50 protein-coding genes, 1 pseudogene and 1 riboswitch (2 of these 52 only partly in view) are annotated in these 55,042 nt (G+C 72.3%); of the genes and pseudogenes, 21 read left to right on the top strand and 30 right to left on the bottom strand.

The window, feature by feature from the left end:
* A protein-coding gene (ileS, locus tag FHG71_RS01515) for an isoleucine--tRNA ligase (RefSeq protein WP_139080017.1) crosses the window boundary here: on the bottom strand, window positions 1-1,000 show its 5' end (the start). It extends 2,009 nt beyond the left edge of the window; the window shows 1,000 of its 3,009 coding nt (coding positions 1-1,000); its start codon is at window positions 998-1,000; its stop codon lies beyond the left edge, outside the window.
* An 806-nt stretch (window positions 1,001-1,806) separates the two neighbouring features.
* Between ileS and FHG71_RS01505 the strand changes: the two genes are divergently transcribed.
* A complete protein-coding gene (locus FHG71_RS01505; protein ID WP_139079829.1) occupies window positions 1,807-1,986 on the top strand; it encodes a hypothetical protein in 180 nt (59 codons plus the stop codon).
* Between the two features lie 37 nt (window positions 1,987-2,023).
* On the opposite strand, the gene epmA is transcribed toward FHG71_RS01505, so the two are convergent.
* Complete coding sequence (gene epmA, locus FHG71_RS01500; RefSeq protein ID WP_139079828.1) at window positions 2,024-3,058, bottom strand: EF-P lysine aminoacylase EpmA; 1,035 nt, start codon at window positions 3,056-3,058, stop codon at window positions 2,024-2,026.
* A 132-nt stretch (window positions 3,059-3,190) separates the two neighbouring features.
* Between epmA and efp the strand changes: the two genes are divergently transcribed.
* Complete coding sequence (gene efp / locus FHG71_RS01495; protein WP_139079827.1) at window positions 3,191-3,757, top strand: elongation factor P; 567 nt, start codon at window positions 3,191-3,193, stop codon at window positions 3,755-3,757.
* A gap of 56 nt (window positions 3,758-3,813) precedes the next feature.
* Here efp and FHG71_RS01490 read toward each other — a convergent pair whose 3' ends face one another.
* Complete coding sequence (locus FHG71_RS01490; RefSeq protein ID WP_176559234.1) at window positions 3,814-5,250, bottom strand: M10 family metallopeptidase; 1,437 nt, start codon at window positions 5,248-5,250, stop codon at window positions 3,814-3,816.
* A 146-nt stretch (window positions 5,251-5,396) separates the two neighbouring features.
* Window positions 5,397-6,812: a KpsE/RkpR family capsule polysaccharide export protein gene (locus tag FHG71_RS01485; protein WP_246045299.1), complete on the bottom strand. Its 1,416-nt coding sequence runs from the start codon at window positions 6,810-6,812 to the stop codon at window positions 5,397-5,399.
* A gap of 184 nt (window positions 6,813-6,996) precedes the next feature.
* On the opposite strand from FHG71_RS01485, the gene FHG71_RS01480 reads away from it, so the two are divergent.
* The 3 genes from FHG71_RS01480 (at window position 6,997) to FHG71_RS01470 (ending at window position 9,801) form a co-directional block, all read left to right on the top strand.
* Entirely contained in the window at window positions 6,997-7,740 is a 744-nt protein-coding gene (locus FHG71_RS01480; protein WP_139079825.1) for an SDR family oxidoreductase, read from the top strand.
* A gap of 2 nt (window positions 7,741-7,742) precedes the next feature.
* Window positions 7,743-8,720, top strand: coding sequence for a D-erythronate dehydrogenase (denD, locus tag FHG71_RS01475; RefSeq protein WP_139079824.1), 978 nt, complete (start codon window positions 7,743-7,745; stop codon window positions 8,718-8,720).
* Window positions 8,721-8,838: 118 nt separating this feature from the next.
* Window positions 8,839-9,801: a PRC-barrel domain-containing protein gene (locus FHG71_RS01470; RefSeq protein ID WP_139079823.1), complete on the top strand. Its 963-nt coding sequence runs from the start codon at window positions 8,839-8,841 to the stop codon at window positions 9,799-9,801.
* A gap of 35 nt (window positions 9,802-9,836) precedes the next feature.
* Here the strand turns inward: FHG71_RS01470 and FHG71_RS01465 are convergent, their stop codons facing one another.
* From FHG71_RS01465 to mnmC2, 3 genes are read right to left on the bottom strand one after another with little or no spacing between them, the layout of a single operon-like run.
* A complete protein-coding gene (locus FHG71_RS01465; protein ID WP_139079822.1) occupies window positions 9,837-10,751 on the bottom strand; it encodes a 2-hydroxyacid dehydrogenase in 915 nt (304 codons plus the stop codon).
* Window positions 10,748-11,653 (bottom strand): DMT family transporter, encoded by a 906-nt coding sequence (locus FHG71_RS01460; protein ID WP_139079821.1) that lies wholly within the window; start codon window positions 11,651-11,653, stop codon window positions 10,748-10,750. Before FHG71_RS01460 ends, FHG71_RS01465 begins: the two co-directional genes overlap by 4 nt.
* Window positions 11,650-12,318, bottom strand: coding sequence for a tRNA (5-methylaminomethyl-2-thiouridine)(34)-methyltransferase MnmC2 (mnmC2, locus tag FHG71_RS01455; protein WP_139079820.1), 669 nt, complete (start codon window positions 12,316-12,318; stop codon window positions 11,650-11,652). The genes FHG71_RS01460 and mnmC2 overlap by 4 nt, the downstream gene beginning before the upstream one ends.
* A 51-nt stretch (window positions 12,319-12,369) precedes the next feature.
* Between mnmC2 and FHG71_RS01450 the strand changes: the two genes are divergently transcribed.
* The 3 genes from FHG71_RS01450 (at window position 12,370) to FHG71_RS01440 (ending at window position 16,256) form a co-directional block, all read left to right on the top strand.
* Window positions 12,370-13,362 (top strand): NAD(P)/FAD-dependent oxidoreductase, encoded by a 993-nt coding sequence (locus FHG71_RS01450; protein ID WP_139079819.1) that lies wholly within the window; start codon window positions 12,370-12,372, stop codon window positions 13,360-13,362.
* A gap of 295 nt (window positions 13,363-13,657) precedes the next feature.
* Window positions 13,658-15,316, top strand: coding sequence for a thiamine pyrophosphate-binding protein (locus tag FHG71_RS01445; protein WP_139079818.1), 1,659 nt, complete (start codon window positions 13,658-13,660; stop codon window positions 15,314-15,316).
* 16 nt (window positions 15,317-15,332) lie between these two features.
* Window positions 15,333-16,256 (top strand): cation diffusion facilitator family transporter, encoded by a 924-nt coding sequence (locus FHG71_RS01440; RefSeq protein WP_139079817.1) that lies wholly within the window; start codon window positions 15,333-15,335, stop codon window positions 16,254-16,256.
* On the opposite strand, the gene cobO is transcribed toward FHG71_RS01440, so the two are convergent.
* The 5 genes and pseudogenes from cobO to cobN form a co-directional block, all read right to left on the bottom strand.
* Window positions 16,253-16,876, bottom strand: a complete 624-nt coding sequence (cobO, locus tag FHG71_RS23325; RefSeq protein ID WP_176559250.1) for a cob(I)yrinic acid a,c-diamide adenosyltransferase — start codon at window positions 16,874-16,876, stop codon at window positions 16,253-16,255. The two genes, FHG71_RS01440 and cobO, sit on opposite strands and share 4 nt — an antisense overlap.
* Before the next feature lie 81 nt (window positions 16,877-16,957).
* A pseudogene (locus FHG71_RS24140) lies at window positions 16,958-17,224 on the bottom strand (GNAT family N-acetyltransferase); the annotation flags it as partial.
* A 490-nt stretch (window positions 17,225-17,714) separates the two neighbouring features.
* The gene (locus tag FHG71_RS01430) at window positions 17,715-18,317 is read right to left on the bottom strand and encodes a nucleotidyltransferase family protein (RefSeq protein WP_139079815.1); all 603 of its coding nucleotides are present in this window, start codon (window positions 18,315-18,317) and stop codon (window positions 17,715-17,717) included.
* Window positions 18,314-18,757, bottom strand: a complete 444-nt coding sequence (locus FHG71_RS01425) for a GNAT family N-acetyltransferase (protein WP_139079814.1) — start codon at window positions 18,755-18,757, stop codon at window positions 18,314-18,316. Before FHG71_RS01425 ends, FHG71_RS01430 begins: the two co-directional genes overlap by 4 nt.
* Window positions 18,747-22,403, bottom strand: a complete 3,657-nt coding sequence (gene cobN, locus FHG71_RS01420) for a cobaltochelatase subunit CobN (RefSeq protein WP_139079813.1) — start codon at window positions 22,401-22,403, stop codon at window positions 18,747-18,749. Before cobN ends, FHG71_RS01425 begins: the two co-directional genes overlap by 11 nt.
* A gap of 65 nt (window positions 22,404-22,468) precedes the next feature.
* Between cobN and FHG71_RS01415 the strand changes: the two genes are divergently transcribed.
* Complete coding sequence (locus tag FHG71_RS01415; protein WP_139079812.1) at window positions 22,469-22,675, top strand: hypothetical protein; 207 nt, start codon at window positions 22,469-22,471, stop codon at window positions 22,673-22,675.
* A gap of 26 nt (window positions 22,676-22,701) precedes the next feature.
* Here the strand turns inward: FHG71_RS01415 and FHG71_RS01410 are convergent, their stop codons facing one another.
* Window positions 22,702-23,169, bottom strand: coding sequence for a GNAT family N-acetyltransferase (locus FHG71_RS01410; RefSeq protein WP_139079811.1), 468 nt, complete (start codon window positions 23,167-23,169; stop codon window positions 22,702-22,704).
* Window positions 23,166-24,188, bottom strand: coding sequence for a cobalamin biosynthesis protein CobW (gene cobW / locus FHG71_RS01405; protein ID WP_139079810.1), 1,023 nt, complete (start codon window positions 24,186-24,188; stop codon window positions 23,166-23,168). The genes FHG71_RS01410 and cobW overlap by 4 nt, the downstream gene beginning before the upstream one ends.
* A 27-nt stretch (window positions 24,189-24,215) precedes the next feature.
* On the opposite strand from cobW, the gene FHG71_RS01400 reads away from it, so the two are divergent.
* Window positions 24,216-24,527, top strand: a complete 312-nt coding sequence (locus FHG71_RS01400; RefSeq protein ID WP_139079809.1) for a DUF1636 family protein — start codon at window positions 24,216-24,218, stop codon at window positions 24,525-24,527.
* Here FHG71_RS01400 and FHG71_RS01395 read toward each other — a convergent pair.
* Both FHG71_RS01395 and FHG71_RS01390 read right to left on the bottom strand, forming a co-directional pair.
* The gene (locus tag FHG71_RS01395; RefSeq protein ID WP_139079808.1) at window positions 24,524-25,225 is read right to left on the bottom strand and encodes a CbtA family protein; all 702 of its coding nucleotides are present in this window, start codon (window positions 25,223-25,225) and stop codon (window positions 24,524-24,526) included. The two genes, FHG71_RS01400 and FHG71_RS01395, sit on opposite strands and share 4 nt — an antisense overlap.
* Before the next feature lie 7 nt (window positions 25,226-25,232).
* Complete coding sequence (locus tag FHG71_RS01390; RefSeq protein ID WP_218014002.1) at window positions 25,233-25,400, bottom strand: CbtB domain-containing protein; 168 nt, start codon at window positions 25,398-25,400, stop codon at window positions 25,233-25,235.
* Between the two features lie 35 nt (window positions 25,401-25,435).
* Window positions 25,436-25,657: riboswitch (cobalamin riboswitch) on the bottom strand.
* 122 nt (window positions 25,658-25,779) lie between these two features.
* Between FHG71_RS01390 and smc the strand changes: the two genes are divergently transcribed.
* Both smc and FHG71_RS01380 read left to right on the top strand, forming a co-directional pair.
* Window positions 25,780-29,196 carry a chromosome segregation protein SMC gene (gene smc, locus FHG71_RS01385; RefSeq protein ID WP_139079806.1) on the top strand — a complete coding sequence of 1,139 codons (3,417 nt, stop codon included), beginning with the start codon at window positions 25,780-25,782 and terminating at the stop codon, window positions 29,194-29,196.
* Window positions 29,197-29,355: 159 nt separating this feature from the next.
* Window positions 29,356-30,393, top strand: coding sequence for a glycosyltransferase family 2 protein (locus tag FHG71_RS01380; protein ID WP_139079805.1), 1,038 nt, complete (start codon window positions 29,356-29,358; stop codon window positions 30,391-30,393).
* Here FHG71_RS01380 and FHG71_RS01375 read toward each other — a convergent pair.
* The 3 genes from FHG71_RS01375 to FHG71_RS01365 all read right to left on the bottom strand — a co-directional run bounded on the left by FHG71_RS01375 (window position 30,377) and on the right by FHG71_RS01365 (window position 32,415).
* Window positions 30,377-30,694 (bottom strand): lipid-A-disaccharide synthase N-terminal domain-containing protein, encoded by a 318-nt coding sequence (locus tag FHG71_RS01375; RefSeq protein ID WP_139079804.1) that lies wholly within the window; start codon window positions 30,692-30,694, stop codon window positions 30,377-30,379. The genes FHG71_RS01380 and FHG71_RS01375 overlap by 17 nt on opposite strands.
* A gap of 324 nt (window positions 30,695-31,018) precedes the next feature.
* Complete coding sequence (locus FHG71_RS01370; protein ID WP_139079803.1) at window positions 31,019-31,558, bottom strand: flavin reductase family protein; 540 nt, start codon at window positions 31,556-31,558, stop codon at window positions 31,019-31,021.
* A gap of 206 nt (window positions 31,559-31,764) precedes the next feature.
* On the bottom strand, window positions 31,765-32,415 hold the full coding sequence (locus FHG71_RS01365; RefSeq protein ID WP_139079802.1) for a hypothetical protein: 651 nt from the start codon (window positions 32,413-32,415) through the stop codon (window positions 31,765-31,767).
* Window positions 32,416-32,620: 205 nt separating this feature from the next.
* Between FHG71_RS01365 and rfbC the strand changes: the two genes are divergently transcribed.
* Both rfbC and rfbA read left to right on the top strand, forming a co-directional pair.
* On the top strand, window positions 32,621-33,190 hold the full coding sequence (gene rfbC / locus FHG71_RS01360) for a dTDP-4-dehydrorhamnose 3,5-epimerase (protein WP_139079801.1): 570 nt from the start codon (window positions 32,621-32,623) through the stop codon (window positions 33,188-33,190).
* The gene (rfbA, locus tag FHG71_RS01355; protein WP_139079800.1) at window positions 33,187-34,080 is read left to right on the top strand and encodes a glucose-1-phosphate thymidylyltransferase RfbA; all 894 of its coding nucleotides are present in this window, start codon (window positions 33,187-33,189) and stop codon (window positions 34,078-34,080) included. Before rfbC ends, rfbA begins: the two co-directional genes overlap by 4 nt.
* A 9-nt stretch (window positions 34,081-34,089) precedes the next feature.
* Here rfbA and rfbD read toward each other — a convergent pair whose 3' ends face one another.
* On the bottom strand, window positions 34,090-34,956 hold the full coding sequence (rfbD, locus tag FHG71_RS01350) for a dTDP-4-dehydrorhamnose reductase (RefSeq protein ID WP_139079799.1): 867 nt from the start codon (window positions 34,954-34,956) through the stop codon (window positions 34,090-34,092).
* Window positions 34,953-36,008, bottom strand: a complete 1,056-nt coding sequence (gene rfbB / locus FHG71_RS01345) for a dTDP-glucose 4,6-dehydratase (protein WP_139079798.1) — start codon at window positions 36,006-36,008, stop codon at window positions 34,953-34,955. The genes rfbD and rfbB overlap by 4 nt, the downstream gene beginning before the upstream one ends.
* Before the next feature lie 150 nt (window positions 36,009-36,158).
* Between rfbB and FHG71_RS01340 the strand changes: the two genes are divergently transcribed.
* Window positions 36,159-36,821 carry a rhomboid family intramembrane serine protease gene (locus FHG71_RS01340; protein WP_246045298.1) on the top strand — a complete coding sequence of 221 codons (663 nt, stop codon included), beginning with the start codon at window positions 36,159-36,161 and terminating at the stop codon, window positions 36,819-36,821.
* On the opposite strand, the gene FHG71_RS01335 is transcribed toward FHG71_RS01340, so the two are convergent.
* The 6 genes from FHG71_RS01335 to FHG71_RS01310 form a co-directional block, all read right to left on the bottom strand.
* Window positions 36,803-38,011: a glycosyltransferase family 4 protein gene (locus FHG71_RS01335; protein WP_139079797.1), complete on the bottom strand. Its 1,209-nt coding sequence runs from the start codon at window positions 38,009-38,011 to the stop codon at window positions 36,803-36,805. The genes FHG71_RS01340 and FHG71_RS01335 overlap by 19 nt on opposite strands.
* An 86-nt stretch (window positions 38,012-38,097) precedes the next feature.
* Window positions 38,098-39,705, bottom strand: coding sequence for a VPLPA-CTERM-specific exosortase XrtD (xrtD, locus tag FHG71_RS01330; RefSeq protein ID WP_139079796.1), 1,608 nt, complete (start codon window positions 39,703-39,705; stop codon window positions 38,098-38,100).
* A gap of 140 nt (window positions 39,706-39,845) precedes the next feature.
* Window positions 39,846-41,102, bottom strand: a complete 1,257-nt coding sequence (locus FHG71_RS01325; protein ID WP_139079795.1) for a hypothetical protein — start codon at window positions 41,100-41,102, stop codon at window positions 39,846-39,848.
* Between the two features lie 53 nt (window positions 41,103-41,155).
* Window positions 41,156-41,788, bottom strand: coding sequence for a polysaccharide biosynthesis/export family protein (locus FHG71_RS01320; protein ID WP_139079794.1), 633 nt, complete (start codon window positions 41,786-41,788; stop codon window positions 41,156-41,158).
* A 149-nt stretch (window positions 41,789-41,937) separates the two neighbouring features.
* Window positions 41,938-44,412 carry a tetratricopeptide repeat protein gene (locus tag FHG71_RS01315; RefSeq protein ID WP_139079793.1) on the bottom strand — a complete coding sequence of 825 codons (2,475 nt, stop codon included), beginning with the start codon at window positions 44,410-44,412 and terminating at the stop codon, window positions 41,938-41,940.
* A 106-nt stretch (window positions 44,413-44,518) separates the two neighbouring features.
* Window positions 44,519-45,226: a sugar transferase gene (locus FHG71_RS01310; RefSeq protein ID WP_176559233.1), complete on the bottom strand. Its 708-nt coding sequence runs from the start codon at window positions 45,224-45,226 to the stop codon at window positions 44,519-44,521.
* Window positions 45,227-45,587: 361 nt separating this feature from the next.
* Here FHG71_RS01310 and FHG71_RS01305 point away from each other — a divergent pair, with 361 nt between their 5' ends.
* From FHG71_RS01305 to FHG71_RS24515, 4 genes are all read left to right on the top strand, one after another.
* Window positions 45,588-46,484 (top strand): ExeA family protein, encoded by an 897-nt coding sequence (locus tag FHG71_RS01305; RefSeq protein ID WP_139079792.1) that lies wholly within the window; start codon window positions 45,588-45,590, stop codon window positions 46,482-46,484.
* A gap of 2 nt (window positions 46,485-46,486) precedes the next feature.
* Window positions 46,487-48,091 (top strand): GumC family protein, encoded by a 1,605-nt coding sequence (locus tag FHG71_RS01300; protein WP_246045297.1) that lies wholly within the window; start codon window positions 46,487-46,489, stop codon window positions 48,089-48,091.
* 10 nt (window positions 48,092-48,101) lie between these two features.
* On the top strand, window positions 48,102-48,941 hold the full coding sequence (locus tag FHG71_RS01295; protein WP_139079790.1) for a CpsD/CapB family tyrosine-protein kinase: 840 nt from the start codon (window positions 48,102-48,104) through the stop codon (window positions 48,939-48,941).
* A 216-nt stretch (window positions 48,942-49,157) separates the two neighbouring features.
* Complete coding sequence (locus tag FHG71_RS24515; RefSeq protein WP_139079789.1) at window positions 49,158-49,700, top strand: acyltransferase; 543 nt, start codon at window positions 49,158-49,160, stop codon at window positions 49,698-49,700.
* Here the strand turns inward: FHG71_RS24515 and FHG71_RS01285 are convergent.
* Genes FHG71_RS01285 through FHG71_RS01275 form a run of 3 tightly spaced genes read right to left on the bottom strand, consistent with a single transcriptional unit; the run spans window position 49,697 to window position 53,042 of the window.
* Window positions 49,697-50,554, bottom strand: coding sequence for a glycosyltransferase family 2 protein (locus FHG71_RS01285; RefSeq protein ID WP_139079788.1), 858 nt, complete (start codon window positions 50,552-50,554; stop codon window positions 49,697-49,699). The genes FHG71_RS24515 and FHG71_RS01285 overlap by 4 nt on opposite strands.
* Window positions 50,547-51,725 (bottom strand): polysaccharide pyruvyl transferase family protein, encoded by a 1,179-nt coding sequence (locus FHG71_RS01280; protein WP_139079787.1) that lies wholly within the window; start codon window positions 51,723-51,725, stop codon window positions 50,547-50,549. Before FHG71_RS01280 ends, FHG71_RS01285 begins: the two co-directional genes overlap by 8 nt.
* Before the next feature lie 21 nt (window positions 51,726-51,746).
* Entirely contained in the window at window positions 51,747-53,042 is a 1,296-nt protein-coding gene (locus FHG71_RS01275; protein ID WP_139079786.1) for a Coenzyme F420 hydrogenase/dehydrogenase, beta subunit C-terminal domain, read from the bottom strand.
* 181 nt (window positions 53,043-53,223) lie between these two features.
* On the opposite strand from FHG71_RS01275, the gene FHG71_RS01270 reads away from it, so the two are divergent.
* Window positions 53,224-54,639 (top strand): oligosaccharide flippase family protein, encoded by a 1,416-nt coding sequence (locus FHG71_RS01270; RefSeq protein WP_176559232.1) that lies wholly within the window; start codon window positions 53,224-53,226, stop codon window positions 54,637-54,639.
* 66 nt (window positions 54,640-54,705) lie between these two features.
* Window positions 54,706-55,042: the start of a hypothetical protein gene (locus tag FHG71_RS01265; RefSeq protein ID WP_139079784.1), read on the top strand. Its footprint extends 527 nt past the window's final position; 337 of the gene's 864 nt are visible here — the first part of the coding sequence; the start codon lies at window positions 54,706-54,708; its stop codon lies beyond the right edge, outside the window.

Raw genomic sequence — 55,042 nt, 5'->3', positions numbered from 1 at the left:
CGCGGCGCACGTTCTCCGGGGCCAGCTTCGCCTGGGCAAAGACGGACCCGGCCAGGGCGTCGGCGACGATCACGCGCTCGGAGGAGGCGGGAGCGGCGTCGGTGGCCGGGCGGGTGACCTCGTAGACGCCATAGGCAATGGAAGGGCCGAAGGCGACCGCCCGGTTTTGCGGGATCGTCCAAGGCGTTGTCGTCCAGATCAGGACGGACGCACCGGAAAGGTTCGTGTTCAGCTCGGCGCCGAACAGGACCCTGGTCGGTCCCTGATTGTGGAAGGGCTGGTCCGGAAGCCGGTACCCGTAGGGAGCGTCCACGACCGGGAACCGCACCCAGATCATGTGCGAGGTCACGTCCTGATACTCGACCTCGGCCTCGGCCAGCGCCGTCTTCTCGACGGGGGACCACATGACCGGCTTGGAGCCCTGGTAGAGGCTGCCGTTCATGAGGAACTTCATGAACTCGCCGGCGATCACCGCCTCGGCGTGGAAGTCCATCGTGAGGTAGGGGTCGGCCCAGTTGCCAGTGATGCCCAGGCGCTTGAACTCCTCGCGCTGGATCTCGACCCAGGACTCGGCGAACTTGCGGCATTCCTGCCGGAAGGCGACCACGTCCACCTCGTCCTTGTCGAGGCCCTTGGCGCGGTACTGCTCCTCGATCTTCCACTCGATGGGGAGGCCGTGGCAGTCCCAGCCGGGGATGTAGCGGGCGTCCTTGCCCATCATCTGCTGGGACCGGACCACCATGTCCTTGAGGACCTTGTTGAGCCCGTGGCCGATGTGCAGGTGGCCGTTCGCGTAGGGCGGGCCGTCGTGCAGCGTGAAGGGGGCGCGGCCCTCGGCCTTGGCCCGCAGCCGGTCGTAGACGCCGATCCTTTCCCAACGGGCGAGCCACTGGGGCTCGCGCTCCGGGAGGCCCGCCCGCATGGGGAAGGCCGTCTCGGGGAGGTTCAGCGTGCCCTTGTAGTCGGGGGCGGGGGTCTCGGTCACGGTGTCGGGGGACATGGGGGGCTCTCCCTGCGGTCGCAGGGTCTTTAGGGGAAGAGACGGCGAGGGTCCAGCATGGCTTGACAGGACGTGATTTTCCGCTTCGCCCGGCGGCGTCTCGGGCGTCTCGGGCGTCTCGGGCGTCTCGGGCGTCTCGGGCGTCTCGGGCGTCTCGGGCGTCGGGGCGGCGTCGGGGATCAGGCCCCGCGCCCGGAGGCGGGCCGCGCGGGCGGGGTCGCGGGCGTCGTCCTCGGCGGCAAGGTCGGGGTGGTCGCGGCGGAGATACCACGGCACGAAGGGCCGCTCGGGGTGGTCGGGGAAGTGGTAGCCCAGGGCCTCCCAGTCCGCGCGCAGGGTCCAGTTGCGGGCGACCTGGGCCTCCCATTCGGGGTCGCGGATGCGGCGCGGGGCGGGGACGGTCGAAAGGGCGTCGAAGGGCATGGGCGGGGTCCGTGGCTGGCTTGCCCCCAGGTTGCCGGACAGAGGTTAACGATTCCTTCGACCACCGAACGGTCCTCCCCCGGTTCGCGCAACACCCCGCGGGCGGGTCCTCGGGGCGGCCGGGCGGGTTGACCCAAGGGGCGGATGGGCTATTCTTGCGGCCTCTGCCGAGGAGTTCCGTGTCGTGGACAAGTCCGCCTGATCGCCTGAATGGCCAGAAGCCGCCGCGCCCCCGACGGGATGCGGCCCGTCCCACGTCCCTCCCGAGGAGTGCCCTGCCGATGGACAGCCTGCGCTAGCCGCCCGTGTGGCGGCTTGCGGGCGTCCGGGCGCGCGACGCCCCACGCCCGCCTTCCCGCTCTCTCCAGCACGAAGGCAGACCCATGACCGACAAGCCCATCTTCCACCCGAAGCCGGGGCGGATCGACTTCGCCCGCCCGCCCGGCCCCAAGGCCACGCCGCCGCGCGGCTTCGACCCCTCGACGCTGGGCCACTGGCACGGCGGTCCCAAGGGGCCCAAGGGCAAGCCCATGCAACTGCCCCGGAAGTCCGGGAGCCGTTGAGCCCTTCGCGCGCCCCGGTTCGCCGGGGCGCATTTCCTCAGGGCACCGGCGCCCAGATCACCTCGTCGATGCGGGGGGCGCCGGTCGCCAGCATCACCAGACGGTCGAAGCCCAGGGCGATGCCACTGGCGGGCGGCATATGGGCGAGGGCGGCGAGGAAGTCCTCGTCGAGGGGGTAGGTCTCGCCGTAGACCCTCTGCTTTTCCGACATCTCGATCTCGAAGCGGCGGCGCTGCTCCTGCGGGTCGGTGAGCTCGCCGAAGCCGTTGGCCAGTTCGACCCCGCAGGCGTAGAGCTCGAAGCGCTCGGCCACGCGGGGGTCGTCGGGGGCCTTGCGGGCGAGCGCGGCCTCGGCGGAGGGGTAGCGGTCGAGGATCGTGGGGCGGCCGTGGCCGAGATGGGGCTCGACGCGGGTGGTCAGGATCTTGGACAGGATGTCGGACCAGGTGTCGTCGGGGGAGGTGGCCTCTCCGGCGGCGTGGGCCTGCTGGCGGAGGCTGTCCGCGTCGGGCGTGCCGTCGGGGCGGAGCGTGGCGAGGAGGTCGATGTTGGCGTGGGCCGCGAAGGCCTCGGCGACCGACAGGCGCTCGGGCTCCTGATGCGGGTCGCAGGTGCGGTCGCGGAAGCGGAGGAGCGTGGCCCCGGCGGTGTCGGCGGCTAGGCGGAGGATCGCGGCGCAGTCGTCCATCAGCGCCTCGTAGGGGGCGCCGGCCCGATACCATTCGAGCATGGTGAACTCGGGGTGGTGGAGGGGGCCGCGCTCGCGGTTGCGCCAGACATGGGCGAAGCTGAACAGGCGCGTCTCGCCGGCGGCGAGGAGCTTCTTGAGCGCGAATTCGGGGGAGGTGTGGAGGTAGCGCGGCGCGGGCTGGCCGTCGTTGCCGATGGCGGTCGTGGCGAAGGCGTGGAGATGCGCCTCGTTGCCCGGCGAGGACTGGAGGCCGGAGGGGTCGGCCTCGACGAAGCCCTGCGCGTCGAACCAGCCGCGCAGGCGCGACTGGAGGCGGTTGCGGGCGAGAAGGAGGGGGCGGCGGGTGTCGTGCCGCGCGGGGGTCCACCAGGGGTCTGTCATGGCGCGCTCCTCTGGCGCAAATGGGCGCGATGCGCTAGGGGGCGGGGCGATTCAGGTCCCCATGCGGCGACCGGACATCCCTGACCTTTGGCGGCCCCCGAGGGGCTGCCCCAACCGCCAAGGACCATATTCGTGAAAGTCATCGCCTCCTCGCTCCGCAAGGGCAACGTTCTCGAGATCGACGGCAAGCTTTACGCCGTGATGACCGTGTCGAACTTCCACCCCGGCAAGGGCACGCCCACGACCTCGGCCGACCTGCGCCGGCTGTCGGACGGCGTGAAGGTCAGCGAGCGCTGGCGCACCGTCGAGCAGGTGGAGCGCGTCAACGTGGACGAGCGGGAGTACGACTTCCTGTACGAGGACGGCGAGGGCTTCCACTTCATGCAGCCCGAATCCTACGAGCAGATCGCCGTGGCCGCCGACATGATCGGCGAGGACAAGGTCTACCTGCAGGAAGGGATGCGCGTGTTCCTCAAGACCTACGAGGGCGTCGCGGTGGGGATCGAGTACCCGCAGAAGATCACCGTCGAGATCACCAAGACGGAGCCGGTCGTGAAGGGCCAGACGGCGTCGTCGTCCTACAAGCCGGCGATGACGGCGAATGGCATCCGCGTCATGGTGCCGCCGCATATCGGCGTGGGGACGCGGGTCGTCATCAACACCGAGGACAACTCGTACCAGGGCCGCGCGCAGGACTGAGCCGCGGTTTCGCCGGGACGAAGGAAAGGGCGCCCCCCGCGGGCGCCCTTCGCCTGTCAGACGATCACGAGGTCGTCGAGGAGCGCGGCCTTGCCGATGCCCCAGAGCGCGAGGCCGCCCCGGTCCCAGTCGAAGACGAGGTGGTCGTCCACCGTCCGGGCCGCCGCGATCACCTGACGCGCTGTGAGGCCGCCGCCCCAGAGCGCGTCGTCGAGCTGGAGCCTGTCCCGGTCGTCCTGGAAGCCCATCACCCGGTCGGTGCCGGGCGCCGCGTCCAGCACGAAGACGTCGGCCCCCGATCCGCCGCGCAGCACGTCCGTCCCGACGCCGCCGATCAGCCGGTCGTCGCCGTCGCCCCCCAGGAGACTGTCGTTGCCGGCCCCGCCGAGCAGGCGGTCCGCCCCCTCGCCGCCGTCGAGGTGGTCGTTACCGGTCCCGGCGAGGAGCTGGTCGCGGCCCACCTGGCCTTCGAGCCGGTCGCCGCCGCGCCCGCCGTCGAGCCGGTCGTCGCCGCCCAGGCCCCGCAGCGTGTCATGGCCCGCGCCGCCCAGGAGCCGGTTGGCGGCGGCGTTGCCCGTCACGCGGTCGTCGCCCGCGCCGGCCACGACGTCCTCGATGACCGTGCCACGGGCGATGGCGAGGTTCTTGCGGCCGTCGCCCACGTCCGAGAACGTTCCGGGCCGGAGGTTGATCCGCTGGTCCTTGACGGCCCAGCCCAAGTCCAGGCGGTCGTGGCCGCCCTCGTCGTAGAAGGTGATGGCGATGTCCGACCCCCAGAGGAGCCGGTCGTCGGGCTGGTCCCCGGTCACGGCGCCCATGAGCCGGCCGAACCAGGTCTCGGTGGCCATGCCCCGGCCCCAGAGGGTGTCGCCGGCGGTGATTCCGCCCCGCGGCGCGCCGTAGAGGCTCTGGATCGCCACGATGTCCGCCAGCATCGGCGTGACCTCGTAGGCCTCGGTCGCGGGGTCGGTCGGGTTGTCGAACCCCCGGAAGAAGTAGGACATGACCGACAGGCTCGTGCTGTCGTTGGCGAAGACGGCGTCGCGGGGATAGACGGCATCGCCGTCGTAGGGGCCCTGGTGGCCCAGGCCCAGGGCGTGGCCGAGCTCGTGCAGGGCGACGAAGTAGGCGTAGCTGTCCAGCGTCGTGCCTTCGTCCAGCGTGTCCGGGCCGATGTTCACCTTGGCGAGGGTCGCGAGGTTCCCCTGAAGTCCGGTCGCCTCGGCCCAGCCGCCGGGCTCGGCGTCGTCGAAGACGATCTGCGCCGCGCCGCGGGCCACCTCGTGGAAGTCGATGTCGGCCACCGTCTCCCAGGCTTCCATCGCGGCGCGGGCGAGGCGCTGGACCGGTCCCGTCAGGCCGGACAGGTCGACCCCGATGACCGTGGTCCCGGCGGAGCCGTCGTCGAAGCTGCGCCAGTCCTCGTCGTAGTCGGCCCAGTGGCCGTGGGTGAGGTAGCGGGCAAGCTGGTCGAGGGTGCCGATGGGCAGCATGGAAGCTCCGGGGCGCGCGGTGGGGATCGGGATCGGGAGTGGGGCGGCCGGCCAGCCGCGCCGCATCGCACGAAGGTCTGGGGAGCCGCGCCCCGCCGGCCACGCCCGCGCGGGGCGCGGGCCGATCGGGCGCGCGGCGGAGCGCCCTAGCGGCGGTCCTTGAGGGCGTAGGCGCCCAGCGTCAGCACCATCCAGCTCAGCGCGGCGAAGAGGAGCGTGAGCAGCGTCGTGCTCCAGCGCTGGGGATACTCGGCGCGCTCGGCCAGCGTGGGCTGCACATGGGCCGCGAGGTAGCGCGACTGCCGGCGCCCCTCGGCCAGGGCCGAGTCGTAGGCCGCCAGCGCCGCGAGATAGGTGCGCTCCGCGAACTCCTGGTCCACGGCCAGCCGCTCGTATTCGCCCACGAGGTCGGCGAAAGCCTCGCCCGAGGGGCCGAGGCCCGGCGCGGCGTCAGAGTCGCGGCCGAGGCCGAGCTTCTGGCGCTCCTCGGCCATGCGCGCCTCGATCACGCCGACGCGGGCCTGGATCTGCTCCACGCGCGGGTCGTCCTCGCTGGCGGAGTCGCGCAGGAGGTCGAGCTCGATCAGGGCCTGGGCGAGCTGGCCTTCGAGCTCGTTGAGGAGGCCCATCTGGCCCTGGAGCGCGGTGGCGGGGTCGACGATCTGCGTCTCGTTGCGGAAGCGGGTCACCGCCTCGCGCGCGATCTTGAGGCGTTCGAGGGCCTCGTCGAGCTCGTCGCGGGCGAAGCGGGTGGTGTCGTCCACCGCGATGTCGCTGAGGCGGTTGATGAGGGCCTGCGATTCCTCGTAGATCGCGTCCGCGATGGCCTGGGCGTCGCGGGGGTCGAAGGCCTGCACCTGCACATCGAGAAGGCCCGTGGCGCTGTCGAGGTAGACCGAGACCATGCGGTTCCAGTGGTCGTGGAGATCCTCGATCGTGCCGGGGGGATGGTAGGCGAAGATCGGGTCCCGCCCGGGGTCGCCCTTGGCCCAGAGCGCGCGGAGGTCGAGCCGGGCGTCCACGGCCGCCACGATCTCGCGCGACTGGATGAAGCGGTAAAGGATGTCGGTGTCCTTGGAGGAGGACGTCGCGCCCAGCGCGGCGAGGCCCCCCAGGAGGTCGGAGGCCGAGGACATGTCCTCGGTGCGGACGGAGAAGCCCACCTCGGAGGCGAAGCGGGGCGCGGCGCGGTCCCACAGGTACCAGCCGGTGACGCCGGTGGGCAGCGCCACGAGGAGCGCGAAGCTGAGGGCCACGCCCCAGTGCCGGCCGCGCACCACGGCGGCGCCCACGGCCGGGCGGGGCGGGGCGGCGGGGGGCGGCTCCGCGGCGGGGGGTACCGGGGGGGCCACCTCGGCAGGGGGAGCGGCGGCGGCCTGCGCCTGGGCGGCGGCCTCCTGCGCGCGGCGGACGCGGCGGGCGCGGCGGGCCTCCAGCTCCTCGGCGGACAGGACGGCGGTCTTGCGGACGGCGGGAGGCGCGTCGGGGACCGCGGGCTGTGGCTGGGGCGAGTCGGAGGAGCCTGGCGGGGTCATGGTCACCTGGTCGGACTGGACGTTCATGGTCCTGCGGGGATCGCCGGGCCGGCCTGGGGCCGCCGGGACGGGATGGATCTCGATATGGGACTCTAACGGGCCGCGGCCAGCTTGACCAGACGGACGCCCCGGCCGCCTCGCGGCGGCGTCATCGCCCCTGTCGCGCACCGTGGCGGGTGCGCTAGGGTGCGGGCAACGAGGGAGGCGCGACGTGGCACAGGCAGGGGTGGCGGTCGTCACCGGGGCGGGGACGGGCGTAGGGCGGGCGGTGGCCCGGACCTTGGCGGGGGCGGGCTGGCGGGTGGCCTTCGTGGGCCGGCGCGGGGCGCTGCTGGAGCAGGCGGTGGCCGAGGCGGGCGGGGGGCTGGCGCTGCCCTGCGACATCACGGACCCCGCGCAGGTGGAGGCGATGGTCGCGCGGGTCGTGGCGGAATGGGGGCGGCTGGACCTGCTGTTCAACAACGCGGGCCGGGGCTTCAAGGCGGCGACCATCGACGAGACGCCGGTGGAGGAATGGCTGGACGTCGTGGCGGTGAACCTGACGGGGAGCTTCCTCTGCGCCCGCGCGGCCTTTGCGCAGATGCGGCGGCAGGAGCCCATGGGCGGGCGGATCGTCAACAACGGATCGGTGAGCGCGCAGGCGCCGCGTCCGGGCTCGGTGGCCTATACGGCGACGAAGCACGCGATCACGGGGCTCACGAAGTCGCTGTCGCTGGACGGGCGGCCCTTTGACATCGCCTGCGGGCAGATCGACATCGGCAACGCCCTGACCGAGATGGCGCAGGCGATGACCGTGGGCGTGCCGCAGGCGGACGGCAGCGTCCGGGCCGAGCCCACCATCGACCCTCAGGCGGTGGCGGACGCGGTGCTCTACATGGCGGGGCTGCCGCTTTCGGCCAACGTGCCGTTCATGACGGTGATGGCGACCAAGATGCCGCTGGTGGGGAGGGGCTGACGATGCGGATTCTGGTGACCGGCGCGGCCGGGATGATCGGGCGGAAGCTCGTGCAGCGGCTGCTGGAGGACGAGGCGCTGGGCGGGCGGGCGCTGGAGGCGCTGGTGCTGCACGACGTGGTGCGGCCGGAGGCCGATTCGCCGATGGTGACGGCGCTGGAGGGGGACCTGTCGGCGCCCGGCGCGGCGGAGGCGCTGGTGGCCCATCGGCCGGACGTGATCGTGCATCTGGCGGGCGTGGTGTCGGGCGAGGCCGAGGCAGACTTCGACAAAGGCTACCGCGTGAACCTCGACGGCACGCGGGCGCTGCTGGACGCGGTGCGGCAGGCGGGGCTGCACCCGCGCGTGGTCTTCGCCTCGTCCGAGGCGGTCTTCGGGGGGCCGTTCCCCGACGTGATCCCCGACGACTTCGCGCCGGTGCCGCTGACCTCCTATGGCGGGCAGAAGCTGATGGGGGAGATCCTCGTCAACGACCTGAGCCGGCGGGGCATGATCGACGGGGTGTCGATCCGCTTTCCGACCATCTGCGTGCGGCCGGGCAAGCCCAACCGGGCGGCCTCGGGCTTCTTCTCGGGCATCATCCGGGAGCCGCTGGTCGGCCTGCCCGCCGTGCTGCCGGTGCCGCGCGGGGTGGTGCACACGATGGCGAGCCCGCGCGCGGCGGTGGGGTTCGTCCTTCATGCGGCGACGATGGACACGGGGCCGCTTGGCGGGCGCCGGGCGGTGATCCCGCCGGGGGTGGCGGTGTCGGTGGGCGAGGAGATCGAGGCGCTGCGGCGGGTCGGGGGCGAGAGGGCGGTAGCGCTGATCGAGGAGCGGCCCGATCCGGCGGTCTGGGCCATCGTGCAGACCTGGGCCAAGGCCTTCGAGGCCCGGCGCGGGCGGGAGCTGGGCTTCGTGGCCGAGGACAGCTTCGACGAGATCCTGCGGGTGCACATCGAGGACGAGCTGGGCGGGCGGGTGCCGGTGGCGGAGGGCTAGGGGAGGCCTCACGAAACCGGGAGAAAAGGGGTCGATCGGGCGGGACGGGCGTTGTCCCCCCATCAGGCGCTGCGGCTTGCCGGCCGCGAGGCGCCATCCGAATTCGTGGAGACCTGTTATGCGGACGATTCAGAACCCCCTTCTCGCCACGGCTGCCGTGGCCCTTCTGCCGACCCTGGCCCTGGCGCAGGATGTGGCGCCGGACGCCGGAGCCGCCGTGGAACTGCCGGTGGACACCGTGGAGACCGAGGAGGCCACCATCTTCGAGACCGATCCGGCGACGGGCGCCGCCGTCGAGGGCGAGGCCGGAATGACGGAGATAGCCCAGGACGACATGTCGATGGACGTGACGGGCGTGGAGGCGACCTCGGCCGCGCAGGAGCCCATGGACCTGTCGACCTGGACCTATGACGACCTCTACGCCACGGGCATCAGCATCAACGAGATGATGGGCACCGACGTCTACGGGCCCGAAGGCGACGACATCGGCGATGTGCAGAACGTGCTGTTCGACATGGACGGGCAGGTGCTGTCGGTGGTCGCCTCGATCGGCGGCTGGCTCAACCTCGGCGACACCCACGTGAACATCCCCTGGGAGATGATCTCGTCCGAGAACTGGAGCGACGGCATCGTCATTCCCTTCACCGAGGATGAGGTGGACGACTACGTCGCGACCACCGAGCAGGTGAACGGCATGGTCGTCGCGAGCGAGGACGTGGCCGAGGTCGGCGGCGACGGGCCGGGCGTGGTGGAGACCGGCCCGAACGTCTGGCGGGCGACGGATCTCCTCAACAACAGCGCGCGGCTGCGCGAGGGGGAGGCCTATGCCGACTACGGCACCATCAGCGACATGGTCGTGATGGACGGGCGGATCGCGGCCGTGCTGGTGAACGCCACGGGCGGCATGGTCGGCACGACGGCGGACGGCACGTCCGGCACGGGGCTCTACGGCTATCCCTATGCCGGTCAGGCGGGCTGGACCCGCGGCGCGGACGGGACGGCGGGCACCTATGACATGCCCTATGACCGCGCGCAGGCCGAGATGATCCAGCCCTTCGATCCGGCGATGCTGGCGGACTGAGCGGGCGTCCCGCGCCCCTTCGGGGGCGCGGGGTCCTAGACCGGGCTGACCAGCGGCCGGCCCGCAAAATGGGCCGCGAGGTTGTCGAGGACCATCCGGGACATCGCGTCCCGGGTGTCCTGCGTGGCGCTGCCGACATGCGGCGTCACGATCAGGTTCGGGCAGGCGAGAAGGCGCGGGTCGGGGCGCGGCTCGTTCCACATCACGTCGAGCGCGGCCCCGCCGAGGCGGCCCGCCGTCAGCGCCTCGATTAGGGCGGGCTCGTCCACCACGGAGCCGCGGGCGACGTTGACGAGGAGGCCCTCGGGGCCCAGCGCGTCCAGCACCTCCCGGTTCACCATGCCCTTCGTCTCGGGGCCGCCGGGGACGATCACGAGAAGGATGTCGCTGCGCCCGGCGAGGCTCGCGAGCGTGGGCTCGTAGGCATGGGGGACGGGCTTCGGGTGCCGCGAATGGTACGCGATGCGGAGGCCGAAGGCTTCGGCGCGCCGCGCGACGGCGGTGCCGATGGTGCCGAGGCCGAGGATGCCCAGCGTCCGGCCCGCGAGCGCGCGGCCCAGGGGGAACTCGGCCTGTCCCCAGGCGCCGGAGCGGACATGGGCGTCCAGGGCGGGGAGCTGCTTCCAGCCGGCGAGGAGGAGCATCATCGCCACGTCCGCGACCTCGTCCGCCAGCGCCGGGGCGGGGTTGGTGAGCGGGATGCCGCGGGCGGCCAGCGCCGCGCGGTCGATGCCTTCGAGGCCCGCCGAGCCGGACGCGACAAGGGCGAGATCGGGCAGGCGCGCGATCTGGTCGGCGGTCAGGCCCTTGTGCCCGTCGGTGACGACCGCCGCGATGCGGGCGCCGACGGAGGCGAGGTCGGCGTCGGGGCCGTGGACCTCGTAGGTCGATTCGAGCTGGGCCTGCCGGGCGGGCGCGAGGGGCTGGAGGCAGAGGATGGCGGGCTTCATGCGGGCTCCTTGAGGCGGCGGACGCGCTCGCGCCAGAGGGTGAAGAGGCCGGCGGCGACCACCAGGGCCGCGCCGACGACGGTGGTGGGGTGCAGCGCCTCGCCGAAGATCGTGACGCCCAGGATCGAGGCGAAGACGAGCTGGAGGTAGGCGAAGGGCTGGACGGTCGAGGCCTCGGCCACGTCGTAGCACTTGATGAGCAGCCAGTGGCCGGTGATGGCCATGCCGCTGAGCAGCACCATCAGCGCCCAGTTGGCGGCGGACATCGGCTCCCAGTGGAACATCCCCACGGCGGTCATGGCGACGGCGCCGGCCACGCCGGTCCAGAAGAAGCTGGTGGCGGCGCTGTCGCGGCGCCCGGCGAAGCGGGTGAGCAGGCTGTAGAGCGCGAACATCAGCGCGCCCGCGAGCGCGATCAGCCCGCGCGGGTCGAAGACGGCGACGCCGGGGCGCAGGATGACGAGGATGCCCAGAAAGCCCACGCCGATGGCGGCCCAGCGCCGCCAGCCGACCTTTTCGCCCAGCACCGGGCCGGAGAGCGCGGCGACGAGGAGCGGGCAGGCGGCGAAGAGCGCGTGGCTCTGCGCGAGGCCCAGGATGGTGAAGGCGTAGACGGTCACGCAGATCTCGGCCACGAGGAGAACGGCGCGGACGATCTGGAGGAGAGGCTGGGAGGTCGCGGCGGCGGCGCGGACCGAGCCCTGCTGGGCGCGGGCCATCGCGACCACGAAGGCCGCGAAGAACCAGAAGCGGACCATGACCACCATGTAGACGTTGGTCGCCTCGGCCAAGTGGCGCGAAAGCCCGTCCTGGAGTGAGAAGATCACGGTGGTGAGGACCATCAGCGCGATGCCCAGGCGCGAATCGTTGCGCTGGGCGGGGACGGCGGTCGTGGCGGTCATGCGGGGGCCCTTCCCACGGTCATGTGGCGCTTGGTGCCGAAGCCGGGGCGGCGCTCGACCTGAAGGCCCGCCTCGGCCAGGGCGCGGCGGACGTGGCCGGCGGCGGTGTAGGTGGCGAGCGTCCCGCCGGGGGCGAGCCGGCCCGCGACGGCCTGGAGGAGCGGGGGCTCCCACATCTCGGGGTTCTTGGCGGGGGAGAAGCCGTCGAGGAAGGCGGCGTCGGCGCGGCCGGGCCAGGCGGGGAGCGTGGCGCGCGCGTCGCCCTCGATGAGGGTCAGGGTGACGGGGCCGAAGGTCCAGGGGCCGGGGGCCGTCAGGGCCCGCGCGAGCTCGGCGGCCTCGGGCGCGATCTCGGGGAAGGCCGCCAGCGCCCGGGCGCGGTCGGGGGCGGCCATGGGGAAGGCCTCGAAGCTGGTGTAGTGGAGGGGGCCCGGAGCCTGCGCCTCGCGGTGGGCGCGCAGCGTCACGAGGAAGTTGAGGCCGGTGCCGAAGCCCAGCTCCAGGATGGAGAATCCGGGGCGGAAGCGTGCGGGCAGGTCGTTGCCCGCGAGGAAGACGTGATGCGTCTCCGCGAGGCCCCCCTGCAGCGAGAAGTAGGGGTCGTCGAAGCGGCGGGAGACGGGGATGCCGTCGCGCCAGTCGAGGGGGGCGGGCTGGTCCGGCATGGCCGTCCGTGGTTTCAGGGTCGGGCGGGACCATGGGCGGAGGGCCGGGGAATGGCAAGGATCGACGTGACCGTGCGGGGGGCGGGGGTGCTTGGCCTGGCGGTGGCGTTCTCCTGCGCCGAGCGGGGCGCGCGGGTGCGGGTGATCGATCCGGGCGGCGTTGGCGCGGGGGCGAGCGGGGGCCTCGTGGGGGCGCTGTCGCCGCACGCGCCCGAGGGCTGGGACGAGGGCAAGGCGCTGCAACTGGAATCCTTGCGGATGCAGGAAGGGTTCTGGGCGCGGGTGCGCGAGGCGGGGGGCGGGGACGCCGGGTTCGCGCGGACCGGGCGGCTGATGCCGGTCGCGGACGAGAAGGGCGCGGAGGTCGCGCGGCGGCGAGGGGAGGCGGCGCGGGAGTTGTGGGGGGGCGCGGGCGCCTGGGAGGTGGTCCCGGCGCCCGAGGACTGGAGGCCGGTGGCGCCGCTGGGCCTCGTGGTGCGCGACACGCTGGCGGCGCGGGTGGCGCCCCGGCGGGGGCTGGCGGCGCTGGTCGCCGCGGTCCGGGCGCAGGGCGGCGAGGTGCTGCGCGAGGGCGAGGAGGAAGGGGCCGTCCTGCGCGCGACCGGCGTGGCCGGGCTGGACGGCGCGGGAGTGAAGGGGCAGGCGGCGCTGCTGGCGTTGCCGGGCGTTGCGGACTGCCCGCAGGTCTATGCGGGGGGCGTCTACGTGGTGCCGCACGCCGACGGGACGGTGGCGGTGGGGTCCACGGCCGAGAAGGAGTGGACGGACCCCACGGGCACGGACGAGAGGCTGGACGCGGTGATCGCCAGGGCCCGCGCGCTGGTCCCGGCGCTGGGGGACGCGCCGGTGGTCGAGCGATGGGCGGCGGTGCGGCCGCGCGCGGGCTCGGGCGCGCTGTGGCTGGGGCGCGATCCGAAGGGAGGGTTCGTGGCGAACGGGGGGTTCCGCACAGGCTTCGGGATGGCGCCGCTGGTGGGGCGGATGATGGCGGATCTGATGCTGGAAGGGCGCGACGCGATCCCGGCAGGGTGGCGGGCCGGCTGAGCGGCCTTGGGCCCTCCGTCCGCGTCCCTTGCGGTCAGAGGGCCCCCTGTCCTGGCGTGGCTCCCGTCCCGGTCTGCCGCCGGGTTCCCCTGTGCGGGCGCCTTTCGCCGTTGCGCCGGGCCCGGGGTGCCTGTCTTCCCCGGGTGCCTTGCCATGACGTGGGGTGATTGTGGCGAATGGTGGGAAGAGGTTCGGCATTTTGCGGATCGCTTCGTCAGGGTGGGGCGGGGCGAGCCGGCTTGCCTCTGTCCGGCGCGCGGACCAAGGTGCCGCCGACCGGACAAAGGGGGCCTTCATGCGGCACGGCGGACGTATCCTGGCGGACCAGTTGAGGGCGCACGGCGTGCGGCGGGTGTTCTCGGTGCCCGGCGAGAGCTTCCTTGCGGTGCTGGACGGGTTGCACGAGGGCGGGATCGCCAATGTCGTCTGCCGGCAGGAGGGCGGCGCGGCCATGATGGCCGAGGCGCAGGGCAAGATGACCGGCGCGCCGGGGATTTGCTTCGTCACGCGGGGCCCGGGGGCGACCAACGCGGCGGCGGGCGTCCATGTGGCGCGGCAGGATTCGACGCCGATGATCCTGTTCATCGGGCAGATCGAGACCGGGCACCGCGACCGCGAGGCGTTCCAGGAGGTGGATTTCCGCGCGATGTTCGGGCCGCTGGCCAAATGGGTGGCCGAGATCGACCGCACCGAGCGCATCCCCGAATACGTGGCCCGCGCCTTTGCCGTGGCGACCTCCGGGCGGCCGGGGCCGGTGGTGCTGGCGCTGCCCGAGGACGTGCTGAGCGCCGAGGCGGAGGTGCCGGACCGGCCGGGGCCCCTGGCCCGCCGCACGGGCGACCTGTCGGAACCCGCCCGCGAGGCGCTGGAGGCGCTGCGGGGGGCCGAGAGGCCGCTCGTGGTCGTGGGCGGGCCGCACTGGTCGGCCGAGGCGGCATCGGACCTCGCCCGCTTTGCGGAGGTGCAGGGGCTGCCCGTCGCCTGCGCCTTCCGGCGGCAGGACTACATGGACAACCGGCACCCCCATTACGTGGGCGACCTGAACGTGGGCATCTCGCCGCGGCTCGCGAAGCGGCTGCGCGAGGCGGACGCCCTTCTGGTGCTGGGATCGCGGCTGGGGGACATCGCGACGGGGGGCTACGCCCTGCTGGACCCGCGGGCGCACGGCAAGCGGCTGGTCCATGTCCATCCCGACCCCGACGAGCCGGGGCGGGTCTGGGCCACGGACCTTGCGGTGACGGCCGAGGCGCCGGCCTTCGTGAAGGCGCTGGCCGCGCTGCCGCCCCTGGGCGAGGGCTGGGCCGAGGGGACGCGGGCGGCGCGGGCCGACTACGAATGGTGGCACAGCCCGCAGGAGACGCCCGGCGCGGTCCGGCAGGAGGAGGTGATCCGCTGGCTGTCGGACAACCTGCCCGAGGACGCCATCCTGACCAACGGGGCGGGCAACTTCGCGGCCTTCCTGCACCGCTACTTCACCTACAAGGGGTATCGCACGCAGCTTGCCCCCACCTCGGGGAGCATGGGCTACGGGTTCCCGGCGGCGGTGGCGGCGTCGCTGGAGCATCCGGGCCGCGCGGTGGTCTGCCTCGCGGGGGACGGCGATTTCCAGATGACGCTGAACGAGATGAGCACCGCTGTGCAGCACGGGGCGACGCCGGTCGTCGTGGTGATGAACAACGGCCGCTACGGCACGATCCGCATGCACCAGGAGCGGACCTATCCGGGGCGGGTGTCGGGGACGGACCTAGTGAACCCGGACTATGCGGCGCTGGCACGGGCCTATGGCGGGCACGGGGAACTGGTGACGCGGGGCGAGGACTTTCCCGGAGCTTTCGAGCGGGCGCGGGCGGCGGGGACGGTGGCGATCATCGAGTGCCGGGTAGATGGGGAGGCGCTGACACCGAGCCAGACGCTGACGGCGGCCCGGGAGCAGGGGATGCGGGCGCGGGCCTGACCGGGGGGCGAGACGCATGGCGCAGCACGGGCACGACCATGGCCATGGCCATGGTCACGGGCATGGGGGCGGCCACGGTCCTTCGCACGCCCATGGGGCGAGCGAGCGGGCGCTGGGGGTGGCGGCGCTGCTGACCGGCACCTTCCTGGTGGCCGAGGTCGTGGGGGGCCTCGTGTCGGGGTCGCTCGCGCTGCTGGCGGACGCGGGGCACATGCTGACGGACGTGGCCTCGCTGGTGCTGGCCTGGGTGGCGCTACGGCTGGCGCGGCGGCCCGCGACGTGGAAGCGGACCTACGGCTTCGACCGGCTGAGCGTGCTCGCGGCCTTCGTCAACGGGCTGGCGCTGTTCGTCATCGCCGTCTGGATCGCCGTCGAGGCCTGGGAGCGGCTGCGGGACCCGGGCCCGGTGCTGGGGGGTGTCATGCTCTGGATCGCGCTGGGGGGCCTGGTGGTCAACATCGCGGCCTTCTGGGTGTTGACGCGGGGCGGGCCGGGCAACCTGAACCTGCGCGCGGCGGCGCTGCACGTGGCGGGGGACCTGCTGGGGTCCGTCGCGGCGCTGGGAGCGGCGCTGGTGATCCTTGGGACTGGCTGGACGCCCATCGACCCGCTGCTGTCGGTCCTGGTGGCGCTGATCCTGCTGCGCTCGGCGTGGCGCGTGGTGGCCGAGAGCGGGCACATCCTGCTGGAAGGCGCGCCCGCCGGGTTCGACGCGCGCGAGGTGGCAGCCGACCTGACGGCGCAGGTGCCCGGCGTCGCGCGCGTCCACCATGTCCACGCCTGGTCCATCACCGAGGAGCGCCCCATGGTGACGCTGGAGGCCGAGGCCGCGCCGGGGGCCGACCCGCGGGCCGTGCGGCGGGCGCTGAAGGCGCGGCTGCGCGACCGCTGGGCCGTGGGCCACGCCACCGTCGAGGTGGACGAGGCCGGGGAGGCCTAGAACTCCACGCCCGCCTGCGCCTTCACGCCCGAGCGGAACGGGTGCTTGACCAGCTCCATCTCGGTCACGAGGTCGGCCTGCTCGATCAGGCGGTCGGCGGCGTTGCGGCCCGTCAGGACGACATGGGTCGTGGGGGGCTTCTCGTCGCGCAGGAAGGTGAGCACCTCGTCGAGCGGGATGTAGTCGTAGCGCAGGGCGATGTTGATCTCGTCGAGGAGAACCATGCGGTTCGCCGGGTCGCGGATCAGCTCCTTGGCCTTGTCCCAGGCCTTGGTCGCGGCGGCGATGTCGCGGGCGCGGTCCTGGGTCTCCCAGGTGAAACCCTCGCCCATGGCGTGGAACTCGCAGAGGTCGGAGAAGTGCGCCTGGATCAGGTCGCGTTCCCCGGTGTGCATCGCGCCCTTGATGAACTGCACGACCGCGCAGTGCATCCCGTGGGCGATGCAGCGGAAGATCATGCCGAAGGCGGCCGAGGACTTGCCCTTGCCCTTGCCGGTGTGGACGATCACGAGGCCGCGCTCCTCGGTCTTGCTGGCCATGATCTTGTCGCGCGCGGCCTTCTTCTTGGCCATCTTCTGCGCGTGGCGGGCGTCGTCGGTCTCGGGGGTGGTGTCGTCCATGGGGGTCGCTCTCTTCTCGAACCAGACGGAGGTGGGGCGGCCGTAGCCGGGATGGGTCTCGCGGTGGGTCTCACGGAAGCCCTCGGAGAGGAAGAGGGCGTGGTTCTCCGCCAGCTCCACCCGGCAGCCGAGGGTGACGCGGGGCAGGCCCCGCGCGCGGGCGCGGGTTAGGGCGAGGCGCAGGAGCGCGCGGGCGTGGCCCCGGCGGCGATGGGCGGGATCGACGGACAGGCGGCCGAGGTAGAGCGCGTCGGGGCGGGGGCTCAGGATCGCGCAGGCCACGAGCGGCTCGCCTAGGGCCCAGACTTCGCCGTCCTCCGCGAGGCGGAGGAGGTCGGCCTCGGTCATGCGGTGGAGCGAGGAGGGCGGGTCGATGCGGCCCGCGATCTCCGCGAAGGCGCGGCGGACCAGGGGAAGGACCTGCGCGAGCGCGGGGTCGGAGGGGAGGAGGCGGCGGGGCTCGGTCATGCCCGGGAGAGGGGGCGGGGGAGGGCGCGGCTTGTCAAAGGGCGGCCATGGCCCGGTGCGGGTGGAGGCCGAGGAGGAGGACGCCGACGCGGCGGCCGGCCTCAGGGCCTGACGGTTGGGCGTGGCGTCCACCGGTCCGCTCGACACGCTGCGGACGAAGGTGGCGTCAGGAGCCGGATGGCGGCCCCGGAGCATGGCCCCTGCCTGCGTGTCCTCTGCGCGAGCCTCGAAAGGAGGGAGCCGCTCAGGCGATGGGCCCCGCGTCTTGGAAACGGGCGAAGGGCTGGGTGCGGGCCGGGAGAAAGTGGGCAGGCGCGGGCTCCGGCGGGGTCGCCCATGCGGGGTCGAAGGCGGGTGAACGGGGCCGCGATCAGGTCGGCCAGGGACTGACGTCCAGCTCGGGCCAGATGGCGGTCTGACGGGCGGCCTTGGCCTCGTGCGTGGCGCGATTGGGCAGCACGGGGTTCGGGGTCAGGCGGAAGGCGAAGAGGTCGCCAAGGCCGAAGGGCGCATGGAGGTCCCAGCCGTCGTCGGGGCGCAGGCGGAGGCCCACGGCATGGGTGCGGGAGGCGAAGCGGTCGATGGCGTCCCGGGCGGATCGCAGCGGCGGATAGGGGTGACCGAACCGGACCTCGTACCAGAGCGGCACGCGGGCCTGATTGCGCGGCTCGACCGGCGGGACGGGCGGGAAGGCGCGGGCCGCGCGGGCGACGACGGCGTCCTCCGCTTCCCAGGAGGTGTCGAGGTCGAAGTAGAAGAGGTCGATGTCCTTGACGCCGGTCATCTCGGGGCGGCTGGTGAGGTGGTTCCAGACCTGGTTGCAGAGGGCGCCGGAGACGATCCACCAGTCGGGCAGGTCGAGGTCGCGGGCGATGCGGAAGCCGCGCATCAGGGTCGGGCTGGCCGCCACGATGGCCAGGAGCGCGTCGCGCTGCGCCTCGGCGCTGACCGTGGCGTAGCGGAGATGGCTCACTCGGGCGGGGCCTGCACGGGACGCCCGTCGAGGCGCTTGGCGAGGAAGATGCGGGCGTGCCCCGGCGGGTAGTCGGGGATGCGGCCCACCTCCTCGTAGCCCAGCCTGGCGTAGAAGCCGGGGGCCTGGAAGCTGTAGGTGTCGAGCCAGATCCCCAGGCAGTCGCGCTTGCGCGCCTCGGTCTCGGCGGCCCGCATCAGCGCGGAGCCCGTGCCCCTGCCCTGCGCCTCGGGGGCGACGGCGAGGAGGTGGAGAAAGAGCCAGCGCTGGGTCAGGCGGGCGGTGAGGCCGCCCAGCCATCGGCTGCCGTCCCAGGCCTCCAGGGCGATCTCCTCGGGCGTGAAGGGGATGCCCTCGGCCTGCGCGCCGTCGAAGATCACCCGGAGGACGCGGTCGCGGACCTCGGGCGTGGGCACGGTGGCGCGGATCTCAGGCGGCATGACGGAGGCTTTCGATGCGGGCGCGGGCGGAGTTGGAGCGGGGGGTCCAGAGGCCGCGGTCGAGGGCCTCCTGCAGGCGGTCCGCGATCTCGCGCAGGGCGGCGGGGTTGTGCTGCTCGATGAAGCCGCGAACCTCCTCGTCTTCGAGGAAGGCCTGGTGGACCGCGTCGAAGTGGTGGTCGCGCACGGCGCGGGTCGTGGCGGCGAAGGCAAAGAGGTAGTCCACCGTCGCCGCGATCTCGAAGGCGCCCTTGTAGCCGTGGCGCATGACGCCGGCGATCCACTTGGGGTTCACGACGCGGGATCGCAGGACTCGGGCCACCTCCTCGTCGAGGGTGCGGATGACGGGGCGCTCGGGGCGGGAGTGGTCGTTGTGGTAGGCGGGGACGGGGGCGCCTTTCAGCGTCTCGATGGCGGCCAGTGCCCCGCCCTCGAACTGGTAATAGTCGTCGGAGTCGAGAAGGTCGTGCTCGCGGTTGTCCTGGTTCTGGACGACGGCATCGGCGGTGCGCAGGCGCGTGGCGAAGCCGTCGCGGTCGGGCCGCCCCTCGGCATGCGCGCCGTAGGCGTAGCCGCCCCAGTCGAGGTAGCTGTTCCCGAGGTCGGCGCGGTCGGACCAGACACGCTCGTCGATGAGGGCCTGGAGACCGGCCCCGTAGGCGCCGGGCTTGGAGCCGTAGACGCGGGACGGGCTGTCGCCCTGGCGCGTCCGGGCGGCGGCGGGGTTCATGTCGTCGGGCTCGGAGAGGGCCTGGACCGCGCGCGCGGCGCTGTCGAACAGCGCCACGAGTTGCGGGAAGGCGTCGCGGAAGAAGCCGGAGATGCGCAGCGTCACGTCCACGCGGGGGCGGCCGAGGAGCGTGAGCGGCAGGATGTCGAAGCCGATGACGCGGCCGGACATGGGCTCCCACTGCGGCTTCACGCCCATCAGCGCGAGGCCCTGCGCGATGTCGTCGCCGCCCGTGCGCATGTTGGCGGTGCCCCAGGCGGTGAGGAGGAGCGCGCGCGGGTAGTCGCCCTGATCCTGGAGGTGACGCTCGACGAGGAGTTCGGCGCTGGCGCGGCCCAGGGTCCAGGCGGCGGCGGTGGGCAGCGCGCGGGCGTCAACGGAGAAGAAGTTGCGGCCCGTGGGGAGGACGTCGGGGCGGCCTCGGGTCGGGGCGCCGGAGGGGCCGGGCGGAATGGCGCGGCCATCGAGGGCGGTGAGGAGGGCCTGCGATTCGGCGGGGCCGCAGGCGGTGATCTTGGGGAGGAGCGTGGTGCGGATCTCCTCTAGCACGGCTGTGCTGGCGGAGCCGGGGGGCGGGGCCGTGCCGTCGAGAAGGGCGATGGAGAGGAGTTCGAGGCGCTCGACCGTGTCGCCCTCGGTGCGCCAGGGGTCGGGGGTGAGGGCCAGCGCGTCGGGGCGCGGACCGTTCCACGGGGCGGCCATGGCGGGGGCAAGGGGGTCGAACGGGAGCGCGAGGTCCTGCGCGAGCGCGCGGAGAAGCGAGGGACGGTCGCCGCGCGGCACGCGGGCGAGGGCGAGGGCGAGGTCGCGGGCAAGGGGGCCCTCGGGCGAGAGGCCGAAGACGTGGAGGCCGTCGCGGATCTGCGCCTCCTTGAGGTCGCAGAGCCAGGCGTCGAGGCGCTGGAGGTCACCGTCGTCCGACAGGCCCAGGTCGGCGGCGATGCCGGTGGCCTGCGCGGTGGTGACGATCTCGCGCCGCAGGTGGTCGGCGCGGCGCGGGTCGGTGGACTGGGCCTGCGCCAGTTCGTCGAGCAGGACCTCGAGGTCGCGCAGGGGGCCGTAGGTCTCGGCGCGGGTCAGGGGGGGCGTCAGGTGGTCGAGGATCACGGCCTGCGCCCGGCGCTTGGCCTGCGTCCCCTCGCCGGGGTCGTTGACGATGAAGGGGTAGAGGTGTGGGAGGGGCCCCAGCGCGATCTCGGGCCAGCACTCGGCCGAGAGCGCCACGGCCTTGCCGGGCAGCCATTCGAGGTTGCCGTGCTTGCCCATGTGGACGAGGGCCGTCGCCCCGAACTCCTCGCGCAGCCATAGGTAGAAGGCGAGGTAGTGGTGCGGGGGGACGAGGTCCGGGGCGTGGTAGGTCGCCTTGGGGTCGATGTCGTAGCCGCGCGAGGGCTGGAGGCCCACGACCGCGTTCCCGAAGCGGTGGATCGACAGGGCGAAGGCGTCGCCGTCGAGGTAGGGGTCGGCTTCGGGCGGGCCCCAGCGGTCGGTGACCTGGAGCTTGGTTTCCCAGGGCAGGGCGTAGAACCAGCGGCGGTAGGCGGGAAGCGGCAGGCGCTCGCCGCCCTGCTTGTCCTTGCGGTCGGGGAGCCAGTTGGTCGGGCCGGCGAGGAGGCGGGCCATGAGGGCGTCGCTGTCCTCCGGGGCCTCCACGGCGTAGCCCGCGCCCTGCATCAGGCGCAGCGCCTGGACGGTCGAAGCAGGGGTGTCGAGGCCGACGCCGTTGGCGAGGCGACCGTCCTTGTTGGGGTAGTTGGCGAGGACGAGGGCGACCTTGCGGTCAGCCGCAGGCGTGGCGCGGAGACGGGCCCAGTTGGCGGCGAGGTCGGCCACGAAGCGGATGCGGTCGGCCTTGGGGGCGTAGGTGACGATGGGGCACTGGGTGGCCTCGTCGAAATGCGCCTCGTCCTTGAAGCTGACGGCGCGGGCGAGGAGGCGGCCGTCCAGTTCGGGCAGGGCCACGTTCATGGCGAGGTCGGTGGCCGAGAGGCCGCGCGTGCCCGAGGCCCACTGCTCCTCGGACGAGCCGGAGAAGATGATCTGGAGAACGGGGGCGGCGTTGGCCTCGGGCGAGGCCAGGGGGTTGTCGCCCGGCGTCTCGGGCGTGCCCACGGCGAAGGAGGTGGCGTTCAGGATGACCGAGGGCGGGGCCTCCCGGAACAGAGCGGCGAGGGTGGCGCGGCTGAGCGGGTCCTTGAGGGAGGCGACGTAGACGGGGAGCGGGTTGAGGCCCTGCCGCAGCAGCGCGCGGGTCAGGTGCGCGACGGGCGCGGTCGCGCCGGACTGCATCAGGGCGCGGTAGAAGACGAGCGGCACGACTGGGGCGCCGGGCGTCCAGTTGTCGCGGATGGTGGCGAGGTCGGCCTCGCCCAGGCCGGGCCAGAAGGGGGCGGCCTTGAGGAGGGGCTTGGCGGGGGGCGGGGCCTCGGTCCCGTCGAGCATGTGCCGGACATGGAGGAGGAAGCGGCGGGCGTTCTCGGGGCCGCCTTCGACGAAGGCCGACCAGAGCGCGGCGTAGTCGGCGTCGGAGACGGTCGAGAGGGCGCGCAGCTCCGCGTCGGGCCTGTCGTCGCCGGGGAGCGCCACGAAGGGGATGCCGGCGGCGTGGAGCGCGGCGGAATACTGGGCGAGGCCATAGGGCCAGTAGCTCTGGCCGCCCAGGATGCGGGCGACGACGAGGCGGGATTTCCGGGCGCACTGGTCGAGGTGGAGGTCCACCGACAGCGGATGCGCGAGGTGGCGGAGGTTCCAGAGCCGCAGACTCGGGCCCTGGGCCAGGTCGCCGTGGGCGGCGGACAGGAGCGCGAGTTCCGTATCGGCGGACGAGAGCACCACCAGATCGGCGGGCGTCTGGCGGGGATCGACGGGTTGCGCGCCGGTGTCGAGCGCGCCGGGGATGGCGGCGAGGAGATGCATCAGGCGAGGTCTGGACTATATGGGCCGGCTGGGGCAAGCCTTCGGCCCCCGAAGGAGACGCAGCCATGGCCGATTACAGCAAGCAGAAGAGCGGGAAGCCGCAGAAGAACCGTCCGCCCCACCTGGAGCACAACCAGCCCGGCGGGCCGGCGAACCCGTTCGGGGCGAGGAACGACAAGGCGGCGCTGCTGGAGCGGATGAAGGCCAAGGCGCAGGCGGCCAAGGGCGGCGAGCCGGACGAGCCGGCGGTGCGGACCGAAGGCGAGGCCTGAGGGCCGGGCGGTTCCTGCTGGCGCCGTCACAGGCGCTTTTCCATGAAGACGGAATGCGGGCCTTCGGCGTAGTCGCCGAAGGGGCCGCAATCGATGAAGCCGTGGCGGCGGTAGAGCCGGTGCGCCGGGTAGAGGTCGTCGCCGGTCTCCAGCCGGAGGACGGGAAGGCCTGCGGCGCGGGCGCGGGACTCCAAGGCTGCCATCAGCGCGGCGCCCAGGCCCATCCCGCGCGCGGCGGGGTCCACGTACATCGACTTCACCTCGCCATAGCCGTCCAGGCGCGCGAGCGCGATGCAGCCCAGCGCCCGGCCCTCGGCCTCGGCCACCCAGAAGTCGATGTGCGGCCGGGCGAGTTCGTCCACCGAAAGGTAGTGGTTGTGCTCGGCCGGGTAGAGCGAGGCGAGGTAGGCATGGCTCGCGCCCAGGAGGGCGCGGCCCTCCGGGTCGCGGGGGTCGGCGAGCCGGACGACGGCGTCGCGGGCCGTGACGGTCATCCGCGGATCGCCGCCTCGATGGCGGCGCGGTCGAGCCCGGCCTCGCCGATCACCACGAGCTTCGAGGTCCGCGCCTCGGCGCCCCAGGGGCGGTCGAAGTAGGTCTCGATCCGGGGGCCGGCGGCCTGGACCGTCAGGCGCAGGGGCTTGCCCGCGACGGCGACGAAGCCCTTGAGGCGGAGGATGTCGTGCGCCTCGATGGCCGCCTTGAGGCGGGCGGTCAGGGCGGGGACGTCGGACACCTCGGGCAGGTCGAGGACGAAGCTCTCGAACTCGTCGTGGTCGTGGTGGTCCTCTTCCTCGCTGTCGTGGTGGGGCGCGGCGCGGGTGGCCATGTCCGATTCGGCCGCCGCGTTGATGCCCAGGAGCACGTCGAGCGGAAGCGCGCCCTTGTGGGCCTTGAGGATGCGCGCACCGGGGCGGGCCTCGGCGCTGAGGCGGGCCGTCACCTGCTCGGCCTCGCCGTCCCCCAGGAGGTCGGTCTTGTTCAGCACGATCATGTCGGCGCAGGCGAGCTGGTCTTCGAAGAGCTCGGAGAGCGGCGTCTCGTGGTCGATGGAGTCGTCCGATTCGCGCTGGGCCTGCACGGCGGCCTCGTTCTCGGCGAAGCGGCCCTCGGCCACGGCCTTGCCGTCCACCACCGTCACGACGCCATCGACGGTGACCTTGGTGGCGATGCCGGGCCAGGCGAAGGCGCGCACGAGGGGCTGCGGGAGCGCGAGGCCGGAGGTCTCGATCACGATGTGGTCGGGACGGTCGGGGCGGGCGAGGAGCTTCTCCATCGTCGGGAGGAAGTCGTCGGCGACGGTGCAGCAGATGCAGCCGTTGGACAACTCGATGATGTCGTCCTCGGCGCAGCAGCCCTTGAGGAGATCGCCGTCCACCCCGGTCTCGCCGAACTCGTTGATGACGAGGGCGATGCGGCGCCCGTTCGCGTTGTCGAGCAGGTGGCGGATCATCGTCGTCTTGCCGCTGCCGAGGAAGCCGGTGATGACGGTGGCGGGAATCTTCTGGGGCATCGGGTGGCTCCGGGGCTCGGGGGGCTTATGGGCGACCGCATAACAGTCTGCGCGACCTGCCGCGAGGGGGCCGGGCGGGCCTTGGCCGGGAGGCTCGCCGAGGCGGGGGTCGCGGTGCGGCTGGTGGAGTGCCTGAACGCCTGCGGACGGCCGCTGGCGCTGGCGGTGACGGGGGAGGGGAAGGCCACCTACCTGTTCGCGGGGGTGGAGCCCGAGGAACAGGCCGAGGAGGTGGCGGCCTTCGCCCGGCTTTATGCGGAGGCGCCCGGCGGCGAGGTCGCGGACGCCCGAAAGGCCGGGCGCCTGCGGTTCTGCCTTCTGGGGCGGGTGCCGGCCTAGGCCAGCGCCCCGCGGGGCGCGCGCTGCGCGAGCAGGCCCGTGAGCGCGCCGAGGAGCGCCCAGGACAGGGCCGCCACGCCCAGCGAGCGGGTCGCGAAGGCGGCGGCGAGGCCCGGAGGCACCAGGCCGTCGTGCGACGGCGGCTGGGGGGCACCCAGGAGGTGCGGCAGCAGGACGAGCGCCACGCCCAGCGCCGCGACGCCCGCGTTCCGACCGAAGGCCAGCGCCGCGAGACCCGTGGCGGTGGAGGCCGCGCAGAGCGCCCACCACATCTGCCGCGCCGCGAGGTCGGCCGAGGCGGTGCCCGGCAGCTCGGGCGGCAGGCCCACGGCGGGGGCGAGCTGGATCGCCGCGAAGCCGCCGAGGCCCCAGAGGAGCCCGGTCCGAAGGCCCGGCGCGTGCCCCATCCGGGCGGCGGTGGCCATGCCGACGCCCAGCAGCAGCCCGAAGCCCGCATAGGCGACGAGCGTGGTGGCGACCGTGCCGAAGCTGCGCGCGAGGCCCTCGGGCGCGGCCTCGTGCGAGTGGGCCGCCTCGTGGACGTGCTCGGTCCCGTCCTCGTGGACGTGGACGGTGGCGCCCTCGAAGGTCTCGGCCTCCTGGATCAGGGGGGTGAGCGCCCAAAGGTTCAGGGCCGCCGCGAGCAGGCCCGCGACGAGACCGGCGATCAGCGCGCCGGTCAGGGTTCGCGATGTCACTGGAAAATCAGTGGCAGGGGAAGGCGATGGCGTGGCGCTGGTCGTGCGCGGCGTCGTGGACCGCCGAGGCGTTCGCGAAGCCCGCCACGAAGACGAGGCCCAGGCCGAGGACGGCGGCGAAGGCGATGGCGAGGGTTTCGGAGTCGAGGCGCAGGCGCGCGATCGAGAAGGTCATCATGGGCTCCCTGTCCCGTCACACCCGACGGGGTTGGCGTTTCGTCGCGCATGGCAGGTCTCCTGGCTCGCGGGTCACTGCGTCCGGCCGCCTTCCCGGGGAAACCCCAGTGGCATATGGCCGGGCGCTCTCCGCTGACAGTCGCGGGGGCGGCTGCGGGCGGGGGCCCCCGGAATGGGTCGGTCCCTTCCGCATTCCCTGTTCGTCCCCGGCCACCTGGGGCGGCCAAAGGGGGAACCATGCAGGGACCGTTCTGCGCGCGGGGGGGACAGCGGTCAAGCCGGATTGCGACAGGCTGGCTACGGCAGGCGACCGTGCGTCCCGGTTGACACCGGGCGCGCGGGTCCCGAAGGGTTCCCCTACCCCAGCGGGAGCCCCCATGCGCCTGACGCGCCTGCGCCTCAACGGCTTCAAGAGCTTTGCCGACCCTTCGGAGCTGTCCATCGCGCCGGGGCTCACGGGGGTCGTGGGGCCGAACGGCTGCGGCAAGTCGAACCTGCTGGAGGCGCTGCGCTGGGTCATGGGTGAGACGCGCCCTACGCAGATGCGCGGGCAGGGGATGGAGGACGTGATCTTCGCGGGCACGGCGCGGCGGGGCGCGCGGCCCTGGGCGGAGGTGGCGCTTCATTTCGAGCGCGACGGGGCCGAGACCGAGCTGGTGCGACGGATCACGCGCGACGGGGGCTCGGCCTACCGGCTGGCGGGCAGGGAGGCGCGGGCGCGCGACATCCAGGTGATGTTCGCGGACGCCGCCTCGGGCGCGCAGTCGCCGGCGCTGGTGCGGCAGGGGCAGATCGCGGAGCTGATCGGGCAGAAGCCGCAGGCGCGCCGGCGCGTCATCGAGGAGGCGGCCGGCGTCGCGGGGTTGCAGGCGCGACGAGGCGAGGCGGCGGCCAAGCTGGGTGCCGCCGAGGCGAATCTCCAGAAGCTGGGCGAGGTCACGGGGCAACTGGCCGAACGGCTGCGGGCGCTGGAGCGGCAGGCGAAGAACGCCCAGCGCTATCGAGAGGTGGCGGGGGCAATCCGGCTGGCCGAGGGGCGGCTGCTGTGGCGGGCCTGGGCGGCGGCCGAGGAGGCCTTCGTGGCCGCCGAGGGCGAGGCGCGGACACGCACGGGGCTGGCGGCGCGGGCCGAGAGTGAGGCCCAGCGGGCGGTGGCGGCGCGCGAGGCGGCCGAGGCGGGGTTGCCGCCCTTGCGCGCGGCGGTCGCCGCGGCGGCCGAGGCGGCGGCGCGGCTGAAGGCTGAGGCGGCGGCGGAGGGGGAGGCCGCGCGGCGGGCGGCGCGTCGGCTCCAGGACCTCGCGAAGGCGGCCGAGGACGTGGCGCGCGACGCGGCGCGCGAGGCGGGGCTGGGGCGCGAGGCGGCGGAGACGCTGCTGCGGCTGGCCTCGGAGGCGGAACGGCTGGAGGAGGCGGGCGAGGGCGAGGCGGAGCGGATCGCGGAGGCGGGCGAGGCGGTCGAGGCCGCTGGGGAGGCCCTGGAGGCGGCCGAGGAGGCGCTCGGCGCGGCGACCGAGGAGGCGGCGCGGGTGGGCGCCGAGGCGCAGGCGGCCGAGCGGCGGGCGCGCGAGTTGCGCCAGGCGCGGGACCGGGCGGCGGCGGAGGCCGAACGCGCCGAGCGGGCGTTGCGGGAGGCCGAGGTGGCGCTCGCACGCGTGGTGGGGCAAGGCGAGGATGCGGCCGGGGCGGCGGAGGAGGCCGAGGAGGCGCTGGCGGTGGCCGAGGAAGCCTTCGCGCTGGCCGAGGAGGCTCTGCCGGGGCTGCGCGAGGCCGAGGCGCGGGCGCGCAGCGAGGCGGCGGAAGCGCAGGCGCGCGCGGCGGGGCTGGGGGCCGAGGCCAGGGCGCTGGCGCGGCTCGTGGCGGCGGACGGCTTGCGCACGGGGCAGGTGGGCGAAGGGTTGCGGGTGCCGGAGGGACTGGAGGCGGCCGTGGCGGTGGCGCTGGGGCGCGACCTGCGGGCGCCGGTGACGGAGGACGGCTCGGGCTGGACGCGGCTGCCGCCCTACGGGGACGCGGCGGCGTTGCCCGAGGGGGTGACGGCGCTCGGGGATCTTGTGGAGGCGCCGCCGGAACTGGCGCGGCGGCTGTCGCAGGTGGGGCTCGTGGAGGACGGGGCGGCGCTCTGGGACCGCTTGCGGCCGGGGCAGCGGCTGGTATCGCGGGCGGGCGACCTGTGGCGCTGGGACGGGTTCCGGCTGCGGGCCGCCGACGCGGCCGAGGCGGCGGCGGAGGCCGAGGCGATCCGGCGGGCGGCGCGGCTCCCGGTGCTGGAGGCCGAGGCCGAGGCGGCGGCGGGCCGGGCGGGAGAGGCGAAGGCGGCGCAGGACTCCGCGACGCGGGCGCTGGCGCAGGGGACGGCGGCGGCGGAAGCCGGGCGGGGGGCCCGGCGGGCGGCCGAGACTCGCGCGGAGACGGCACGGCGGGCGGCCGGCAAGGCCGAGGCCGAGCGGGCGCTGGGCGAGGCCAAGACAGAGGCCGCGCGTGAGGCCGAGGAGCGCGCGGCGGTAATGCTGGATTCGGCCGAGGTCGCGCTGGAGGAGGCCGAAGCCGCGCGCGAGGGTCTGCCCGATCCGGGTGCGGCGCGGGCGCGGGCCACGGAGGCCGGGACGCGGGCGCAGGCGACGCGGGCGGCGCTGCTGGCGGCGCGGGCCGCCGAGGACGCACTGCGCCGTCAGGCCGAAGCGAGGGCGCGGCGGATGGCGGAGATCGCGCGGGACGAGGGACTGTGGCGCGGGCGGGCCGAGGCGGCCGAGGCGCGGGCGCGGGATCTGGCGGAGCGGCGGGCGCGGCTGGCCGAGGAGATGGCCGAGGCCGCCGAGGAGCCCGAGCGGCTGGCCGAAAGGCAGGCGGAGGTCGCGGAGGCCCTGGAGGAGGCCGAGGCGGCGCGGGAGGAGCAGGCGGCGCGGCTTTCGCGGGCCGAGGCGGCCTTGCGCGGGGCGCAGGAGGCGGAGCGGGCGGCCGAACGGGCGGCGGGCGCGGCGCGCGAGGCGCGGGCAGGGGCCGAGGTCGCGCGCACGGCGGCGCTGGAGGTGGTGCGGGCGGCGACCCTGCGCATCCGCGAGGAGCGGGACGGGGGGCCGCGCGAGCTTCTGGACTCCTTGGGCGACCCGCAGGCGATCCCGCCCGAGGCGGAGCTTCAGGTGGAGCTGGCGACCCTGCGCAAGCGGCGGGATTCGCTGGGCGCGGTGAACCTGCGCGCCGAGGAGGACGCGGCGGCGCTTCGGGCCGAGCAGGAGGGCCTGCTGCGCGAAGCCGCGGACCTGACGGAGGCAGTGGCCGAGCTGCGCCGGGCGCTGGGCGAGCTGAACCGCGAAGGGCGCGAGCGGATGCGCGACGCCTTCGGCCGGGTGAACGCCGAGTTCGGGCGACTCTTCCGGCATCTGTTCGGAGGCGGGGAGGCGCGGCTCGCCTGGGTGGAGGGGGACGACCCGCTGGAGGCGGGCGTCGAGATCATGGCCCAGCCGCCGGGCAAGACGCTGGGGACGCTGAGCCTTTTGTCAGGGGGCGAGCAGACGCTGACGGCGCTGGCGCTGATCTTCGCGGTCTTCCTGGTGGCCCCGGCGCCGGTCTGCGTGCTGGACGAGGTGGATGCCCCCTTGGACGACGCCAACGTGGGCCGCTTTTGCGACATGCTGGAGGCCATGGCCCGCGACACCGAGACCCGTTTCCTGGTCATCACCCACCACGCGGTGACGATGGCGCGCATGGACCGGCTGTTCGGGGTGACGATGGCCGAGCGGGGAGTCAGTCAGTTGGTGAGCGTGGACCTGCGCGCGGCCGAGGCCATGGTGGCCTGACGGTGGCGGATGGTGCGGGAGCGGAGACAATCCTCGGCTGACGGGCGGATCGTGACATTTTGACGGCAAGCGGCGCGGGGGCGGCGGGCGGGGCCGTGCCACGGCAAGCGGAGGGTGCTATGGTCGGTTCCCACCCGACCCCGCCCGAGGAGCCCCCCGATGCCGCTCGAATCCCCGCTGCTCGATCCCCTGGCCGGGCCGGTCGCCCCCGCGGCGCTCGACGCGGGGACGGGGCCCGAGCCTGTGGACGGCGTGTCGGTCGTGGTGCCGATCCACAACGAGGAGGCCAATCTCGCGCGGCTGCACGAGGAGCTGACGGCGGCCCTGGCGCGGCTGGGCAAGCCCTACGAGATCATCCTGGTGGACGACGGATCGCGCGACGCGAGCGCGCGGATCATGGAGGACCTCGCCGCCCGCGACGACCGGGTGAAGCTCGTGCTCCTGCGCCGCAACTACGGGCAGACCTCGGCGCTGCGCGCGGGCATGGATCGGGCGCAGTTCGGGGCCATCGTCACCATCGACGGCGACCTCCAGAACGACCCGGCGGATATCCCGGCGATGGTGGCGACGCTGGAGGCGGGCTTCGACCTCGTGGCGGGCTGGCGGCGGGACCGGCAGGACGCGCAACTGACCCGCAAGCTGCCGTCGCGCATCGCCAACAGCCTGATCCGGCGCGTGACGGGGGTGCGGATGCGCGACCTGGGCTGCACGCTCAAGGTCATCCGGCGCGAGTTCCTGTCGGAGCTGGAGCTTTACGGCGACATGCACCGCTTCGTGTCAATCCTGATGGTGCAGCGGGGCGCGCGCTGGACCGAGGTCCCCACGAGCCACCGCCCGCGCGTGGCGGGGGTCACGAAGTACGGGCTGTGGCGGACGGTGGTGGTGCTTCTGGACCTCATCACGCTCAAGTACCTGCTCGACTATTCGGCGCATCCGATGCGGCTTTTCGGAGGGCTGGGCCTGCTGGCCATGCTCATCAGCCTGACCGCGCTCGTGGGCGTCATCGCGATGAAGGGGCTCTGGAGCGTCGACATGTCGGGGAACCCGCTCCTCCTGCTCACCGTGCTGTCGGGGCTTGCGGCGCTGCAGCTCTTCTCGCTGGGGCTCCTGAGCGAGGTGCTGGTGCGGATCTACTTCGGCCGGGCGGGGGAGCGGACGCACTATTCGGTGCGCCGCGTCGTCAACCTGGAGGGGTGACCGCCGCGCGGCGGGCGGCCTTGCGGATCAGCGCGAGGTTGCGGAGGTAGACGATCAGGCCCAGGCCCTGGCCGAAGATGAACACCGGGTCGCGGCGGTAGAGCGCATAGGCGAGCATCAGGGTCCCTCCCACCACCGAGAGCCACCAGAAGCCCACGGGAACGACCGACTCGCCCGCCTTCTCGGAGTGCCACCACTGGAGGAGGAAGCGGCCGCCGAAGAGGATCTGCGCCAGGAAGCCCAGGCCCACCCAGGCGAGCTCGGCCGCGGTCTCGACGTGGAAGAAGGCGAGGAGGTCCATGGGGCGCGTCCCTTGCAGCGGTGTTGCGCCCCCCTGTGGCGCAAGGGCGACGCCACGTCCAGCGCGGCGGGCCGTCGCGGCCGTTGACCGGGGAACGGCGCGTGCTACGGTCCAGATCGTGAGATCAGGAAAAAGCCCAACCCTGCAAGGGTTTGGGCGCGATGGGAGGGATCATGTCCCCAATGGCCCTTGGCCGTGCCGCCCTGTCGGCGCTGTTGTCGGCGCTGACGCGCCTTGGGACGGGTCCCGTGAGGGCCGAGGTTCCGGTGCCGATCCGGGTGGATCGGCGTCCGCGCCCGCGTCGCCGCTTCTAAGGGCTGCCGCCTAGCTCACGCCTTCGGGCGTGGGCCGGAGGGAGTGCCAGCGGCGGTTGAGGTAGACGATCGAGGATTCCTCGGGCACCTCGTTGACCTGTCCGTCGAGCAGCTCGGCCACGATCAGCGTGGCGCCGGCGACCGAGAGTTCGTGCAGCGGGCGGGCGCGGAACCAGATGCCGACATCGGTGTAGAGCGGCTCGCCCGTGGGCAGGCGCGTCCAGTTGACCTGGGGGCCGAAGCGGTCGGCGCCGCTGGTGGCGCAGAGCCGGGCCAGTTCCAGGTCCTGCAGGCGCAGCATGTGGATGATCATGCTGGGCGCCCGGCGGATGCCATCGGCGCTGGAGGAGGCGGCGGAGAGCGAGAAGGCCACCGTGGGCGGGGCGGCGCTGACGGAGATGAGGGAGCTGACGGTGAGCGCCACCGGCCCGTCGCCCGGATCGGCCGAGACCACCGCCACGCCGGCGGGATGCTGCCGGAAGGCCTGGCGGAAGGCTTCGGGCAACGGGCCGGACAGGGAATCGAGCAGCGTGTCGTCGTTGGTGGGCATGGGCGTCCTCGCACGAGAGGCGCCGGGAGGGCGCCGCGCCCCGACACTTATGGATCGTCGGGCGGAAGTGTAGGGGCGCGGGGCCGGTCCGGGCGAGGGGGCTTGGTCCCGGGGCACCTGCGCCACGGCAAAAGGTTGCCCCCGGCCGGGAAGGGAAGCGGCCGGGGGCGAACCGGCGGGCCGGGGACGCAGCCCGCCGGGTCCGGTCAGGCGGGCGCGGCCGCTTCCCTTGCCGGCCGGGGCCGGCGGTGGCCCAGGGTGGCCAGCGCGCCCAGGCCCAGAGCCAGAAGCGGCGCGGCCGGGGGCAGGGGGATCGGCGCGAGTTCGAAGCTGGCCGAGGCCACGCCCCAGGCGTCGTTGAGCCGGGTCGAGAAGTCGAGCCGGGCCGTCGTCACGGGGGCGTCGAAGCGGACGGTCAGCCAGTGAAGGGCGCCGTTCTCCTCCTGCCCATCGATGGACCATGTGGCGTCGCCTGCGGTGAGGCGGAAGAAGCTGGCGCCCAGGCCATCCGCCGCGTTCTGGTCGAAGGCGTCGGTCAAGGCGAAGGTGAGGCTGGCGAAGGGCCGGTGGTGGGAGACGGTCCAGGCGACCTTGGACAGGTCCTGGCTGTCGATCCAGGGGCCGCCCAGAGCGTCATAGCGGCCATGGGCGGCCGGCTTGCTGGTGCCGTCCGCGAGCACCACCGCGCAGCCGTCATCCACCACGGACAATCCGCTGCCGCAGGGACCGCGTGCGGCGAAATCGGCGGCGGACAGCGCGAGGCGCGCCCCCGAAGCCGGGCCGGAGCCGGCGACGATGGTGGCGGCCGGGACCGCGGTGGCCAGGAACAGGAGCGCCAGGGCAATGACGGTCTTCACGACGGGATCCTCGGTCGGGGTCTTGGGCGAATGGGACCTGTCCTAGAGGCAGGCCGCCTGATCCTTGTAGCGGGCAATGATTAGGATTTTACTAATGGCCTCCGCGTCATGGGTCGGACCGCGCCCGGCGCCGCAGGTGCGAAAGCCCCGTGACGCCGCGCCCCCGCCTTGGTAGAGCCAGCCGGAGAGGCCAGAAGGACGACCGATGCAGATCGACGACACCGCCCTTTCCGGGGTGAAGGTGCTGACTCCCCGCCGCTTCGCCGACGCCCGCGGCTGGTTCACCGAGTCCTGGAACCGCGAAACGCTGCGGGCGCAGGGACTCGACCTCGACTTCGTGCAGGACAACCATTCCCTGAGCCGGGCCGCAGGCACGGTGCGGGGCCTGCACTATCAGCGGCCGCCCCATGCGCAGGCCAAGCTCCTGCGCGTGATCGCGGGCGCGATCCTCGACGTGGCGGTGGACGTGCGGCGCGGATCGCCGACCTATGGCCGCTGGGTGGCCGAGGAGCTTTCGGCCGAGAACGGCAGGCAGCTTCTCGTGCCGGAGGGGTTCCTGCACGGCTTCGTCACGCGGGCTCCCGACACCCAGGTCGTCTACAAGTGCACGGACGTCTACGCCCCCGACTGCGATGGCGCGGTGGCCTGGGACGACCCGGAGATCGGCATCGACTGGGGGATCGACCCCGAGACGGCGGTGCTGTCGGACAAGGACCGCGCCGCGCCGCGCCTGAGCGCATGGCAAAGCCCCTTCGCCTGGGAGGACGCGCAATGACCGAACGCAAGGGCATCATCCTCGCGGGCGGGTCGGGGACGCGGCTGTATCCGATCACCATCGGGCTGTCGAAGCAGCTCCTGCCCATCTACGACAAGCCGATGATCTACTATCCGCTGTCGGTGCTGATGCTGGCCGGCATCCGCGAGATTGCGATCATCACCACCCCCGCCGATCAGGACCAGTTCCGGCGCACGCTGGGTGACGGGGCGCAATGGGGCCTGTCGTTCGAGTACATCGTCCAGCCGTCGCCCGACGGCCTCGCGCAGGCCTACATCCTCGCGGAGGAGTTCCTGGCGGGCGCGCCCTCGGCCATGGTGCTGGGGGACAACATCTTCTTCGGCCACGGCCTGCCCGACCTGATGGCCGAGGCGGACGCCCAGCCGCAGGGCGGCACCGTCTTCGGCTACCATGTCGCCGACCCCGAGCGCTACGGCGTGGTGGCCTTCGACGAGCGGGGACAGGCCCGCGCCATCATCGAGAAGCCCGAGGTGCCGCCGTCGAGCTACGCGGTCACGGGGCTTTACTTCCTCGACGGCTCGGCACCCGAGCGGGCGCGGGCGGTCCGGCCCTCGGCGCGGGGCGAGCTGGAGATCACGACGCTTCTGGAAACCTATCTCCACGAGGGGCGGCTCAACGTGAAGACCATGGGGCGGGGCTATGCCTGGCTCGACACCGGGACCCATGCCTCGCTTCTGGATGCGGGCAACTTCGTGCGGACCCTGCAGGAGCGGCAAGGGCTCCAGACCGGGAGCCCGGACGAGATCGCCTGGCGGCAGGGCTGGATCAGCGACGAGGAGCTGGGCGCGCGGGCGCGGCTGTTCGGCAAGAACGCCTATGGGCGCGACCTGCTGGACCTGATCGCGGAAGGGCGTGGTCCGGGGCGCTGAGGCGCCCCGTCAGGCCGGGGCCAGCGCGTCCAGGTCGCGCAGCACCTCGCGCAGGCCCGCCCGCCAGTCGGGCGGGTCGATGCCGAAGTCCCGCCGGAGCGAGGTCCCGTCCATGCGCGAGTTCGCCGGCCGCGTCGCGGGCGTCGGATAGGCCGAGGACGGGATCGGGTTGATTTGGCAGGGGAGGGCGGCTTCCTCCATGACGGCGGCGGCGAAGTCCGCCCAGCTCACCGCCGGGGCGCCGGCGAGGTGGTGCGTGCCGGACGGCGCCCCACCGACAAGGCCTGCCGCGACAGTCAGGCAGGCGTCGGCGATGGCGGCGGCGGGGGTCGGGCCGCCGATCTGGTCGTCGACCACGTTGATCTCGGCCCGCTCGCGTCCCAGTCGCAGCATGGTCTTCACGAAGTTGGCGCCATGGGACGAGAAGACCCAGGACGTGCGCAGGATGACGTGCGGGCCGCCCGCGGCGCGCACGCCTTCCTCGCCCGAAAGCTTGGTCCGGCCATAGGCGTTCTGGGGGGCGACGGGGTCTTCGGGCCGGAAGGGCCGCGTGCCCGTGCCGTCGAAGACGTAGTCGGTGGAGATATGGACGAAGGGCAGGCCACGCCGGGCGGCGGCGCGGGCCATGGCGGCGGGGGCCTCGCCGTTCACGACGCGGGCGGCGGGTTCCTCGGACTCGGCGCGGTCCACGGCGGTCCAGGCGGCGGCGTTCACCACGGCGTCGCACTCGGCCCGGGTCACGGCGCGGGCGCAGGCCTCGGGGTCCATGAGGTCCGCCTGGTCGCGCCCGAGCGCGGTGACGGTCACGCCCGATGGGGCGCGGCGCAGGATCTCGGTGGCGACCTGGCCGGTGCGGCCAATGAGCAGGAGCCTCACGACGCGCCCTCCGCGACCTTGGTGCCGAGCCGCTGGCCCACGCCCTGCCGGTCGAGGAGCGGGCGCCACCAGTCCTCGTTCCGCAGGTACCAGTCGACGGTGCGGCGCAGGCCCTCCTCCAGCGTCACCGACGGACGCCAGCCCAGCTCCTCTCGGAGGCGCGTGGGGTCGATGGCGTAGCGCAGGTCGTGGCCGGGGCGGTCGGCGACATAGGTGATGAGCCGGTCGTGAGGTGCGCCCTGGGGGCGCATCTCGTCCAGAAGGGCGCAGATGGTCCGCACGAGATCGATGTTGCGGGCCTCGTTCTCGCCGCCGATGTTGTAGCTGCGGCCGACGGCGCCGCGTTCCAGCACGGTCAGGAGCGCGTCGGCGTGGTCCTCGACGTAAAGCCAGTCGCGCACGTTCAGGCCCTGCCCGTAGACGGGGATCGGCTTGCCGTGGAGGGCGTTCAGGATCACCACGGGGACGAGCTTCTCGGGGAAGTGGAAGGGCCCGTAGTTGTTCGAGCAGTTGGTGAGGACCACCGGCAGGCCGTAGGTCTCGTGCCAGGCGCGCACGAGATGGTCGGAGGCGGCCTTGGTGGCGGAATAGGGGGAGTTCGGGGCGTAGGGCGTTTCCTCGGTGAATTGCCCGTCGGCGCCCAGCGTCCCGAAGACCTCGTCGGTGGAGATGTGGTGGAAGCGGAAGCCCTCGGGCTTGCCCTCGCGCAGCCAGTGGGCGCGGGCGGCCTCCAAGAGGTTGAAGGTGCCCGTCACGTTGGTCTCGACGAAGGTGCCGGGGCCGTCGATCGAGCGGTCCACGTGGCTTTCGGCGGCGAGGTGCATCACCGCGTCGGGGCGGTGGGCCGTGAAGATGCGGTCGAGCGCCGCGCGGTCGCGGATATCGGCCTGCTCGAAGCGGTAGAGCGGCGAGTTGGTCACCTGGGCCACGTTGGCGAGGTTGGCGGCGTAGGTGAGCGCATCGAGGTTCACGACCTCGTGGCCCCGCGCCACCGCCAGCCGAACCACCGCCGAGCCGATGAACCCCGCGCCCCCCGTCACGATCAGTTTCATCGGGCGTTTCCTCCTGGCCGACACGCGCCCGGACACCGCCACGATGCGGCTGTCGCGTCAAGGGCACCGTGGCGCGAAGGGTCTGGTTCTTGGCCGGGCTTGGACGCATGATGCCCGGGGGCAGGGGCGAAGGCCCGGGAGAGCAGGCGAGTGGCCGTCGGAGCGGAACCGGGCGAGCGGATGGGCGCGGCAGCGGACGAGAAGGACTCTGCCCTGGCGCTGCCCGGGACGGTCTGGGCCCTGATCGGCGCCTGCGTGCTGGTCGAACTGGTGCTGCTGGGCGCGGACTGGCGGCTCTGGGGCTCGCCCGTGTGGCGGGGCATGGCCTACGGCTACGGCGGCTTCTGGGCCGGGCTCCTGCGCGACTGGGTGCCCAACTATCCTGGCCAGCGCGTGCTGATGTTCGGGACCTATTCGCTGCTTCATGCCGGGCCGGGGCACCTTATGGGCAACGTCCTCGTGATCGCTCTTCTGGGCCGCACGGTCTGGCGCCGGATCGGGTCGCGGCGGCTGCTGGCGGTATGGGCGCTGGCGGTGATGGCCGGCGCGGGGACTTTCGGGCTTCTGTCGGACGCGCCCGCGCCGATGGTGGGCGCCTCGGGCGGAGTCTTCGGGCTCGCGGGGGCGGCCGTGGCGCTCTACTGGGAGGACCGGCGGTCCTGGCGGGGGCTCGGGGGGGTGCTCGGGGCGCTGGTGGCGCTCAACTTCGCCACTTGGGCGCTGTCGGACGGCCAGATGGCCTGGGAGACGCATCTGGGCGGCTTCCTGGCCGGGGCCCTGGCGCTGCGGGCCTCTCAGCCCAGGGTGCCGTAGATCCGGTCGTAGGCGGCAAGGAGCCGGGGCGCGGAGTGCTGCCAGCCCATCCCCTCGCGCACGCGGGCGAGTCCGGTCCGGCCCAGCCGTTCGCGCAGGGCGGGGTCGTCGATCAGCTCGGCCAGCTTCGCGGCGAAGTCCTCGGGGTCGTTGGCGCGGGCGTAGAGCGAGGCCTCGCCGGCCGAGGCGCGGCCCTCGGTCAGGTCGAACTGCACCAGCGGCTTGCCGAGTGCCATGTATTCGATGACCTTGTTCATCGTGCAGATGTCGTTCATCGGGTTCTTGGGGTCGGGCGCCACGCCGATGTCGATGCTGTTGAGCACCTCGACCAGCGCCTCGGCGTAGAGCGCCCCGTGGAAGGTGAACCTGTCGTCCAGCCCCCTCCGGGCCACGTCGGCCTTCATGTCGTCGAGCCCCGAGCCGAAGCCCACGATGGCGAAGTGCACGTCCGCCTTGCCCATCCGGTTCACGAGGTGGTCGGCGGCGGCCACCAGGAGGTCCATCCCCTCCTGCTGGCCGATCACGCCCACGTAGCCCATCACGGTGCCCGCGCCCTTGCGATGCGCGGGGTTGCCGGGGCCTGGGATGAAGGTGTCGAGCTTGGGCGCCGAGCGGACCACGAAGACGTCCTCGGGCGCCATGCCGCCGCGTTCGATGGCGATGCGCTTGAAGCTCTCGTTGGTGGCGATGGAGACGCGGGCGGTGCGGAAGGTCATCCGCTCCCACAGGAGCATGACGTTGTGAAGCATTCCCCGGCGGTTGAACTTGGCCTCGAAGAGCTCGGGCGAGGGGTCGTGGTGGTCGAAGAGATAGGCCACGCCCTTGGACCGGTAGCGGCGGGCGAGCAGGAACACGAGGTCGGGCGGGTTGCAGCCCTGGATGACCTGGAAGGGTCCGCGCTCCTTCCAGACGCGCGCCGCAAGCCGGAACCAGCCCTTCACGGCCGCGCCGTATTCGCGGGCATAGGCCACCGCGCCCTCGTGCGCCTCCAGGGGCAGGGGGTAGCGGTAAATGTGGACGCCGTCGATCTCCTCGTAGGGGGCCGTCCAGTTGCGCATCTGCGGGCAGATCACGGACACCTGGTAGCCCGCCCCGATCAGCGTCGTGGCCTCCAGCCAGACCCGCCGGTCGAGCGGGACGGGGAGGTTCTCCACGACGATCAGGACGTGCCGTCCCTGCCCATTGCCCATCCCAGCCCCCGTTCCGCCATGATCGCCTCCCGGGTGCTAGCCCACCCGACCGGGCGCGGCAAGGCGCCCCGCCGGATCGGGCCGCCTCACTCGGGGACGAAGCTGGGCAGGCGGGGCAGGGCGTCGGCCATCATGCGCTGGAGGCGGGCGTCGGCGTCGGCCTCGGATTCGTTCTCCAGGATGGGGGTCACGAAGCGCACCATGGCGCCGTCGGTGCGGCCCATGGTCAGGCTGTCCCAGACCACGCTGGCCTTGGCCAGGTAGTCGTTGGTCATGCGCTTGCCGCGCTGCTCGAACCAGTAGTAGACGAGCTGCTTGCTCATCCCCTTCTGAATCACGGCGCGGTTCAGCGTGAAGTCGCCATAGACCGTGCCCGGCATCGAGACGGTGTAGGGGTCGATCGAGAAGACCTCCCACCCGCCCACGGGCAGGCAGACCTCGGGCGAGTGGATGCCCGAGCCTTCGGTCTGCTTCTCGTACCAGGCGGAGAAGAGGTTCACGGGCGCCGCCTCGGATTCGGAGACGTAGGTCATGTTGACGTAGTCGGTGGCGCCCAGCACCTGCTCGGTGTCGGCTTCGAGCGCCTCGGCCGATCCGAACCAGGGGCCGACCTCGCGCGGAAAGAGCGCGAAGACGTCGCGGCTGACGGTGGCGCGCTCGGGCGTGGGGGCGGCGACGAAGGCCAGCGCCACGGCGCCTGACAGGAGCGCAGCCGTGGCGAGCCCGCGCGAGGGCTCGATCCCCAGGAACCGTCGCGCCTGCCCACCCAGCCCGTCCACGTCGAGGTCGATGGTCTCGGACAGGGGCAGGGGGTTGGGGGTGAGGCGCTGGAGCGCCACGGCCACGAGGAACAGGATCGCCACGCAGGCGCCGAAGATGACCCAGCCCTCGAAGAAGTGGAGGAAGCCTTCGGCGTGCTCGATCCCGTAGCTGTTGACCATGACGCCGATCACGCCGATGCGGACCGAGTTCATGAAGACCGTGAGCGGCGCGGCCATCAGGAAGAGCACCGCCTTGTGCCAGAAGGGGCCGCGGTAGAGGATGCCGAAGAGGTAGGAGAAGCTCAGGATCGGGAACAGGTAGCGCAGGCCCGAGCAGGCCTCGGCCACCTGGAGCTTGTAGATGCCCAGGTCAATGACGTTGCCTTCGAGGAAGACCGGGACGCCGGCCATGCGCACGAACCACACGCCCAGCTCCGACGACACGAGCTGGAGGAAGATGGTGAGCTGCCAGTAGAGGAACTGCGGCAGCGGCAGCATGAAGACGAGGTGCAGCACCGGCGCCCAGTGGCTGCGCCCCCGCTCCCATCCGAAGCCCACGAGCACGACGCCCATGACCCAGATGATGAAGGCGTAGGTCGTCACGTCGGGGATGCGGACAAGGTTGCCGAAGATGCCGAAGGCCAGCGCGAAGAGGATGACGGCGATCCCCTGCCAGCGCGTGCGCGGCTGGAGAGGGTTCTCGGGCGGGGCGTGGCGCAGCTCGCGCAGGAACAGATAGAGCGAGATCAGCGGGATCAGGGGCCCGTGGCTGTATTCCGGAGTCGACCAGGCGCGCAGCAGCGCGCCGAAGCCCAGCCAGTAGATCGGTAGCGAGGCCAGCACCAAAAGGCCGAACCAGACGAGCCCCGGCGCATTGAGGCCGCCCGGAGGGACCGCGACGCCGACGGCTCGGGATGGTGTAGTGTCGGACATCGGGCACCCTGACGCTGCGGACATGACGGGCCACCCCTCGGGCGAGGGGAGCTTTCGCCGCAATCTAGGTCAGGCGGGTCGGAAAAGCGAGAGGTGCGTCGCCGCCCGCCCGACCCTGAGGCCGGGCGGGGCAGGACGGTTCAGAAGCCGCCGCGGAAGCTGCGGCCGAGGGTCAGGAACAGGTCCTGGCCGCGGGCGGTCTCGGCGCCGGTTTCGTCGCGCTGGCGCGCGCGCAGGCCCAGCGACAGGTCCCAGTCCTCGGTGACCTGACGGCTGAGGGTGGCGCCGACCTCGAGCGTGCGCGTGCTCTCGTCGGAGCCGGTGTCCTGCGACCGGCCGAAGAGCGCGTCGACGCTGAGCGAGGCCACCGGCGTGAGCGCGCGGGCGTAGTTGGCCGAGACGGTGGTGACGACCTTCTCGTCGTTGCCCTCGACGGTCTCGACCGACTGGTCGAGCGCCACGGAGGCCGAGCCGTTCGCCAGCTCGCGCGTGGCCTGCAGGGAGCCGGTCAGCTCCAGGTCACCCGTGCCGTCCCGGGTCACGCCCAGGCTGCCCGAAAGCTGGAGCGTGCGGCGCTCGATAGCGCGGCCGAAGCTGAGCGCCGCACGGGTGCCGTCGTCGGTCTCGTCGAGCGTGAGCTGCGCGGACACCTGCCCGTCGCGGCGCTCGATCGCCCCGGCGAGGTCGAAGCCGTAGCGCGTCACAGGGTCGGCCCCGTCCTCGTCGTAGGTGGAGCCGCGCAGGCCGGCGGTCACCTCGGCCACCTCGGTCAGGCGGAAGCGGAGCGCGGCGCCGAAGGTGGTTTCCTGAAAATCGACGAGGTCGGAGGAGGTCACGTCGCTGTAGTCCGTGACCTCGGTCCCGGCGGACAGGATCACGCCCAGGGGGGCGTTGTCGCGCAGGGACAGGTCGCCATCGAGCCGCAGGTTGCGGCGCGTTCCCTCGCCCCGGAAGTCTGCGAAGTCGTCGGGCAGGTCGATGGTGCCGTCGTCGTCCACGAAGTCGCCCAGCGTCCGCAGGAAGGCCACGTCGGTTTCGGAGGCGCGGCCCGAGAGGCTGAGGCTGGCGCTGGGCACGGTGCGATCGTAGTCGAACCGCAGCTGGGGGCCGCGGACCCGCCGGTCGCCATCCCCGCTCAGCGGCAGGTCGAGCGTCGCGTCGGTGCCGAGCGAGAGGGTCGAGACCGGTGTCCGGGTCTCGAAGGCGAGGGCCACGTCGGTGTTCGACCGCGCCTCGACCTCGTCGCTGCCCGGGTCGAGGTTCGCGTTGCGCTCGGCCCCCAGGCCTTGGGACAGGGTGAAGGTCAGAAGGGGATTGGGGGTTCGCCCGGCCGCGTCCTGCGCCAGCGCCAGCGGCGCGAGGCCAAGGCCGGCCGCCGCCAGGACGGACAGGGACAACGCCCGTGTTCCCGCCGGGCGGGCCCGCCCCGGCCTGACGGGCCGCCGGCAGGTCATTCGAAGAGCCGCCGCTGCGGGATCACGAGCACGTCGCCCTCGGCCAGGGTGACCGAGCCCGCATTGCTGCGCCCCTGCTCGATGGCGCCGTAGTCGATGGCGTAGATCGTCTCCTGCCCCGTGGCCGGGTCGGTGCGGCGGAGCTGGATGCGCTTCGTCGCGGCGAACTCGGAGAAGCCCCCCATCTCGGCGAGGAACTGCAGGAGGGTGGTGCCGGGCTCGACGGTGAGCTTGCCCGACTGCGCGGCCTCGCCCACGACGTAGACGTCGATGGTGGGCTCCTCGGCCGGCACCGCGGGAGGCTCGATCTCATCGGGGGCGAGCTGCGCGATGCCCACGAAGACGTTGGGCGGCGCGGTGAAGTTCGGGGCGAGGCGGGCCGTTAGGTCGGACTGGACCTGCTCGACCGTGCGGCCCCCGGCCTGGATGCCCCCGGCCAGCGGAATGGTGATTCGCCCGTCCGGCGACACCAGGGTGCTGCGGTTGAGCGAGGGGTCCTCGATCACCTCGATCTGGAGCACGTCACCCGGCTGGATCCTGTAGGCCTCCTGCGCGGCGGCCATACCCGAGGCTCCGAGCCCCAGGAGGCAGGCCAGCGCGGCGGCGATCGGGGCGTTCCCGATGGTCATGCGGCATCTCCCTTGCGCAGCGACACGAGCGCCTTGCGCTTTCCATCTCCACGATAACGTGAGCCGACCGGTGCGCAAGGCGCAGAAAGGGGGGCCGCAGCCCCCTGTCTCCTATTCCCGGCAGCCGCGGTGGACCTGCCACACCCGCGTCAGTTCGTTCCGTCCGAAGAATCCGTCTCCGCCGGAGCCGCGACGCCGCCCTCGATCTCGGCCAGGGTCGCGCGCGCCTTCTCGGCCTGGGCGATCGGCCGGTCGCCGGCCAGTTCGACCGCACGGGTCAGGTGCGCCTTGGCATCGTCGAGCCGGCCCAGGGCGTGGTAGGTCATGCCGAGGTGAAACTGCACGACCGGGTCTTCGGCCAGCGCTTCGGCGGCGGGCTCCAGATAGGCTAGCGCCTCGGCAGGCTGGCCGCGCTGGGTCAGGATCCAGCCGTAGGTGTCCTGCGCTGCCGGCTCCTTCGTGTCCTTGAGCCGCTTGGCGATGGAGAAGGCGCGCTCGATCTCCTCAGGGGTCTTGGCGCGCTGGCTCAGCAGGCTCGCCAGGTTGTTGGCGACCACGATGTTGAAGCTGTTGTCCTCGTAGAGGCTCTCGTAGATGGCGATGGCGCCGTCGATGTCGCCCGTCCTCTCGAGCTCGGTCGCCTTGATCCAGCGGAGCTGCTGGGAATGGGGCACGGCCGCGAGGCCGGCGTCGAGCACCTCGGCCGCCTCCAGCCCCCGGCCGGCGCGGGCGAGCAGCAGGTAGAGCTGGTTGGCCGCTGCCTCGAACGCAGGATTCTCGGCCAGGAGCTCGCGCAGCTTGGCCTCGGCCGCCTCGGCCTCGTCCATGGAGGCGAGGAGCCCGGCGTCGAGAAGCCGCAGTTCCGGGTCGTCGGGCCGCTGGGCGAGCCGGGCGTCGAGGTAGGCCCGCGCCTCTCCGGGGCTGCCGGTGCGGAGCATCGCCGCCACCGCGCGCGCCACGTCGTCGGCGCTGCCGCCCTGGTCGGCGAGGCTGCGCAGCATGGCGAGCCCGTCGGCCGTGCGGTCCTGCGCGAAGAGCATCCCCGCCTGGAGCCGCTGGGCGGCCTCGTCGGCCTCGGGCGTCCCGATCTCCTCCAGGTGGCCCACGAGGTCGCGCAGGCGCGAGGTGTCGTTGCGCTCGAGCCAGGCCTGGCCCAGCCGAATCGCCACCTCCACGTTCGTGGGATTCGCGGCCAGCGCGTCCGAGAGCACCGTCTCGACGGCCGCCGCGTTGCCCTGGCGCGCCAGGTAGTCGGCATAGCGCAGCGAGGGCTCCACTGCGCCGTTGGAAACCTCCACCGCCACGGCGAGCCGCTCGCCCACGAGCTCGATGTCGCCGTCGCGCTCGTGCGCCTCGGCCATGAGCGTGAGCACGTCCACGTCGCGGGGGTCCTGCGACAGCGCCGTGCGCAGGTCGACGATGGCCTCGCGCGCCCGGTCCTCGGCGATGGCCCAGGCGGCCCGGAGCTTGAGCGCGTCGACGTTGGTGGCGTCCTCGGCGAGGATTTCCTCCACGTAGCGCCGCGCGCCCACGTCGTCGCCCAGGGACGACAGCATCCGCGCGAGCGTGGCCTTGATCCGGCGGGTCTGGTCCGAGGGCTGGGCCTGGGCGAGCACCGCCTCCAGGGCGGCCACGGCCTCGTCCCGGCGGCCGGCGTCGAAGTCCATCCCCGCCAGGAGCGCCCGGTAGAGGTCGGCGTTGGCCGTGCCCTCGTTGGCGGCGATCAGGGCGTCGAGCTCGGCGCGGGCCGTGTCCTCGCCGCGGGCCTGCTGTATGAACTGCACCAGCGTCACATGGCCGTCGGTCGGACCCTTGGGGTCGCCCGCCATCTCGCGCAGGAGCGCCTCGGCCCCGTCCTTGTCGCCCTGGACGAGATACCAGCGCACGAGCGCGGTGCGCACCTCCTCGTTGTCGGGGAAGCGCGCGTACATGTCCTGCAACTGCGCGCCCGTGCCTTCGGCGTCGCCGCTCCGGGCCAGGATCTCGAACTTCACCATGTGGAACTCGAGCGAGTCGGGCTCCGCGGCCAGGGCCTTGTCGATCTCGGGCAGGGCGTCGGACGGGTTGGGGCCGTGCACCAGCCAATGGATGACCACGCGGCGCGCCACCGACAGATCGTCCTGGCTGGCGAGCATGATGCGCGCCTCGCGGGCGATCTCCTCGCGCTCGGCGTCGTCGGCGGCTATGACCGCGTCCTGGTAGCGCAGGGCCAGCCCGACGGCGCGGACCTGCGGGTCGTCGGGCAGGAGCCGGATCGCCTCGGCGCCGTGCCGCCCGGCCTCCTCCCAGTTGCCTTGGGCGATGGCGACCTCGGCCAGGGTGCGGCGCACCTCGGCGGTGTCGGGATACTGCTCGATCAGGCGAAGGTAGTGGCGATAGGCCTCGGCCGTGTCGCCGCGCCGGAGCATGAGGTCGGCATAGGTCTGGCGCGCTTCCTTGTGGAAGCCGTCGTTGTCGAAGACGTTGCGCAGCTCGACGATGGCGCGCTCCTCGTCCCCCTCCTCCAGGAGGGTGAGCGCGGACTGGTAGAAGCGCTCGGCCCGGTCCTCGCGGCTTTCGCAGCCGGCCAGGAGGAGAACGGAGGACAGGGTGGCGGCCAGGAGGGCGCCGGATCGGAAGGTCATGGCAACTCGCTAGCGACGGAACAAGGAGGGGCCGAGGCGGCACATGGGCCGGCCGGAGCATCCGGGACCCGCTGCCGATATGCGGCAGCGGCTGCGGTCGCGCAAGTCAATAGCCCGTGGCGCGCAGGATCACCCGCACGGTGGCGAAGAGGATGCGCAGGTCGAGCCCGAGCGAAAGGCCGTTGAGATAGGCCGAGTCGTAATAGGCGCGCGCGGCGAAGGAGGTGCTGTTGCGCTCGCTCACCTGCCACGGGCCGGTGATGCCGGGACGCAGCTCGAAATAGGCCGTGCCGGGGTAGAGCGCCGCCTGCGACGGCATCATCGGGCGCGGCCCCACCAGGCTCATATCGCCCTTGAGCACGTTCCAGAGCTGCGGAAGCTCGTCGAGCGACGACTTGCGGAGGAGGCGGCCCAGGCGGGTGATGCGGGGGTCGTCCTTGAGCTTCTGGGTCTCGTCCCACTCGGCGCGCGCCTCGGGGTGGTCGCGCAGGTGGGCCTCGAGCCGGGCGTCGGCGTCCGGGACCATGCTGCGCAGCTTCCACATGCGGAAGAGCCGGCCGCCCCGGCCGATGCGCTGCTGGGTGTAGAAGGGCTGCCCCCCCTCCATCGCCACCGCGATGGCGAGCGTCGCCACGATCGGAAGCACGATCGGGAGGGCCAGGAGGACGGCCAGGATGTCGAGCGTGCGCTTGACGACATGGCGGTAGAAACGGCGCGGACGGGCGGTTGCCATCGACCCCTCGGGGAACGCGGCCGCCACCGAGCGGCGGGACGCGCCGACGACAACGGCCTGGTCTCGATCCTGCGTCGACATCAGCCCCCTCATATCCCGTCCTTCAGGTATCATGCATGCGGCTGAACGCCAACTGGCCCACATGGGTCCTTCTGGCAATCCCCGCACGCGCCGCTGACGCAGCCGTGAAGAGGACAGCAGGAGGGGGCCCTCGGCTCTGCCTATTAGAGAACACAATTGCGCCATAAATGGGGCCGCCGCATATGGCAACAGTCTGGACGCGGAATGGAAACGGTGCGCAAGATCGCGTCGTGCTTGCTTTCCTTGCCTCTCCCGTCCGGAAGGGGCCCGTACGGATTTGGCAGGACTGGGGCGGCCCCACTGGCTTTTTGGTGGCGCCTCGGTTACGAGAGGGCTGGGCCCGAGGCTTCCCACGGTCGGAATGGCAACGAGTTTGGATATATACGTCGACTTCTTCGGCCTCACCGAGCGGCCGTTCTCCCTGGTGCCGGACCCGGCATTCCTCTTCTGGTCCGATCACCATCGGCGTGCCTTCGCCATGCTCGAGTATGGGGTGGTCACCTGCGCGCCCGTGACGCTCATCACCGGCGAGGTGGGGGCGGGCAAGACCACCGTGCTGTTCAAGCTGCTGGCGACGCTGGGCGACGACGTGAAGGTGGGGCTCATCACCAACTCGCACGGCGACCGGGGCGAGCTGCTTCGCTGGGTGCTCATGGCGCTGGACCAGCCGGCGCCGGCCGATGCTTCCTACGTGGACCTCTTCGCCCGCTTCCAGGGGCACCTGATCACCGAGTACGCGGCCGGACGGCGCGTCATCCTGATCTTCGACGAAGCGCAGAACCTGTCGCGCGAGTCGCTCGAGGAAGTGCGGATGTTCACCAACATCAACAACAACAAGGATGTGCTGGTGCAGCTCGTGCTGGTGGGCCAGCCCGAGCTGCGCGACATGATCCGCCGGCCGGACATGATCCAGTTGGCCCAGCGCGTCGCGGCGAGCTTCCACATTCCCGCCATGGACCTCGCCACCGTCCACAACTACGTGGCGCATCGCCTCCGCGTCGCCGGGGCCGGCGAGCCCATCTTCAGTGAGCCGGCCATCGATCTCGTGCACGACGCCTCGCGCGGGATCCCGCGGCTCGTCAACCAGCTCTGCGACTTCGCCATGGTCTACGCCTTCACCAAGGACCAGCGCCACGTGTCGCGCGCCACCGTCGAGGAGGTGCTGGCCGACGGCGTGTTCTTCGCCGGCGGGCAGACCATCAGCGTCACGCCGCGTGCCCGCGCGGTCGGCGACCTGTCCAACCGGGGGGACATCTGACGATGGACACCAAGTTCTACCTGCTGGTCTTCCTGCGCCGGCTTCCCTACGTGCTCCTGCTCACCGTGATGGGCGCGGTGCTGGGCGCCACGGTCGCCGTGCTGCTGCCGCCCGTCTATGTGGCGCAGGCCAAGCTCGTGGTCGAATCGGAGCAGATCCCGGGTGACCTGGCCGCCTCGACCGTCCGCACGGCGGCGACCGAGACGCTCCAGATCATCCAGCAGCGCATCCTGACCCGGGAGACGCTCCTGGAGATGGCCAACCGGCTCGACATCTACGAGGCGCGCCCCGGGCAGGCCGCGCGGCCCATGGAGGCCGACGACCTCGTGGAGGACATGCGCGAGCGAATCGTGATCGCGACCTCGGGTGGCGGTGTGGCCACTAGCCGGAACGCCCCTCCGCAGGCGACGCTCGTGGACGTGAGCTTCACCGCCGGCACGCCGCAACTCGCCGCCACGGTGGCCAACGAGGTGGTCACGCTCATCCTGAGCGAGAACGTGTCGCTGCGGACCCGCGCCGCCGGGCAGACGCTCGAGTTCTTCACGCAGGAAGTGGAGAGGCTCGATCAGGAGGTGGCCCGCAAGGGCGCCGCCGTGTCCGCCTTCCAGGAGGCCAACCGCGATGCCCTGCCTGACAGCCTGGAGTTCCGCCGCAGCCGGCTCGTGACCGATCAGGAGCGCCTGACGCAGATCCAGCGCGACGAGGCCGGCCTGCGCGATCGCCGCGCGCGCCTCGTGGAGCTTTTTGAATCGACGGGCAGCGTGGGCCTGGCCGGGACCGAGCAGGCCCAGCTCACGCCCGAGCAGCGCCAGTTGCAGGATCTGCGCAACCAGCTCGCCTCGCTGCAGGCGGTGCTGTCGCCCACCAACCCCCGCATCAGCGTCCTCCAGAACCAGATCCGGGCCCTGGAAGGCCAGGTCGCCGCCAATCAGGGCACGGCCGTCGCCAACTCGGCCGACAGCGGCCTGACCGCGTACGAGCTCCAGCTCGCCGATCTGGATGCGCAACTGGAGTTCCTGGAGCAGCAGCGCGAGCAGATCCAGACCGTCCTGGCCGAGCTCCAGCAGACCATCGAAGCCACGCCCGGCAACGCCGTGACGCTGGCCGAGCTGCAGCGCGATTACGAGAACACCCGGTCTCAGTACGACCAGGCTGTCCAGCGTCGGGCCGTCGCCGAAACCGGCGAGATGATCGAAACGCTGTCGCGCGGCCAACGGATCTCGGTCATCGAGCAGGCGGTGCCCCCCGCCGCCCCGGAAAGCCCGAACCGTCCCCTGATCGCGGCCGCAGGCCTCGGCTTGGGGGTGGTGCTGGGTCTTGGACTCGTGGCGCTTCTGGAACTGTCCGACCGGACGATCCGCCGCCCCATCGAACTGACAAGCCAGCTTGGCATCCAGCCTTTCGCCGCACTTCCCATGCTGCAGAGCCGCTATGACATCCGCCGGCGGCGGCTCCGCATCGTGACAGCCTTCCTCGTGGTGCTGGTGGTCATCCCGGGCGCATTGTGGCTGATCCACAGCCAGGTGGTGCCGCTCGACATGATGGCGGACCGGCTGCTCGACCGATTGGCAACGAGCCACCCCGTCATCCCCGACACCTTCGGCTGAGGGCCTATCCATGGAACGCATCCAGCACGCGATCGAGAAGGCCCGGATCGCCCGGAAGGAGGCCGCGCCCGCTTCCGAAGGGCGCATTTCCCCCGAACGCGGCGCCGCTCCCACGGCTGCGCCCGAGGCCCTGCAGGTCGCGGCCCACTGGCAGGCGCTGCGGGAAGCGGCGGTGGCGCCCCGCGCGCTCGTGCGCGCGCATATCGTCGCCGCCACGGGCGAGCGCGACGCCGTGCGATTCGACATGATGCGCACCAAGCTTCTCCATGAGGCGCGCACCAATGGCTGGCGCCGGATCGCGATCACGTCGCCGGGACCCGGCTGCGGGAAGAGCACGATCTCGCTCAACCTCGCCTACAGCCTCGCGCGGCAGCCCGAGCGGCGCGTCGTGCTCTTCGAGGCCGACCTGCGCCGTCCGTCGCTGTCCAAGACGATGGGGCTGCGGCCGTCGGCGAACTCGGCCGATTTCCTGGAAGGGCGCGCCACGCTGGAGGAGGTGGCGCTGCGCCTTCGGCCAAATCTGGCGGTGCTGCTGAACCCACAGCCGCGGCGGGACGCGGCCGAGCTGTTCCAGTCGCCGGGTACCCCCGAGGCGCTGGCGGCGATGGAGCAGGCGCTGGAGCCCGACGTCGTGATCTTCGACATGCCGCCAATGCTGACCGGAGACGACGTGATGGCCTTTGCGGCGCACGTGGACGCGGCGCTGATCGTGGCCGGCGCGGGCACAAGCAGCGTGGCCGAGATCGACAACTGCGAGCGCGACCTCGCCTCGCGCACCAACATCATGGGCGTCGTGGTCAACAAGTGCCGCTATCTGGGCAAGGACTACGGTTACAGCGACTACGGCTGACAGGGCGTGCTGATTTAGCGGTCCCTAAGTACTACATGCAGGAGAAAGAAAGCCGGGCCCGAGCCCGGCTTTTTGTAAGGACCCCGTCGGGCACTCAGGCAGTCTTGCGGCGGTGCAGCGCAGCGAAGCCCAGGCCATGCCAGCGAAGACGCGCCCTGCGAAGGGGCGGCCAAAGCCCTGGAGCTACCTGGGCAGCAAAAGGAAGATGCTACGACGATGGCGGTCAGGACTCGCACGATCGGAGGGCGTATCGCCCGTCTCCTGGGCTCGGTGCTCGATCCCATGGTGTGGCTGCATCCGTTCCGTATGCTGCACTACTACGGCTACAGCCATGTCGGGCAGAGGCGGCTCATGACGGTGGGCCGCGACGTCCGCCTCGCGCCCAACACGTCGTTCCGCAACGGGGAGCGCATCGAACTGGGGGACCAGGTCCAACTCGGCGAACATACGGCGCTGTGGGCGGGGAAGACGAGCTCCTGGGTGCGAGTGGGCGCGCGGACGACCTTCGGGCCAGGCTGCTTCGTGACGGCGGCCGACTACGGCTTGGCCGCCGGCTCCCGGATCACGGACCAGCCGATGGTCGAGCGCGACGTCGTCATCGGGCCGGACTGCTGGATCGGCACCAAGTCGGTCATCACCGCCGGCGTCACGCTGGGCGAGGGCTGCGTGATCGGCGCAGGTTCGGTGGTGACGCGCGACGTTCCCGCCGGCGCCATCGCCGCCGGAGTTCCCGCCAAGGTCATCCGCATGCGGTCCTAGAGATCGCGTCCCAGCGCCTGACCCAGCATCCAGCCGCAGCGCCGCAGACGCAGGCGCGCCAGCGTCGCGAGCGCGGCCCGCCGCTCGGGCCCCCGAAGCTCCGTGTGGAGCAGCACCTTGGGGGCGTGCATCGCGATGGAGGCGATCAGAGCAAAGCCGCGTGCCGCCCAGAGCGCGCGGGCGGTGGGGCCCTTGCCTCGCAGCTCCCAGCTCTCGGCGGTCAAGCGAAGCCATTTGCGCTCCAGCGCCGGCCAGTCGGCGCGTGTGGGATGCGCCACCCGCAGGTCGTCGGCATGGACGAGGCGAAAGCCCTTCGACCGGGCGCGGTGGCACCAGTCGAGGTCCTCGGACAGGCCCGGCCGGAACTCGCCCACCGCGTCCCAGACCTCGCGGCGGGTCAGGAGGTTGGCGGTGACCGAGAAGCCCTTTGTCTCCACGTACGAGCGGTTGTTGAAGGCGAAGACGGTCTCGAAGGCCTCGGCGCCCGAGCGGGGGCCGGGCGTCTCGTCGAAGAGGGTAATCGTGCCGCCGACGAGGTCGCCTCGCGTCCGCACCCGGCCGGCAGCGGCCAGCCAGTCGGGGGCGGGGACGCAGTCGCAATCGAGGAAGTAGATCCAGGGCGCCGTCGTCTCGGCCACGCCCCGGTTGCGGGCGAGCGCCGCACCCTTCCGCGTCTCGGTTACGATCCTGACCCCGGGATGGGCCGCGCGCACGCCGGCAAGGCTCTCGGTCGAGGCGTTGTCGACCACGATGACTTCGATGTCGGAGGTCACCTGTGGCATCAGGGCGTCGAGGCAGCGGCCCAGCCGCTGGATGTCGTTGTAGTGCGGGATGATGACAGCCGCGTCAGGCACTCGCCTTCTCCATGAGGCGCCGGAGCGCCGCTTCGTAGGCGTCGAGCTTGGCGAGGCCGCGCTGGAGGCCGTCCCGGGCCTCGGCCCGCACGGTTTCGCGGTCTTCGAAGGCCGAGGCGATCTTGTCCAAGATCACGGAGTTGGCCTCGCTCGTGCAGTCCACGGTGCGATCGTAGCCAAGCGAGCCGAAGAGGCCCGCGAACTTGCGCGAATAGGCCATGGGGATCACGGGGACCCCCGAGGAGAAGGCGGCGATGCAGGCGTGCATTCGCGCGCCCATGAAGAAGTCGAGCGCCGCGATGTAGGTCTTGGCCTCGGATGGCGATCCGAAGGACGGGGCGAGCACGGTGCCGGGGAACTCGGCGGCGAGCGCCTCGCAGGCGCGATAGTCGTCCTCGCCGGTCATGCGGCCCTCGCGCACGATGACGTGGGGCACGAGGTGGACCTCGCAGCCCGATGGATGGGTCTGGAAGTGGCGGATCAGGTCGCGGATCAGGCTTGGATAGTCGGTGGTCAGGCCGAACTCGTTCCGGCCGGTGTAGCCGCCGGCCATCAGGAGGCCTGAGATGTTGAGGCCGATCCGAAGGGGCCCGTCCTCGCGCGGGCCGGGCGGGTCATAAGGCAGGCGAAGCGCCACGTCCGAGGCCTCGATCACCTCGGCACGGCCGAGGTCGCGCGCGGCGCGCGTGGACTGCACGTCGCGGGAGGCGACCACGGCGGCGCGGCGCAGCGCCAGGCGCGCCATGAGGCGCGAGGCGGGCTTGGTGAAGGGGCCGACGGTCTGCGGCGCCATCACCAGCGGCGTGCCGGCCAGATGGGTCAAGCCCTTGAGCAGGAACATCCGGTTGAGCCGGCCCGAGCCGTAGATGTCCGCGAAGCTGTCGCCACCGCCGATGTCCACCACGAAATCCGAGCGGCGGGCGAGCGCGAGATATCCCGATGGCCGCGTCATCGCGCGCCGGTCGAGGGGCACGATGCGGATATCGGACCCGGTGACGTAGGGCTCGCGGGCATCCTTGAAGTCGAGAACCGTGATCTCGACCTCGCGACCGATCTCCTGCGCGATCCGGCGAAGGATGGCGATGTCCGAGACGGTGAGCGCACCGACGCCGAGGTTGTCGGAGCGGGTCGAATGCCCGAGCAGGCAGACGCGGATAGGTCGGGAGGCCATGAAGATTCCTTCGGGGACGGGTCAGGCCCGACGCATGACGGTGCGGCGGATCATGCCCAGGAAGTTGGTCACGTTCTTGCGAACGGAGTTCTGCCGCGCCGCCGCGAGAAGGTGAAGGCCCCGGTAGCGCGGCACCGGCCGGCCCGCGATCCGGAGCGCCAGGAGTCGCGCGGCGAGCGCCCGGCGCCGCTCGCGCTGGCCGGGCTGGATGGCGACGAGGTCGTCCACGTCGAAGGGGCCGGTCTCGACCCGGCCTTTGGCGCACGCCTCGTTCAGGAGGCGCTCACCCAGCGCCGTGCGCGCGATGACGAGGCTGACGCCGGGCTGCTCCTCGAAGAGGGGGTAGCCGTTCTCGTCGCTCTCCCAGGCGTCGGCGCAGACGATGTCCGCCAGCGCGCCATGGCCGTCGGGACAGATCTTGCAGCGGTGCTGGACGTGCTTGCTCAGGATGCGGCCCCAGCTTTCGTGGTAGGTCATGGACCGTTCGGTCCCGTCCTGCAGCACGGCGGTGGCCCGGCCCGGCCAGCCGTTGCCCCGATAACGGAAGCTGCGCGTGCGGGCCTCCTCGGCGCCCAGGGCCGCAAGGACGGCGCGGCCCCCGGCGTGCGAGGGCACGCCCGCGCAGAAGAAGGACAGGATCACGGGGACGGCCCGAGCCACCTGGGGGTCGATCTCGCGCAGGGCGGCCATCGCGGCCGCGTCGCAGGGCTTGCCCACGAAGGCGAAGCGGCGGCCGGTCAGTTGGTGCTCGGCCAGGCGCTCGTGAAGGTCGGCGAGCGGCGCGGAGGGCGCATAGCGCGAGCCGGCCGAAGCCAGGACACCGGCGCGGTCGGTCGTGACCACCGTGGCGTTGCCGAGGGCGAAGTCGCTGGCCGCGGTGGTCTGGATCACCGCGTCCACCGTGCCGCTCTCGACAAGGTGGAGAAGGATGGCCGAGAGAGTGCCGCCCGAGGCTCCGGCATGGCGCATCTCCGGGTCGCTCGCCCAGGCCGTATGCATCGAGACGTAGGGCCCCCATAGGACGTGGTCCTGGCGCCCCTCGGTTTCCACGTTCTCGGTGAGGCCGGGGCAGACGCGCCAGATGGCCTCGTCCTCGGCGGGCGTGAGCGGGGCGGTCTGGAGCGGGCGGAGGAAGCCCGGGTCGGCCACCGTCATGCGCACCTTGCCCGCCGCCAGCGCCGCGCAGGCGCCGCAGCCGGCGCAGGTGTTGCCGCGGGCCACGTGGGCAAGGGACGACGCGAGCGGCGAGGCCGCTGCGGATGGCGCATCGCTGGCGCGGGCAAGGGTGGGCGCCGTGGGGGCGGGCGAGGTCGGCATCGGCGGACAGATCCTTCGGACGTTCGGTGCGAGCGCGAAGCGGGCTTCGACGATCCGGCTACTCGACTGTTTAGTGGCGCAATCGGGGCAGGGCAACTTGACCGCGGCGAAAATTGACGGGAACAAGCGCCTGGTCGCCAGCCGTCCCCCGGCCGGCGCCCGGAAGGAAGGCACTCTCCCCATGCTCCGTTCTGCCCTGTTGATCCTGTCGGGGAACGCCGCGGCCTCGATTCTCCTGCTGGCGCGCAACCTGCTGATCGCCCGCCTGATCCCCGTGGCCGATTACGGCGTGGCCGCGACCTTCGCCATCGCCATGTCGGTGGTCGAGATGGTGTCGGCCTTCGGGCTCCAGCAGCAGATCATCCAGGCCAAGAACGGCGATGACCCGCATTTCCAGGCGGTGCTGCAGGGATTCCAGATCATGCGGGGGGTGGCGTCGGGCCTGCTGCTCTTTGCTTTGGCCGGGCCCATCGCCGACCTCCTGAACGTGCCCGAGGCGGCCTGGGGGCACCGGGTCATGGCGCTCGTGCCCGTGCTGAACGCGCTCGCGCATTTCGACATCCATCGACTCAACCGCCAGAACCGGTTCGGGCCGATGATCGTGTCGAGCACGGTCCCCGCCCTTGCCTCGCTCCTGGCGGTCTGGCCCCTCGTGGCCTGGCTCGAGGACTGGCGGGCGATGCTCTTCGTCATCCTGATCCAGGCCGTGCTGACGACGGCCGTCTCGCATCTCGTGGCCGAGCGGCCCTATCGGATTGCGCTCGACCGGAAGATCATGGCGGGGAGCCTTCGCTTCGGCTGGCCGCTGCTCCTCAATAACGTGCTGCTTTTCCTCGTCTTCAACGGGGACCGCATCATCGTCGGCCGGGTTCTGGGCATGGAGGCGCTGGCCATCTTCTCCATGGGCGTCACGCTCACGCTCACGCCCACGCTGGTCATGGCCAAGAGCCTCCAGAACTTCTTCCTTCCGCGGCTGTCGCAGGCCGCCCATGCCCTGGAGGACGGAGCAGGGCGGCCGCGCTTCGTGGACCTGTCGCAGGCGACCTTCCAGGGGGCGCTTCTCAACGGCAGCCTCTTGGTCTTGGCGGTGCTGATCGCGGGCGGACCTTTCGTGCTCCTGGCGCTTGGGCCCAAGTACGCCGATCTGGTGCCTCTTCTCAATCTCATGGCGGTGCTGCAGGCGGTGCGCGTGGCCAAGGCGGGCAGCTCGATCGTGGCGCTCGCGCTCGGGCGCACCGGGAACGCCGCCATCGCCAACCTGATGCGCCTGCTGTCACTGCCGATCGCCTGGCTCGCGCTGCTTCAGGGGGAAGGCCTCGTCGCGGTGCTTTGGATCGGGATCGCCGGCGAGGCCCTGGGCTACGCGGTCTCGCTCCAACTCGTGCGGCGTCGCCTGCACCTGCCATTGCGGCCGATGCTGGGGCCGCTATTGGCGACAGGGCTTCTGCTAATGACGGCAATCGTCGCGAACAGTTTCGAGGCCATACCCTTCTGGGCGGCCGAGATCGCGGCCGCCCTATTCTTTGCCTTACAGATCGTTAGCATGAAGGAGTTGCGCCAGCGAATCAGCGCGGCGCTGCAACGCAAGCCAAGGTGAACGATGGCCGGCCAACCGCCACCGCTGCTTCTTCACATAGGCTACCACAAGACCGCAACCACATGGATGCAGAACCTGCTGTTCCAGCCGGTTCACGGCTATCGTCAGATCCTGACGCACCGCGAGGTGTTCGAGGGGCTCCTTCGGCCGCACGGCCTGCAGTTCGATCCCGAGGCGATCCGCGAGGCGATCGCCGCCCGGCAGCATGACGTCCCGCCCGGGATGGTCCCGGTCATCTCCTCGGAGCTGATCTCGGGCAATCCGTTCTTCGGCGGACGCGAGAACGACCTATATGCCGAACGCATGCGGCAGACCATGCCCGACGCGCGCGTCCTGATCTCGATCCGCACACAACTGCGCATTCTTCCGTCGGTCTACATGCAGTACATCCGCCGCGGCGGCA

Source organism: Rubellimicrobium roseum (assembly GCF_006152145.1).
Classification (GTDB): Bacteria; Pseudomonadota; Alphaproteobacteria; order Rhodobacterales; family Rhodobacteraceae; genus Rubellimicrobium; species Rubellimicrobium roseum.
The sequence above is the reverse complement of the archived record's forward strand: the minus strand, read 5'-3'. Positions and strand labels throughout refer to the sequence as shown.

What these genes read in the sequence shown, in the direction of transcription:
- FHG71_RS01505 (WP_139079829.1), top strand. Translation starts at nt 1,807, where the DNA reads ATGACCGACAAGCCCATCTTCCACCCGAAGCCGGGGCGGATCGACTTC.
- epmA (WP_139079828.1), bottom strand. Translation starts at nt 3,058, where the DNA reads ATGACAGACCCCTGGTGGACCCCCGCGCGGCACGACACCCGCCGCCCC.
- FHG71_RS01490 (WP_176559234.1), bottom strand. Translation starts at nt 5,250, where the DNA reads ATGCTGCCCATCGGCACCCTCGACCAGCTTGCCCGCTACCTCACCCAC.
- FHG71_RS01485 (WP_246045299.1), bottom strand. Translation starts at nt 6,812, where the DNA reads ATGAACGTCCAGTCCGACCAGGTGACCATGACCCCGCCAGGCTCCTCC.
- denD (WP_139079824.1), top strand. Translation starts at nt 7,743, where the DNA reads ATGCGGATTCTGGTGACCGGCGCGGCCGGGATGATCGGGCGGAAGCTC.
- FHG71_RS01470 (WP_139079823.1), top strand. Translation starts at nt 8,839, where the DNA reads ATGCGGACGATTCAGAACCCCCTTCTCGCCACGGCTGCCGTGGCCCTT.
- FHG71_RS01465 (WP_139079822.1), bottom strand. Translation starts at nt 10,751, where the DNA reads ATGAAGCCCGCCATCCTCTGCCTCCAGCCCCTCGCGCCCGCCCGGCAG.
- FHG71_RS01460 (WP_139079821.1), bottom strand. Translation starts at nt 11,653, where the DNA reads ATGACCGCCACGACCGCCGTCCCCGCCCAGCGCAACGATTCGCGCCTG.
- mnmC2 (WP_139079820.1), bottom strand. Translation starts at nt 12,318, where the DNA reads ATGCCGGACCAGCCCGCCCCCCTCGACTGGCGCGACGGCATCCCCGTC.
- FHG71_RS01450 (WP_139079819.1), top strand. Translation starts at nt 12,370, where the DNA reads ATGGCAAGGATCGACGTGACCGTGCGGGGGGCGGGGGTGCTTGGCCTG.
- FHG71_RS01445 (WP_139079818.1), top strand. Translation starts at nt 13,658, where the DNA reads ATGCGGCACGGCGGACGTATCCTGGCGGACCAGTTGAGGGCGCACGGC.
- FHG71_RS01440 (WP_139079817.1), top strand. Translation starts at nt 15,333, where the DNA reads ATGGCGCAGCACGGGCACGACCATGGCCATGGCCATGGTCACGGGCAT.
- cobO (WP_176559250.1), bottom strand. Translation starts at nt 16,876, where the DNA reads ATGGACGACACCACCCCCGAGACCGACGACGCCCGCCACGCGCAGAAG.
- FHG71_RS01425 (WP_139079814.1), bottom strand. Translation starts at nt 18,757, where the DNA reads ATGCCGCCTGAGATCCGCGCCACCGTGCCCACGCCCGAGGTCCGCGAC.
- cobN (WP_139079813.1), bottom strand. Translation starts at nt 22,403, where the DNA reads ATGCATCTCCTCGCCGCCATCCCCGGCGCGCTCGACACCGGCGCGCAA.
- FHG71_RS01415 (WP_139079812.1), top strand. Translation starts at nt 22,469, where the DNA reads ATGGCCGATTACAGCAAGCAGAAGAGCGGGAAGCCGCAGAAGAACCGT.
- FHG71_RS01410 (WP_139079811.1), bottom strand. Translation starts at nt 23,169, where the DNA reads ATGACCGTCACGGCCCGCGACGCCGTCGTCCGGCTCGCCGACCCCCGC.
- cobW (WP_139079810.1), bottom strand. Translation starts at nt 24,188, where the DNA reads ATGCCCCAGAAGATTCCCGCCACCGTCATCACCGGCTTCCTCGGCAGC.
- FHG71_RS01400 (WP_139079809.1), top strand. Translation starts at nt 24,216, where the DNA reads ATGGGCGACCGCATAACAGTCTGCGCGACCTGCCGCGAGGGGGCCGGG.
- FHG71_RS01390 (WP_218014002.1), bottom strand. Translation starts at nt 25,400, where the DNA reads ATGACCTTCTCGATCGCGCGCCTGCGCCTCGACTCCGAAACCCTCGCC.
- smc (WP_139079806.1), top strand. Translation starts at nt 25,780, where the DNA reads ATGCGCCTGACGCGCCTGCGCCTCAACGGCTTCAAGAGCTTTGCCGAC.
- FHG71_RS01380 (WP_139079805.1), top strand. Translation starts at nt 29,356, where the DNA reads ATGCCGCTCGAATCCCCGCTGCTCGATCCCCTGGCCGGGCCGGTCGCC.
- FHG71_RS01375 (WP_139079804.1), bottom strand. Translation starts at nt 30,694, where the DNA reads ATGGACCTCCTCGCCTTCTTCCACGTCGAGACCGCGGCCGAGCTCGCC.
- FHG71_RS01370 (WP_139079803.1), bottom strand. Translation starts at nt 31,558, where the DNA reads ATGCCCACCAACGACGACACGCTGCTCGATTCCCTGTCCGGCCCGTTG.
- rfbC (WP_139079801.1), top strand. Translation starts at nt 32,621, where the DNA reads ATGCAGATCGACGACACCGCCCTTTCCGGGGTGAAGGTGCTGACTCCC.
- rfbA (WP_139079800.1), top strand. Translation starts at nt 33,187, where the DNA reads ATGACCGAACGCAAGGGCATCATCCTCGCGGGCGGGTCGGGGACGCGG.
- rfbB (WP_139079798.1), bottom strand. Translation starts at nt 36,008, where the DNA reads ATGAAACTGATCGTGACGGGGGGCGCGGGGTTCATCGGCTCGGCGGTG.
- FHG71_RS01335 (WP_139079797.1), bottom strand. Translation starts at nt 38,011, where the DNA reads ATGGGCAATGGGCAGGGACGGCACGTCCTGATCGTCGTGGAGAACCTC.
- xrtD (WP_139079796.1), bottom strand. Translation starts at nt 39,705, where the DNA reads ATGTCCGACACTACACCATCCCGAGCCGTCGGCGTCGCGGTCCCTCCG.
- FHG71_RS01320 (WP_139079794.1), bottom strand. Translation starts at nt 41,788, where the DNA reads ATGACCATCGGGAACGCCCCGATCGCCGCCGCGCTGGCCTGCCTCCTG.
- FHG71_RS01315 (WP_139079793.1), bottom strand. Translation starts at nt 44,412, where the DNA reads ATGACCTTCCGATCCGGCGCCCTCCTGGCCGCCACCCTGTCCTCCGTT.
- FHG71_RS01310 (WP_176559233.1), bottom strand. Translation starts at nt 45,226, where the DNA reads ATGTCGACGCAGGATCGAGACCAGGCCGTTGTCGTCGGCGCGTCCCGC.
- FHG71_RS01305 (WP_139079792.1), top strand. Translation starts at nt 45,588, where the DNA reads ATGGCAACGAGTTTGGATATATACGTCGACTTCTTCGGCCTCACCGAG.
- FHG71_RS01300 (WP_246045297.1), top strand. Translation starts at nt 46,487, where the DNA reads ATGGACACCAAGTTCTACCTGCTGGTCTTCCTGCGCCGGCTTCCCTAC.
- FHG71_RS01295 (WP_139079790.1), top strand. Translation starts at nt 48,102, where the DNA reads ATGGAACGCATCCAGCACGCGATCGAGAAGGCCCGGATCGCCCGGAAG.
- FHG71_RS24515 (WP_139079789.1), top strand. Translation starts at nt 49,158, where the DNA reads ATGGCGGTCAGGACTCGCACGATCGGAGGGCGTATCGCCCGTCTCCTG.
- FHG71_RS01280 (WP_139079787.1), bottom strand. Translation starts at nt 51,725, where the DNA reads ATGGCCTCCCGACCTATCCGCGTCTGCCTGCTCGGGCATTCGACCCGC.
- FHG71_RS01275 (WP_139079786.1), bottom strand. Translation starts at nt 53,042, where the DNA reads ATGCCGACCTCGCCCGCCCCCACGGCGCCCACCCTTGCCCGCGCCAGC.
- FHG71_RS01270 (WP_176559232.1), top strand. Translation starts at nt 53,224, where the DNA reads ATGCTCCGTTCTGCCCTGTTGATCCTGTCGGGGAACGCCGCGGCCTCG.